Source organism: Archangium violaceum Cb vi76 (genome assembly GCF_000733295.1).
GTDB classification, from domain to species: Bacteria; Myxococcota; Myxococcia; order Myxococcales; family Myxococcaceae; genus Archangium; species Archangium violaceum.
In genome coordinates this window covers 1-51885 of the sequence record NZ_JPMI01000257.1, presented here as the reverse complement: position 1 = coordinate 51885, position 51885 = coordinate 1, and the positions used below count along the sequence as shown (strand labels likewise).

Here is a 51885-nt window from a genome sequence, read left to right as displayed (position 1 = left end):
CCCAGAAGCCTGTGTACGTGGCTGGGTGCCTGTGCCGCCGCCGCGAACCTCCTGGGATGCGCGAGCGCGCCCGTCCGCCCCGAGATGGAGCCCCTCCTGGCGCAGTGCCCGCCCGAGTCCCGTCAAACGGCCAGCCGGCTGGGCCTCCGGTCCATCATGCAAGTCCAGTTGGTGAACGTGACGGAAGCGGGGCCAGACCACCACCGGGCCACGGTCAACATCAAGAGCGGGCCGGTGCAGGGCGAACTCATCGTGAACGACGAGGACTACTTCAAGGTGACGGGTGAGGCGAAGGTGTTCCCGGATCGGGTCTACATCTACTTCGACAAGCTCCATCCCACGCCCGAGGGCCCGCCCGTGCCCTTCTGCGGCGCGGCCCTGAACGACGACAGGAACCGCTTCGGGGTGGAGACGTGGGCGGTCATGCCGCAGAAGGGCGCCCTGGTGGATCCCGCCAGGGTGGACCGGAGCCCCGATGCCGCCATCCTCAACTTCCCCATCGTGTTCACCTACATCCAGGGCCCCGACAACAAGTTCCGGCCCCGCGTCATCATCGAGTAGGTGTCTCATCTCGACGTGTCACCCTCGGCTCTAGCGGGCAGGGGAGCGAGCTACGTCGTGCCTGTTGTGGCAAGCAATGGCAGCAGGTCGAGCACCATGCGGCAGGGGTACTCATCGGCCAGGCGTTTGAAGCCGAACCGCTCGTAGAAGCGAGCCGCCTGAGCGTCGATGGCATCCGTGACGAAGAGGCGGAACGCGACGGGGCCTGATTGTGCGAGTTGAAGGGTCAGGCCCAGTGCTTCCTCGAAAAGAAACCGCCCGAGTCCCTGGCCCTGGACCCGCTGATCCACTGCGAGCCGTGCGAGCAGCACTCCGGGAATGGGGAAGCGAGGGAGCCGCTCGAGCCCGGGCACATTCCCCGCTGCACTCCGCTCCACGCTCACCGTCGAGAGACTGAAGTAGCCGGCGAGACGAAGCCCTTCCTGGCCCTCATCGATGGCCACATAGGTTCTCGCCAACAGATCCTTCTCGAGGTGCCGAAGCGCATAGCGCTGCAGGTACTCGGCGAGGGAGACGTGCTGATTCTGGAAGCCCTTGAGCAGCGTGCGGTGCTGGCGCCCGAGCGGCTCGACGCGGAGGCCCATCGGTCACGCCGTCTTCTTCCAACGAAGCTTCGGTGGACGGCGCTTGCGGCTGGCGAGGTGCTGGAGCGCGGCGCGTAGCGCGGGCGTCGGCTCGAAGCCGCGGTCGAGGATGCGCGCCAACCGCTCCACTTCGGCGTTGGAGAGAGCGACGTATGAAACCGCCGACGTCTCGTGACGTGAGCGCAACCGCTCGATGACGGGATGGGAGAGGGTCTCGACCTCGGTGCCTCGCCGGGCCTCCACGCTGCGCCCCGCTTCCGCCTGCCGGACGACCCATGCGGCGAGCGAGGCCACTTCGCGCAGGAGGTCCGCCTTCTGGCTCGGAGCCAGTCCGAGCCGCTGCCGGAGTTCTTCGAGTTCCTGATCGAGGACGGCGTTGGTCTGGGCCTGGAAGCGGGACATGGCACACCTTCGTTCAAGTGAGTAGAAATCTACTCACTCCCTGGAGCCGTGGACAAGCGCCACTTCCGTCCGGTGGAGCACGGGCCTGCCCTCCTGACCGCCCGGTTTCATGGACTCCCCATGCAGGAGCCCCGCGCGTGGCATAAACCTCCCCCATGTCTCGCGACATCTCCTTCTTCGACTCCCTGGGCCGCCTCCTCTCCCTCGAGCGCGAGGCCGAGCGCGCCCGCATGGAAGCCCTCGCCGAGGGCATGTCCCTCCAACAGCGCGCAGAGCAGGGCCTCTCCTTCCTCGACCTGGAGAGCGTCGAGGAAGAAGTCGGCCTCGGCGGCCGCGTCCTCGTCACCCTCGCCCGCAAGGACAGGGCCCGCTTCCCCGCCCGCCTCGACAACGGGGACCAGGTCGCCGTCTTCCCCCGCCGCTCCGAAGTCAAGGAGCCCGCTCGCGCCCTCGTCTCCCGCGCCACCGCCACCCGCGTCCAACTCGCCTTCGACCGCGAGCCCCCTCCCTTCGTCCACGAAGGGCTCCTCCGCCTCGACCGCGTCCCCAACGACGTCACCTACGAGCGCGTCCGCGCCGGCCTCCAGCGCGTCAAGGCCCTCGACAAGGGCACCGCCCGCCGCAAGCGCGAGGTCCTCCTCGGCAACGAGCACCCCCGCTTCGACTCGCTGCGCGAATTCACCCCCTCCCGCCCCCTCAACCCCGAGCAGCACGACGCCGTCTCCCGCGCCCTCGCCGCCGAGGACTTCTTCCTCGTCCACGGCCCTCCCGGCACTGGCAAGAGCACCGTGCTCGCCGAGGTCGCCGCCCAGGCCGTCTCCCGCGGCCAGCGTCTGCTGTGCACCGCCGCCAGCAACGCCGCCGTGGACCACCTCACCGACCTGTGTCTCGACAAGGGCCTGCGCGCCATCCGCATCGGCCACCCCGCCCGCGTCACGCCCAGACTCCAGGAGCACACCCTGGACCTCGTGGTGGAGGAGCACCCCGACCGCGTCCTCTCCCGCGAGCTCTTCGACGAGGCCTTCTCCCTGCTCGGCTACGCCCGCCGCCAGCGCAACCAGGGCCGCAGCCGCGAGCGCTTCGCCAACGCCCGCGCCTCCACCTCCGAGGCCAAGAGCCTGCTCGACGAGGCCCGCGCCCTCGAGCGCAAGGCCCTGCGCGCCGTCCTCGAGCGCGCCCAGGTCGTCTGCGTCACCCTCGCCAGCCTCGAGTCCGGCGTCCTCTCCCACGAGGAGTTCGACCTCGCCCTGCTCGACGAGGCCACCCAGGCCACCGAGCCCCTCACCCTGCTCGGCTTCCTCCGCGCTCCCAAGGTCATCCTCGCTGGAGACCCGCAGCAGCTCCCTCCCACCGTCCTCTCCCAGGAGGCCGCGAAACAGGGGCTCGCCGTCAGCCTCTTCGAGCGTCTGCTCGCCGACCACGGCGAGGGCGTCAAGCGCATGCTCCGCGAGCAGTACCGGATGAACACCGCCATCATGTCCTTCCCCTCCCAGGAGATGTACGGCGACGAGCTACGAGCCCACCCCAGCGTGGCGGACCGCACCCTCGCCGACGTGCTGCCCTCCACGGCCAGCGTGGACGCTCCGCCCGTCCTCTTCCTCGACACCGCCGGCAAGGGCTTCGAGGAGGAGCAGGAGAAGGACACCGGCAGCCTCTTCAACCGCGGCGAGGCGGACCTCGTCATCGCCCGCGTGAAGGAGCTGCTCGCCGCCGGCCTGGAGCCTCGCGAGCTCGCCGTCATCACCCCCTACCGCGCCCAGGCCCATGCCCTGCGCGAGCGCGTGGAGCCCCTCTCCGCGGACATCGAGGTGGACACCGTCGACGCCTTCCAGGGCCGCGAGAAGGACGCCATCCTCGTCTCCCTCACCCGCTCCAACTCCGAGGGCCAGCTCGGCTTCCTCACCGACCTGCGCCGCATCAACGTCGCCCTCACCCGCGCCCGCAGGCACCTCTTCGTGGTGGGAGACTCGGCCACCCTCAGCGGCCACCCCTTCTACGCCCGCCTCATCGAGTCCACCCAGGCGGACGGTGGCTACCACTCCGCCTGGGAGTGGCCCGACCCCTCGGACCCACTCTGAGATTCGAGAAAATGTGAACCTTTGCGGTCACGCTGGAGCACTGTGCAAAAGGTGCAGACCTACACGCACGTTTTGTCGCTCCCCTCCGCAAAATTTGTCACTCCGGCAGAGGCAGGCAGGCGCTAAATCCCTGGATTCCTTGTGGACCGTCCAAACCCGGTCGTCGGCACGCCGCATGCTTGAGAGAGGAGCGGGGGAAGGCAGCCCTCAAAGGAGGCAGCCATGTCGCAGGTTCGTTCCATTGTGTCCAAGGAAGCTGATGTGTGGGTCCTCCGCCTGGAGAAGGCCAACGGGAAGGTGCAGGAGTACCGGTGCACCTCCGAGGGACAGGCGAAGCAGCTCGCCCTGATGCTCTCGGCGCCCGTGGAGCCCGTCCAACTCCAGGCCTGAGTCCCACGCGCCGTACCCAACGGCGGCCGGATGCGTCATGCGGCACCGGCCGGAGTAGTCTTCACCGGCCCGCAAGGAGCCGCCGTTGTCCTCTTCTTTCGAGTCGTTCACAGTCGATGCCCAGGGCCTCGCCCTCCACGTGCGCCAGCGCAATCCCGGGGGCGCTCCCGCCGTGGTGTTCCTCCACGGCTGGCTGGATCATTCCCATAGCTTCGACCTCGTCGCCGAGCACCTGCCGGACTCGTGGCGGCTGGTGCTGCTCGACTTCCGCGGCATGGGCCGCAGCGCGCACCTGCCGGGCCACGCCCACTACCAGTTCGCCGAGCACCTGGTGGACGTGGAGGCCGTGCTGCGCGCCACCGGGTTGAAGTCGGCGCACTTCGTCGGCCACTCGCTCGGCGGCATCGTCGCCACCGCCTACGCCGCCGCGCGCCCCGAGCGCGTCCTCAGCCTCGGCCTCATCGAGAGCCTCGGCCCCACCGGCGGCCCTCCCGAGAACGCGCTCGTGCGGCTGCGCGGCTTCCTCGACGACCTGGAGCGCCCGCCCAACCGCAAGCGCTACCCCACCGTGGAGGCCGCCGCCGCCCGTCTGCGGGAGAACACCCCCTCCCTGCCCGAGAGCGTCGCGCTCCACCTGGCCCGCCATGGCACCCTGCCCGTGGAGGGGGGCCTCGTCTTCACCTTCGATCCCGCCCACCGCCGCCGCTTCGCCTTCGGCTACGACGACGCGCAGTGGCTCGCCCTCTCCTCCGCCGTCACCTGCCCCGTGCGGTTGATCCTCGGCAGTGAGGGCTTCCGCTTCGACGAGGAGCGCCTCCAGGCGAGGATGGCGGCCCTGCGGATACCGCCCCCGCTCGTCATCCCCGGCGGGCACCACGTCCACCTGGAGCAGCCCGAGGCCGTGGCGCGCGCCCTGGTGGAGCTCATCCAACCGGCCCGCTAGTCCGCCCCGGGCCCTCTGGCAACCCGGGAAAATCCCTTCCACCCTTCAGGGTAAGCGGATTCCCTCCGTTCCCATCCCACATCCACGCCTTCGGCCAACCCCCTGGTTTCACTGGACTCCCCAGTCGACAGAGGGTTGGTCGCCCATTTGCATCGAGGCCCTGCCGGATGGGCGCGAGGCGAGATCAGGTGATGAGAACGGGGCTGAGCGGTGGACGGATCATCGGGCTGTCGCTGCTGGCGGTGCTACTGGCCGCGTGCCACGAGCCGGGGAACACCCGCTCGGTGGTGGCCACGGCGGCGGTGGAGCCGAGTGTACTCGACTTCGGCGAGGTGCAGGTCGGGCACCGGCGCGAGGAGAGCGTGCGTCTACGTAACGTGGGTTACGTGCCCTTCCGTGTGCTGGAGGCGCTGAAGCTCGAGGGCAACCCCTCGTACGAGGTCTTCTTCGAGGGCGAGGACCGGGTGATGCCGGGTGACGAGAAGGTGGTGCGCGTGCGCTTCCGTCCACTCGCCGAGGGCCCCGCGGAGGAGCGGGTCCACGTCACCACGGATGCCAACTCGGGCCGGGAGCACACGGTGCGGGTGACGGGTCAGGGCGTGCCCCTGCCCATCGACATCCAACCGCCCGTGCTGGACTTCGAGACGCTGGAGGTGGACAGCGAGCGCACGCTGCGCCTCACCATCACCAACCCGGTGGATCTGCCGCTCACCGTGACGGTGAAGGGCGCGGCGGCGGACGCGTTCCGCACGGACACCCTCACCGTGCCGCCGCATGCCACGCGCCAGGTGGAGACGCGCTACCTGCCCACGGAGCTCGGGGACATGCGCGCGCTGGTGGAGGTGAAGCCCTGCGCCACCTGCACTCCGTCCACGGCGGAGCTGTCGGGCCGCTCGGTGGCGAGCGCCTTCGTCTTCGAGCCCTCGCCCATCCCCTTCGATTTGATTCCCGTGCACGAGCGCACGCAGTCCTTCACGCGCGCGCGCAACATCACCTGGCGGCCGGTCACCCTCCAGGAGCTGACCACGGATGACCGGGCCTTCACGCCGCTGGCGGCCGTGCGCGCCACGGAGGTGAAGCCGGGCGAGGTGGTGAAGCTCCCCATGGAATTCGCGGCGCGCACCTCCGGGCCCACCCAGGCCACGCTGACGGTGGGCTACGAGTCGGACAAGCCGCGCCAGACGCAGGTGGCCCTGGACGCGAGCGGCGGCCGGCCCCGGCTGGCGGTGGCCCCGCTGGCGCTGGACTTCGGCGAGCTGCCCGTGGGCGGCAAGGTGGGCAAGACGATCCGCCTGACCAACGGCGGCACCATCGGCAACCTGTACTTCCAGGGTGTGCGGGGCACCGGCGCCGCGGAGCATTTCTCGGTGGACGTGCCCCTGCGCGGCAAGGCGCCCCAGCCCTGGAGGGCGGGCACCGCCTGGCCGGCGCTGGGCGCGGACAACATCCCCATCGCTCCGGGGGCGGACGCGCTGGACCTGACGGTGTACTTCGAGCCCCGCGGCGATGGGCCCTGGACGGCCACGCTGGTGCTCCTCTCGGACGATTTGATCAACCCCGAGCGGGAGATCATCCTCACCGGCCGCGCGAGGACCACGGGCCCCTGCGTCTTCGAGCTGCACCCGCAGCCGGCGCTGGACTTCGGCAACGTGGAGCCGGGCCGGGGCGCCGTGCTGGGCTTCTACTTCCGCAACCCGGGCCGCGAGGAGTGCGCGGTGAAGGACATCCACCTGTCCAATGACGCGGGTGGCGCCTTCTTCATGCCCGGTGGCAAGCTCGCGGGCGGCGTGGTGCCGTACGACTCGGCCTTCAGCGCGATGATCGCCTTCCGGCCCCAGGCCCCCGGCCAGTTCCAGGGCGAGCTGAAGCTGACGGTGAACAACCCGGCGACGCCCACGGTGACGCTGCCCCTCCGCGGCGTGTCGCAGGCGAGCTGCCTGGTGGCCGCGCCGACCTTCGTGGACTTCGGGCCCATCCGCTACGACTGCCCGGCCATGCCCCGGCGCACGCTCATCTCCAACCAGTGCGCCGCGCCCGTCGTCATGACGGACGCCTTGCTGGGCGCGGGCACCAGCTCCCAGTTCCACCAGGTGACGCCGATGGCCCTGCCGCGCATGCTGGCGCCCGGCGAGGGCGTGGAGGTGGAGTTCTCCTACGATCGCAACGTGCACGGCCAGCACTACACGCCCTTCTACGTGTCCGCCGAGAACGAGACGGCGCCGCTGCTCGTCCCGCTGCTGGCGGAGACGAACCACGAGGGACTGCAGCTGGACCGCTTCATCCAGGGCACGGACAGCCAGCTGGACGTCCTCTTCGTGGTGTCCAACACCACCACCATGGACACCTTCCAGGCGCGGCTGAAGGCGGCCCTGCCCGGGTGGATCGAGCGCGCGCGGACGGAGGGCGTGGATCTGCGCCTGGGCGTCACGAGCACGGGCCTGGGTGCCCGGGCTGGCGTGTGCGGCGGCCCGGCGGGCGGCGGTGAGGCCGGACGGCTCGCCCCGGTGGATGGCCGGCGCGCCCGGGCCATCTCCAGCACCGCGGCCACGGCGGCCGCGACGGTGCAGGCCAACATCGACGAGCTGGGGCTGTGCCACAACCTGGTGCAGGGCCTGGAGACGATGCGCCAGGCGCTCTCCTCTCCCCTGGCCACCAGCGCGGATGATCCGCGCACCCCGCTGCCCAACGACGGCAACCTGGGCTTCATCCGCTCCACGGCCCGGCTCGCGGTGGTGGTGGTGTCCGACGAGGACGACCACTCGGGCTTCGACCCGGAGAGCTACGTGCAGTTCCTCCAGGCCGTGAAGGGCACGGGCATGGCGCACCGCACCCAGCTCTACGCGCTGGTGCCCACCGACTCGCGCTGCAGCACCGCCGGTGGGCCCGGGCCTCGCTTCTCCAGCGTGGCGCAGCGCACGGGCGGCGCGGTGGACTCCATCTGCATCGGCAACTACGGCCCCTTCCTGGACAAGCTGCTCCAGCGTGCCGGCGAGCCCCAGGCGGACTTCTCCCTGAGCGCCACGCCCAACGGCACCGCGGAGATGTCCGTGCGCGTCCAGGGCCGGGGGCTGCCCGAGGACCAGTGGTTCTATGACCCGGCGCGTAACGCAGTCGTCTTCCAGCCCGCCGCGGTGCCCACCCTGGGCCAGCTCATCGAGGTCCGCTACCGCAGCGCCTGCGTGGTCACCCCCGTGAGCCCCCCCTGAGGGCTCCTCCGAGGGCTCCCCAAGGGGATTCCAGGGACCCCGTCAAGCGCGCGGGGTCCCTTCCGCTCGTGGCCCGGGGGGGGCTATGGTTGGGTCCTCCGTGGAAACCTTCGGCCGTTACGAGCTGCTCCGAAAACTGGCGACTGGCGGGATGGGCCAGGTCTTCCTGGCCCGGCAGAAAGGGCCCGTGGGCTTCCAGAAGCTGCTCGTCGTCAAGCGGCTGCTGCCCCACCTCTCCGAGGACACGGACTTCATCAAGATGTTCCTGGACGAGGCCCGCATCGCCGGCATCCTCAACCACCCGAACATCGCTCAAATCTACGAGCTGGGGGACGTGGACGGCGTGCTGTACATCGCCATGGAGTACGTCCAGGGCGAGGCCGTCAGTCAGGTGAACGCCCGCGCCAACCACCGCAAGGGCGGGCTGCCCCTGGGGCTCAAGTGCCGCATCATCGCGGACGCCGCCGCGGGGTTGGATCACGCGCACCAGGCGCGCTCGCCCTCGGGCCGCAAGCTGGGGCTGATCCACCGGGACGTGTCGCCGCAGAACGTGCTCGTGGGCTTCAACGGCAACGTGAAGCTGATCGACTTCGGCGTGGCCAAGGTGTCCGGGAAGCTGAGCCACACGGTGGTGGGCACCATCAAGGGCAAGCACGCGTACATGTCCCCGGAGCAGGCCCGCGACGAGGAGCTCGACGCGCGCTCGGACGTGTACGGCCTGGGCATCGTCTTCTACGAGCTGCTCACCAGCCAGCGGCTCTTCAAGCGCGAGTCGGACCTGGCCACCCTCAAGGCCGTGGTCGGCGCCAAGGTGATTCTGCCCTCCGAGGCCGTGCCCGGCATTCCGAAGTCGCTGGACGCCGTGGTGATGAAGGCGCTGGCCCGCAAGCGCGAGGAGCGCTTCCAGAGCGCCGGGGAGTTCCAGCTCGCGCTCGAGGACTTCCTGCTCGCCGAGCGGCTCCCGGGCACCCCGGCCCACCTCACCGCCTTCATGAAGGAGCTGTTCTCCACGGAGCTCGAGGAGGAGCGCTTCGCCAGCGAGCCCACCGTCATCCAGTACGATCCACGGCTGGCGCGGGAGATCAGCTCGCCGTCCTCGACCAAGGTGGCGCCCGCGCAGGCCCAGGCGGCCCCGGTGAAGCAGGCCCGTCCCGCTGGCGCCACGCCTCCGAAGGGCCGGGCGCAGGCCGCACAGGCTCCCGCCGCCCGGCGTCCCGCTCCGGTCCGCGCTCCTGGCGAGGACACCGAGGAGACGTAGGCCCTCCCGGGTGCTCTCGTGGGCAGGCGGACAGGCGGCTCGTGTGGAGCCCCATGGACATTCTGTTGGTCCGGAGGCAACTTCAGAGGGAAGATGGACCTGGGTGACGTGACACGTCAGACCGGAGTGTTAGACCGGCTCCATGGAAACGGAGACGGGCGTCGAGGGACCGAGGGAAGTCATGGGACGTGAACGAGCCACCTACGCGGACCTGGAGGCGCTCCCGGAGCATGTGGTGGGGGAGCTCATCGATGGGGAGCTGTACGCCAGTCCCCGGCCAGCAGTGCCTCACACAACGGCGTCCTCCGTACTGGGGGCGAGGTTGAACGTGGCATTTCATCGAGGGGGCCCCGGCGGATGGGTCCTCCTGGATGAACCAGAGCTGCACATGGGGGAGGACGTGCTGGTGCCGGACATTGCCGGCTGGCGCAGAGAGCGGATGCCGCGTGCACCGCGAACCGCGGCCATCACGCTCGCGCCGGACTGGGTGTGCGAAGTGCTCTCTCCCTCCACGGCCAGGCTGGACCGGAAGGCCAAGCTCCCCGTGTATGCCCGCGAAGGCATCCGGCACATGTGGTTCCTGGAGCCGGAAGCTCGCACGCTGGAGGTACTCCGGTTGGACGGGGCACACTACTCACCGCTGGCCACCCATACCGGCACGGCCCGGGTGCGCGCCGAACCCTTCGAAGCGCTGGAGCTGGAGCTCGCCGCCCTCTGGGACGAGGTGTAGTTGCACACCAGGAATAGGGGTGACAGACCCTGTCCGGAGGAGCACCCTTTCCCCATGGCGAACACCCGTCCCGGGACGAGCAGCTCCGACCACCCCATCGCCTACCTCACGGACGTGGAGGGCATCTGGGAAAAGCTGGACAGCTTCTGCCAGGACAACCCGCACGTGCACCTCGAGGCCGGGAAGCGGTTGGTGGTGCGTCCCGGCGCCACCTTCGTCTACGGGGGAGACGCCGTGGACCGTGGGCCGGATGGGCTCCGCGTCGTGCGTACGCTGCTGGAGGCCCGGCGGAGGCAGCCCTCCCAGGTGGTGCTGCTGGCGGGCAACCGGGACATCAACAAGCTGCGCCTGCTGCGCGAGCTGAACGGCCACCCCCTCCCGAAAACCCCCGCCGACATGCGGGCCGCCCCCCGGCCGGTGCTCCTGCGGTGGATCTTCGACAACACCATGGGCGCCAGTGGCGCCTTCGAGTTCCGCCGCGAAGAGCTGGAGCGCACCGGCACGCCCGTGAGCGAGGAGGACGTGGTGGACAGCTTCCTCGAGGACGTCCGCCCCGGGGGAGCCATGCGCGACTACCTGTCCGTCTGCCAGCTCGCCCACCGCGCCGGCAACACGCTCTTCGTCCACGGTGGGGTGCATGAGCGCAGCCTCGGGGCGGTGCCCACGGGCGAGCACGTGGAAGGCGTGGACGCCTGGGTGGAGGCCCTCAACCGCTGGTACCGCGAGCAGCTCTCGGCCTTCCGCGAGGAGCGCCTCGAGCCGGACGGCACTCCGGCCTGGGAGCCCCTCATCGCCTACCAGGCCCCCATTCCCGGCGAGCGCATCAACCTCGGCAGCGTGGTGTACGGACGCATGGCCGATATGAGCAACCACCCCGGGCTGCCCTCCCCCGCCCTCATCGAGGCCCTCGCCCGCTCGGGCATCCACCGGGTGGTGGTAGGCCACACGCCGAGCGGCGACTGTCCCTCGGTGTTGCGCGAGGACTCCTTCGAGCTCGTGCTCGCGGACAACTCCTACGGCCGCGTCGAGGGAGCCTCGCGCGTCTTCCTCCGCGACGACAGCATCCACGTGGAGGGCCATGTGAAGCTGGAGGACGGACGGCTGGAGCGGCTCCGCTACCAGCTCACGCTTGGTGACCCCTCGAGCCCCATCGGCCGGCAGTTGCTCGACACCGGGCAACTGGTGAAGGGGCCGCTCGAGAGCGGGGACTGGCTGCTGTTCCGCGCGCTGCCGCGGTACCGCGTCGAGCAGCTCCCGGTGGCCCCGAGCGCACTCGAGGGCCGGGCGCTGGGCCCCGCGCGGGCAGCGGCTCAGGGCGTGTAGAGCCCGGCGCTCAGTCGACGAGTGACTGGTAGACGAGCTGGCGCAACTGCGAGCGCAGCGGATAGGTGTTCGAGGGGAGCAGCTGGGTCATGAAGACGACGGTCATCTCCTCGGCCGGGTCCACCCAGAAGGAGGTGCTCGCCATGCCGCCCCAGTGGTACTCGCCCGCGGTGGACAGCGTGCGGTAGGCCACCGGATCCAGGACCACGGCGAAGCCGAGCCCGAAACCGACGCCGTCGTAGCGCGTCTCGGCGAACAGCGGCCGGCCGAATGCGGAGAGATCCGCGCCTCCGGGCAGGTGGTTCCGGGTCATGTAGCGGAGGGTCCTCGGGGAGAGCAGCCGTGTGCCCTCGAGCTCGCCGCCGTTCAGGAGCATCCACGTGAAGCGCGTGTAATCGCGCGTCGTCGACACCAGCCCGCCGCCGCCCGACAGCCACGGAGGCGGCTTCAGGATGCCCTTGCCGAGCACCTCGGAGCGGATCGTCCGGGTGCGCGAGGCGTCCGCCGAATACAGCGCGGCCAGCCGGTGCTGCCGGTCCTCGGGGCACCAGAACATCGTGTCCTTCATCCCGAGCGGGCCGAGGATGCGCTCATGGAAGAAGGCCTCGAGCGTCTGCCCGGACACGACCTCGACGAGCCGGCCGAGCACGTCCGTGGCCACCGAGTAGTTCCACTCGGCACCGGGCTGGAAGGCGAGCGGCAGCTCCGCCCAGCCTCGGACGCACGCGGCGAGGTCCGTGAAGTCCGAGGCACCGAGCTCGAAGCCACGGAGCCGGTACATCTCATCGGTGACGTGCACGCGGTGGAAGCCGTACGTGAGCCCGGCGGTGTGCGTGAGCAGGTGCCACACGCGGATGGGCTCGATGGCGGGCACGGTGATGGGCCGGACCGCGGAGCCTCCCACGTAGACGCGCGGCTGGGAGAACTCGGGCAACCACCGGCTGACGGGATCGGACAGCTCGAACGCCCCCTCCTCCCACAGCATCATCGCCGCGATGGAGGTGATGGGCTTCGTCATCGAGTAGATGCGCCAGAGGGTGTCCGTCTCGACGGGGCGGCCAGCCTCCTTGTCCGCGAGCCCGTACGAGGACAGGTGCGCGACCTTGCCCCGGCGGGACACCATCACCTGCCAGCCCGCGAGCCGTCCGTCGTCCACGTACCGCTGGAAATGCGTGTCGATGCGCCGCAGCCGCCGCGCATCCAGGCCGACCTCACCCGGGTCGACGTTGATGCCAAAGTCCGCCATCCGTTGATTCTCCCTCGGCGGGCCAGGAGCTCAGAGGCTCGCGAGTGCCACGCGGTAGAGGGCCCGGTAGCCCATCCGCGGCGCGGGCTCGAAGCGCTCCGCCGAGAAGAGCTCCTCCAGCAGGCGCTTGCCGTCCTCGGTCTCGTGCAGGCTCAGCAGCGCGCGCTCCAACTGGCCCGCCACTTCCGGCGCCACCCCCATGCCCACCGGCACCCCGTCATTGGGCGCTTCCTCGGTGTAGGCGATGAGCTCGAACGCCCCGCCCTTCCCCGGCAGCACCACCTCCACGCCGTCCGCGTACGTCAGCCCCGTGGACTCCGGCGGGCAGAAGATGCTCGCCACGTCCGCCTGTCCACCCTGCACGGCCTCCAGGGCCGCCTTGTACGAGCCCGCGAACTGCTGCGCGGCGAACGTCTTCACCGGCTCGCGGCCTCCGGCCTTCAGGTACGCCACCGGCAGCAGGTAGCCGCCCACCGAGTCCCGGTCCACCCACGCCACGCGCGTGCCCTGCAACGAGTCCAGCGTCAGCCCGGAGCCCGCCTTCGCCACCAGCGCCGAGCGGTACGACGAGCGCCCGCGCCGCACCCCGCGCGCCAGCACCCGCACGCCCATGGCCTCCACCCGCGCGCACACGAAGGGCGGCGCCCACACGGCATCCGCCCGGCCCGCCAGCAGATCCTTGGCGAGCGCCTCGTAGGTGGACGCCACGCTCACTTCCACCTTGCGGCCCAGGGCCTTCTCGATGAACGCGGTGAGCCGCTCGGCCCGCTCGCGCGCCAGCGCGTTGCCCAGCGAGGGCGGCAGACCGAAGCGGAAGGAGAATCGTGCCGGGTTGGGAGGAGGGGCGGACATGGTCGGGAGCCCGTGTCTACGCCTCGGCGTCCAGTCGCGCCACTTCGTCGTCCGCCAATCCGAACGTCGCCTGGAGCATGTGCAGAATCCGCTGCTCGGCGAGGCTCGGCTCCTGGCCTCCCGCGTGGGCGATCTTCGTCGCCAACCGGTAGGCCTTCAGCCGCTGCTGGTGCGTCGTCAGCCCGTGCGCCATCACCTGCAGCCGGGCCGGCAGCCCCTCGGCGGCCAGCGCCGACACCGCCTCGCTCACGAAGGCCTGCGCCCGCTCGGGGCTCACGTTGTGGAAGAGCGGATCCGACGCGAAGCTCTCCACCAGCGCCCGCGCCTCGGCCTCCTTCAGGTGCCCGTCCGCCGCGCTCACCAGCACCATCACCTCGGCGAACAGCCGCTCCAGCGGCTCACCCAGCGCCTCCGACAGGCTCCCTCCGCCCTCGATGACGTCGATGATTTGAGCCACCTCGTCCTCGGAGATGCCCAGCGCCGCCTGGAACGTCTTGAGCAGGCCCAGCTCCGTGCGCGTGGCCCGGTGGTCCGAGAACGCGATGGACGCCGCCAGCCCGAAGGCCAGCATCCGGTTCTTGTGGTTGGGCAGCCGCGCCCGCAGCGAGGCGAGAATCTCCTCCAGGTCGTGCGCCTTGGACAGCCGCTGGGCGCTCGCCTCCACCAGCGCGTTGAGCTCCTCGGGTTTGGTGCCCTCGAACTCGGGGCGCTCGATGACGCGCCGCAACAACATCTGCAGCTCCCGCTGAGACACCTGACCATCCGCCATGGCCGCCAGCAGCATCACCTCCACCAGCGCCTCGTTCCGCTCCCTGCGCGCCTTCACCGCTTCCTTAGGCATCCGCCAGCCCTCCCTGGATTCGTGCTGCGGTCGTCGTCTGCGCCTGCGCTTCCCCTGCTGGAGTACCCTCGGACGCGAGCGAGGAGAAGTCGAAAACGCTCTTGTCCAACAGGTGACTCGGCCGCACGTTGCTCATGGCGGAGAGCACGCTCTGCCGGACGTTGGGAATCTCCTTGCCCAGCTCCTCCATCAGCTTCTGCATGCGCTTGCGCTGGAGGTTCTCCTGCGTGCCGCACAAATCGCAGGGGATGATGGGGAACCGCCGGGCCTCGGCGTAGGCGGCGATCTCCTTCTCCGGCGCGTAGCACAGGGGGCGGATGACGGTGTTGCGCCCATCGTCGCTCTTGAGGATGGGCGGCATGGCCTTGAGCGAGCCGGCGAAGAAGAGGTTGAGCAGCAGGGTGTGGATGAGGTCGTCCCGGTGGTGGCCGAGGGCGATCTTGTTGCAGCCCAGCTCCACCGCCGCCGTATAGAGGATGCCGCGGCGCATGCGGGAGCAGACGGCGCATTGCGTCTTCCCGGGAGGCGTCTTCTCCAGGACGATGGAGTAGGTGTCCTCCTTGAGCATCTTGTAGGCGAAGCCCTCGGACTTGAACCAGCCCTCCAGCTTGTCGGCCGGGAAGCCGGGGTGGCCCTGGTCGAGGTTGACCGCCAGCAGGTCGAACTTCACGGGCGCGCGGCGCTGGAGCTCCCGGAGGAGGTACAGCATGGTGTACGAGTCCTTGCCACCGGACACACCCACCATGATGCGGTCCCCCTCGGAGATGAGGGAGTAGTCCGAAATGGCACGGCCCATGTGGCCGAGCAGGCTCTTCTCGAGGCGAAGGACGTCGGGGTTCATCGGGGTTGTCATCCTAGCGGCGGCTTGGGAAAAAACACGCTACACGTACACACCTGGTCCGCTAGCCTGCTTCTCGCCATGCAGAGCTTCCCACAAGGTGCGCAGGACATCATCGATTCAGAGGGGGCCCAGACGGCCGCCCGGAAGCTCGAAGGGGCCCGGGAGCTGGCCGTGGACGTGGAGGCGGATGCGATGCACGCCTTCCGCGCCCGCCTGTGCTTCCTCCAGGTGGCCACGGACGAGGAGGTGCTCCTCTTCGACACGCTCCAGCCCGGGGTGGAGGCCGCCCTGCTCGCCCCGGTGATGGGGGACCCGGACCGGACCAAGTTCTTCCATGCGGCCGGGGGGGACCTGCCCTACCTGGCCGAGGCGGGAGTGAGGGTGCGGGGGCTGTTCGACACGCACCGGGCGGCGACGCTGCTGGGCTGGCCCAAGGTGGGGCTGGCGGACCTGGCGCGCGAGCGGCTGGGCGTGGAGCTGCCGAAGGAGCACCAGCAGTCGGACTTCTCGCTGAGGCCGCTGCCGCCGGGGATGCGGGACTACATCGCCAACGACGTGCGCTACCTGGTGGAGCTGGGCCGGCAGGTGAGGGAGGAGACGCGCAAGGCGGGCATCCTCGAGGAGGTGCTGCTGGACTGCCAGCGCATGTGCGACGAGGCGGCGGCGAGGCCGGAGGTGGGGGCGGACTTCAAGCCGCGCCTGCCGAAGGCGGGGCTGACGCCGACGCAGATGGTGCTGGCCAACGCGATTGCCCAGGCGTTGCACCGCAAGCGGCTGGAGTGGGCCGAGGCGGAGAACGTGCCCATGGGGAGGATGCTCTCCAACATGGCCATCTCGGACATCGCGGTGAAGCCGCCGGGCAACCCGAGGGAGCTGGCGAAGGCGGCGGGAGTCCGGGGTGCCTTCGTGAGGGCGCATGGGGATGAAATCATCGCCCTGGTGCGCGAGCTGCTGGAGAAGTCCCGGCGGGGCGAGCTGAAGCCGGCGGAGGAGCAGAAGGGACCGAAGGACGCGAACCGGCGCAAGCGCGAGGAAGCGCTGAAGGCGTGGCGCGCGGAGAAGGCGACGGCGCGGAAGGTGATGCCGTCGGTGGTGCTGCCCAACCCGGTGTTCGACGTGCTCGTGTCACGGCCCCCGGCGGACCTGGACGAGCTGAGGGCGGTGCCGTACTTCGGGGAGAAGCGGGTGGAACTCTACGGAGAGGACCTGCTGACGCTGCTCGCCCAGCACCCCGTGCAGGGCTGAGCCCCCTCGAGCACACCAGCCCCGGGACACCGCTCCCGGGACAGGTGGAGACACGAGCCCTACTTGGAGGTGATCTTCACGTTTCCAATCAGGCGCGCGTCGCTGTCGAAGTTCTGGCCATCGACGATGATGCCGAACGGGTAGCCCGCGGTGAGCGGGAGCGAGGCGGTGCCGCTGACGTTCCAGCCATCCCCGTAGTTACGCGTGTAGAGGTTCACGAGGGTGCGGCCATTGGGCCCGTCCGCGAAAGCGGTCGCGTTGGCGTACACCATGAACCAGGCGTGGAAGCCGGAGTAGTTCCAGTCGAAGTTGAAGGTGGTGGACTGCGGCGCGACGGCCGAGAAGGTCCACTGCTGGGGGCTCCAGACACCGGAGCCATTGAGGTAGTAGTCGAAGGTCACCGCCTCCGCGGCGCCACTGTCCGGGGTGCTCGTCCGGGTGCCGGGGCCGGAGGCCGTCCAGGCCAGCGACTCGATGGGCAGGGCCTGCGAGCCATGCAGCCGGAAGGACATGTCATAGGGCGTGTCCGCGTAGTAGCCCAGCCAGTACTGGATGCCATTGGCGTAGACGTTGCCACACATGGAGAAGGCACCGGAGTACGTGGAGAGCCGCACCAGCCGGAAGGTGTAGGCATGGTTGGGCTGGAGGTTGAGGCCCAGGCCGGCGAAGGAGAAGCCATACCAGCCGGAGGGTGTTCCACCCGTCTGCGAGCCCAGCGTCAGCGTCGTCGAGGAGGTGGCCAGGCGCGTTCCACCCGTCCCCTCCCCGTCATAGACCTCCAGGCCATAGGAGGTGGTGTAGTACAGCTCGGGCTTGAGCCAGACCTCGATCGCCTGGAGATCGGTGGCCGCGTTCACGCGGAAGCTCTGGCCGATGGCGTTGTTGATGGCCACGTTGGTGTTGCAGCCCGCGGTGTCGACGTTGATCAACAGCTCGGCCCGGGCCTGGTCGGCCAGCAGGAGGGTGGCGCCACACGCCAGGATGCCGCAGAGGGAAGGGAACGACTTGGCGAACTTCATATGGGGACTGACTCCGAAGAGAAGGCGCCGCGCTCACGGCATCGTGAGCGTCGGGCGCGGTGAACGCTCCCCTGAGTGACGCTTCGTGAGGCGGCTCAGGGACGCGGAATCAGGCCATCGCAAGCTCCGTACCAGCCTCCTCCACCCACCGTTCAGAGGGAGACCCCCTCCAACGGGATGTCGGCGACATGTCGCCGACGCCTCCCGACATGTCGCGGGGGGTTCCCGTGCAATAGAACCGGCTCCTGGGCGTTCTCCCGCCACCTCATCGAGGGACATCATGCACCTCCGCCTCCGCCACGCCCCGTGGGCTTGACCAGCCCGGCGTGCCGCTCGTCCCCCTGGGCCCGCGGCAAGCTGTTCACCGCACTGGGCTCCTTCCGTGACCCCGGCGCCCGCCCGCGCCACCACCGCCCTGATGCTCTCCGAGGACTTCTTCACGCTCGAGGTCCTCATGGTCCTGGCCAGGTGAGTCCGCCTTCCGGGCGCGCTCTTCACGAACTTGTCCAACTGTTGGACAAGTCTGGCGAGACCGGACCCGGAGGGGTCCCTCCTGCTTTCGAGCCGAGGACAGACCCCTGTACGGACTTACTTCGGCCGGCTTAGCGCCGGGTCATCGTGAACTTCTGGTTGTCGTAGCCATTGCAGGTCCACTGGAGGATGTGGCCGCCGTCCTCCTGGCTGAAGGCGAAGACGTCCAGGCACTTGCCGCTGTGTTTGGCCTTGAGGCTGTAGTAGCCGTCGCCGTGGTTCACGAGCGAGAACTTCTGGTTGTCGTTGCCGTTCCACGACCACTGATAGACAGTGGCCCCATCCCCCGTGGAGCTGGCCTCGACGTCCAGGCACTTGCCGCTGTGCCTCGGCACGATGAAGTAGTAGCCGTCCGGGGTGGCACGCAGGGAGAACTTCTGGTTGTCACCGTTCCCCCAGCTCCACTGGTGCAGCCAGGCCTGGTCATTGGTGGCGGCGTTCAGGATGTCCATGGCCTTGCCGCTGTGCTTCGCCGTGAAGCTGTACAGCTTGTCCGACTGGTCCATCAGCACGGAGAGGTAGCCCGTGTTGTCGTTCACGTGATCGATGTGGAAGCTGACCACATCCTTGCTCCCATCGTTGTTGAAGTCGTGGACGGCCACGTCGGCCCCGTGCGTGGACTCGCCCAGCCGCGCATTGAGCGTGCGGGCGGTGGTCGCCGAGGAGCCCGAGCCACTCCAGCCCGATGACACCGCGCCCGTCGCCGCCGAGAGATCATAGCCCACCTGGTAGACGTGGACGTCATCACCCGAGGGCGCATCCACCCAGGAGATCACGAGGTCCGGCCGGCCGTTGCCATCCATGTCCGCGATATCGAGGCCCATGTCCGAGGTGGCGCTGCCCACCCAGCCGGACTTCGCGTGCGTGCCGCTGTACGAGCTGATGCCGCCACTCGTGCCGAGGTCCCACCCCACCGCGTAGTAGATGCTGTTCTCGCCACTCGCATCATCGACGGTGCCCACGACCAGGTCGGGCCGGCCGTTGCCATTGATGTCGTGCAAGGCGACATCGGCCCCTTGCGTGCGGCTGCCGTGGAATCCACCCGAGAAGCCGTAGGGGCCACTCCACGACGAGACGGTGCCGCTCGTCGTCAGGTCCCAGCCGATGCGGTAATGGGTGCTGTCCGCGCCGTCCGGATTGTCGACGTGGACGACGACCAGGTCGGGCCGGCCGTTGCCATTGATGTCCCCCACGGCGATGCCGGCGCCGCTCGTGTACTTGCCCCACCAGCCCCCGATGCTCATGACGCCACTCCAGCTCGTGGGCTGATACTTGCTGCCCGCTCCGTTGGAGTACGTGACCTGGCCGATGTTCCAGCCGATCCGGTAGTAGCCGTTGTTGCCGTCGCTCGGGTCATCCACGTGGAAGACGATCATGTCGGGCCGGGAGTCGCCGTCGAGCTGGGTGATGGCGACGCCGCCGCCCGCGTTGGCGGACCCCCACCAGCCGGAGACATTGGAGAACTCCGTCACGCCGTCGTAGAGGGTCCGGATCGTCTCGATGTCGGTCGAGCTCAGTCCATCGCGCTGGCCGATCGTCACGCCCGAGGTTCGCGGGGTGATCGTCTCCGCGCCGTTGATGCCGAACGCGGTGCGCCCGTAGTGCATGATGGACCCGTAGTCGTACGCCCCCACGTCCATGCCGTCGTACCCACTGGCCGTGTACGTCTGGAAGTTGTGCGAATAGCCGGACTGGATGTTGTTCCAGTTGATGGTGACGTAGTTGTCACGATCGCCGCGCATCTGCTCGTGCCACACGCCCAGGGCATGGCCAATCTCATGGATGGCGTTGCCGGTGGAGCAGCCGCTCTCCAGCGTGATGCTCTGCGCGCCGCCCGTCCTGCCCACGGACGAGCTGCACCCGGAGCCCGACACGAACTTCACGTAGGCCGTCTCGGTCGTGCGGGGAACGAACTTGATGTTCGTCTTCTCCGTCCAGTGCGCGATGGCGCTGGTGACGCGCGACGGGCTGCTCAGCCCCGAGTCGATCACATAGGGCACCACGCCATTGGGCCAACGCGTCGAGGCATGGGCGCGGGCCGTTCCACTGGCATGGCGCTCGCCCGGCTCGGAGAGGAGGTGCAGCGGCATCACGATGTCTCCGTCGATGACCGCGTTGCCGTCGATCTCCTCGTAGTCCACCTGGAGCTCGCCCCGCTCCGTGCGCAGCATGCCGGTGCGGGCCACGCCGGTGCGGCCCGGATAGGCGCGCTCGGCACCACCGAACGTGGAGGGCGTCTCTTCCGCCCGCGGCTCCTCGACGGCGCCGTCACATCCGGCCTGGGTGGTGACGGCGAGCATGCCGAGGCTCGCGGCGGTGAGGGTGGCGCGGAACGGGGACTTCTTCGGGGTCTTCATCTCGCGTGTCCTTTGTGGAAGCAGGCTTCACTTCCTTGGACACGTGGGTCTTGAAATCGGGCAACGCCGCTGGAACCCACGGCGTCTCCAGGGCTGGACCCATGCGGATCGTCATCTTCTGTCACGAGTGACGGGGCCGTCCCGTCAGGGGTGATGGCCCCGGCATCATCCATGCCAGGGGGAAGGCGGTGGATTGCTGGAGTTTCGCGAAGAGCGGGGCGGGAACTCCGGTGCGCTCCTGTGCGTCCTTCTCGATAGCACCAGGCACGAGGCTCAGTGTCATGGAGCCGATTGAACATGTGGCTCGGGGGGCGACGGATTCGGTTGCGGCTGGGGGGAACGTGCGTAGGTTTGAAGCCGCTGTGGAGGTGGCGTGGGCATGTCTGGAGTCCGACTGGGTGGCGCGACGGCCGACATCCATCACTGCATCGCCGCGAGCCTGAGTTGTCAGGCCTCGTGCGAAGCGGCGATGGAGCAATTGGCCTCCAATGGAATGCGCGCTGACAGCGAGCCGATGCGCCTGCTGCGGCAATGCGCGGAGTTGTGCGAACTGAACGCCCGTGCCCTGCAAAAGGACAGCCGCCTGGCGCGGCGCACGGCGACGCTGTGCTTCGAGCTGAGCAACCAGGTGGCGCGTGCAGCGTGGCTGGACGGGAACCTGGCCTCCAACGTGCTGGCACGCGACGCGCTGCAACTGGCCCGGGCCTGCCGGCCGCTGCTCTTCACCTGACGGAGCAACCGCGCGTTCTTCCCCGTGGAAGTCCCCTCTCCCCCTGGGAGAGGGCTAGGGTGAGGGTCTTCTTCCTGAAGAGGACCCCCCATGCAGACCCCGTTCTTCCTGGGCCCGCGCCTGTACTTCCGTCCACTCGAGCGTGAGGACGCGCCGAGGCTGGTGGCTTTCATCAACCACCCCGACGTGCGCCGCAACCTGCTGGTGCACCGCCCGATGAACACGGCGCAGGAGGTGGCCTTCGTGGACACCCTCACCGCCAGTCCGAAGGATGTGATGTTCGCCATCGTGCTGCGGGATGGGGACCGGATGATCGGCACGAGTGGGCTGCACGACCTGGACTTCCGGAGCAGGCGAGCGACCTTCGGGATGCTGATCGGCGAGCCGTCCGAGTGGCGCAAGGGCTACGGCACGGAGGCCACGCGGATGACGCTGGAGTACGGCTTCGGCACGTTGAACCTGAACCGGGTGCAACTGGAAGTGCTGGAGCACAACACGGCGGGTATCCGGGCCTACGAGAAGGCGGGCTTCCAGCGAGAGGGCGTGCTGCGGCGGCACCACTACGTGGATGGCGCGTACGTGGACACGTGGGTGATGGGCATTCTGCGCTCGGAGTGGAAGCCGGCTCCGGCATAAGGTGCGGCGCACGAGGAGCGCATGACGGAGGGAGACACGCAGGACCTGCGGGACGTGGTGCGGCGGCTGGAGGAGACGGTCTCGCGGCTGGAGGCACGCATCGAGAAACTGGAGACGGCGGCCCCGGCGCGGCCACTGCCCTCCCCCGTTGCCAACCCCGCCGGTCCCGGCGAGCCCGTACCCGAGGCGGAGCAGAGAGACTTGGAGGCACACCTCGGCACGTACTGGCTGAGCCGGGCGGGCATCGTGGCGCTCATCATCGGCTTCGCCTTCCTCATCATCTACCACTTCGGTGAGCTGGGGGTGCTGGCACGGGTGGGCGCGGGCTACCTGCTGAGCGCGGGGCTGGCGGCGCTGGGCCTGTGGCTGTCACGGCGGCACGAGCTCTTCGGGCGCATCGTCTTCGGCGGAGGCCTGGCGCTCGCCTACTTCGTCACGTACGCGCTGCACTTCGTGCCGGCGGTGCGGGTCATCGAGAGCGAGCCCCTGGCGCTGGTGCTGCTGGCGCTCAACGTGGTGGGCATCGTGGTCATCGCCCAGCGGATGCAGTCGGAGACGGTGGCGGGCATCGCGCTCTTCCTCGGGTTGCGCACGGGGATGCTCAGCGACATCACCTCCTTCACGCTCATGTCCACCAGCATGCTGGCGGGTGGAGCGCTCTTCTTCCTGGTGAAGAACCGCTGGGTCTTCGTGCCGCTGTCGAGCCTGGTGGCCGTCTACGCGACGCACGTCGTCTGGGCGATGCGCACGGACGCCATCGCTCAGGGCCAGCCCGACGGCGAGCAGCTGACGCTGAGCCTGTCCTTCCTGGCGCTCTACTACGTCATCTTCTCGGTGGCGCTGCTGGTGCACCCGCGCGAGCTGTCGAGGCGCGCGGCGCTCTCCTTCGCGCTGCTCAACTGGGTGGGGATGCTCACCCTGGGAGCGGTGGAGGTGGGGCGCTGGGGCGAGCCGCACCTCTTCACCTTCTTCATCACGCTCGCGCTGGCGCAGGGCGTGGGCGCCGCGGTGGCCGGGTGGAGGAACGCGCACCCGGCGGTGCTCCAGGCCTTCCTGGCCACGAGCGGCCTCACGCTCGCGCTGGGTCTGCCCTGGCAGTACGAGGACTCGGCGCTGGTGCGGGCGTGGACGGCGGTGGGACTGGTGGCGGGAATCGCCGGGCGCGTCCTGGGCGCGGGCGCCCTGCAGGTGGTGGGCGTGGGCATCCTCTACGTGGCGCTCGGGGCCACGTGGCAGGTGCCGCCCACGGCGCGCGCGCTCCTGGACGCGGCCCTGCTGGTGGGCTTCGCGCTCGTCGAGCGGGCCGCGGTGGCGCGGACGGACCGGCTGCCTCCGCCTCTCGAGGGGCGCCGCCGCGGCGCGCTCCAGTTCTCCTGCGCGGCCGGAGCGGGGCTCGCGCTGCTGTGGCTCGTGGGCGAGCTGATGCCCTCGGACCTCACCACGCTGGGCTGGGGCATCGCGGCGTTTGGACTGTTCGCCCTGGGCTTCGCCGTGCACGAGCGCTGGTACCGGCTCGTGGGCATCGCGGTGCTGGCCTTCACCCTGGGACGCCTGCTCTTCGTGGACCTGTCCGGGCTGCCACCCAACCAGCGCATCCTCACCTTCATCCTGCTCGGGCTGATGCTGCTGGCGGTGTCGTACGTGTACACGCGGCTGCGAGGAAACCGGAGCTGAGCGGACCTACTCCATCACCGGCGGCTGGGGCGCGTTCGTCTTGCGCAACGGCAGCTCCGGAAGCGCCAGGGTGACGAGCAACGCCAGTATCGCGATGAGCAGGGTGATGCGGTAGATGTCGCGGATGGCCTCGGAGAAGGCCTCCTTGAAGGCCAGGGCCAGCTTGTCCACGGTGGCCTCGGCGGCCCGCTGGGCCTGGGCGAGTCCCTCGAGCCGGCCCTTCGCCGCGGGGTCTCCCGCCTGGGCCGCTGGGGCGAGCGCCTCGCGCTGCTTCTCGAAGCCCTCGGCGATGCGCGCCTTGATGGCCACCGCATCGAACGAGCGGCCGGTTGCCCCACCCTCCTCGCTCACCTGTCCGCCCCCGGCATTCCGGGGCATGAGCTGCTGACGGAGCGCCACGGGCACGTCCCGGGTGGCCTCGGTCATGTGCGTGGCCATGGACGAGGAGAGCGCCAGACCGAACACCGTGCCCATCAACGCCACGCCGATGGTGGAGCCCATCTGGCGGAAGAACGTGGCGCTGGACGTGGCCACGCCCACCTGATGCGGTGCCACGGCGTTCTGGATGGCCAGGGTGAACAGCGGGATGGAGGGGCCCAGCCCCAGGCCCACGAAGATCATCTTCAGCGTGAGCTCGCCCTGGGTGGAGGCGGGGCGGAGGGTGAAGGCCATGACCCCGAAGGCGGCCACCGCGATGACCTGCCCGGCGAGCATGAACACCTTGTAGCGGCCCAGCCGGGAGACGAGCTGCCCGGAGAGGACGTTGCCGGCGACGATGCCCAGGGTGAGCGGCATCATCGTGAAGCCCGAGTGGGTGGCCGACAGCCCCACCACGTTCACCATGAAGAGGGGCAGGAAGACGATGGCGCCCAGGAACACCGCGCCGCTGATGAAGGCGGCCACGTTGCCCACGGCGAACGTCTTGTTGCGGAAGAGCTTCAGGTCGAGCAGTGGCTCCTGCACGGTACGCTCGACCCAGATGAAGGCGACGAGCCCCAGCACCGAGAGCGCGAACATGCCGAGAATCTGGGGCGAGCCCCACGGGAACCCCGTCTCGCCCGGAGCCACGGTGCGGCGGCCCAGCGACAGCGCGAGCAGCAGCGGCACGGCGAACAGCGACAACGTGAGCGCGCCCAGGATGTCCACCGAGGCCTTACGGCCCTCGTGCCGCAGCGGCGGCATGCGGGTGAGGATGAAGCCGAGCGCCACCGCTCCCACGGGCAGGTTGACGAAGAACACCCAGTGCCAGCTCAGGTGGTCCGTGAGGAAGCCGCCCACCAGCGGGCCCACGACACTCGAGAGCCCGAACACGGCACCGAAGATGCCCTGGTACTTGCCGCGCTCGGAGGGCGGGAAGATGTCCGCGACGATGGCGAACGCGCTGGTGAAGAGCGACGCCGAGCCGACGCCTTGCAGGGCACGGGCGAGGATGAGCTGGAGCGTCGTCTGCGACAGGCCGCACAGCGCCGAGCCCAGCAGGAAGATGAGGATGCCGATGACGAGGATGCGCCGCCGTCCGAACGCATCCGACAGCTTCCCGTACACCGGCACGAGCACCGTGGAGGCCACCAGGTACGAGGTCGTGATCCACGCGTAGAGCGAGGCGGGGATGTGCAGATCTCGCTGGATGGCGGGACCGGCGGTGGACACGATGGTCTGGTCGAGCGCGGCCAGCAACATGCCCAGCAGGACGCCCAGCAGGGTGAGGATCTTCTGCGGGCGGGTCAGCTCGAAGGCCATATGTCGGCGGCTCCAATTCAAGGGACTTCCGACAGCTCGAGGACCCTCCATATCTCTAAGGAGAGAGGACTTCATGGGCAATGGAGGCCGGGTGATGAGCCCGTGACGTCCCAGGTCGACCGGGCAAGGCCGCTCGGCTACCGTGCCAGGAAGGAGGCACTGTGAGCTCGCTCGTCGATCCCCTCATGCGCATGGCGTACCGGGGCGCCTACACCCTGGCGCTCGGGTACTGGTTCGTGCGCCGCCCCGAGACACAGGGCACCCTCGTCGGCGTGTGGCACGGTCGCAAGGTGCTGCTGCTGCAGAACTCGTACAAGCGCGTCTTCAGCCTGCCCGGCGGTGGACAGAACCGGAACGAATCCCCGCGAGAGACGGGCGCACGCGAGCTGCGCGAGGAGGTGGGGTTGAGCGTCGCCCCGAGCGAACTGCGCCAGGTCTTCGAGGCCCGGGGTACCGCCGAATACAAGCGCGACCGGTGCTTCTTCGTCGAGCTCACGGTGGAGGAACCGCCCACGCTTGCCCTCGACAACCGCGAGGTGGTGTGGGCCTCGTTCATCGACGTGGACACGGCTCTCCAGCTCCCCCTCGCGGAGATGGTGCGCGCCTACCTCGAGGAGGCCGCGCGCCGGCGCGCATGAGGCCCCCTCCCATGTCCCGAGGGACTCAGAGCGTCACGCCATAGAGGGCGCCGTACTTGGACTTGAGGTAGGCGAGGAAGTCCACATCGGTGAGGCCCTGGCCCGTCACCCTGCGCACCAGCTCCTCGGCGGGCAGGCGGTAGCCCTCGGCATGGATGTGGGTGCGCAGCCACTCGCGCAGGGGCTTGAGCTCACCTCGGGCGAGCCCCTCCTCCAGCCCGGGCATGGCGCGCTGCGCGGCGCGGTAGAGGGACGCGGAGTAGAGGTTGCCCAGCGCGTACGTGGGGAAGTAGCCGAACTCGCCCCAGGACCAGTGGATGTCCTGCAACACGCCCTGCGTGTCGTCCGGCGGCGTGACGCCCAGGAAGCGCCGCATGCGCTCGTTCCACGCCGCGGGCAGCTCGTCCAACGGCAGCTCGTCACGGATGAGCATCAGCTCCAGCTCGTAGCGCAGGACGATGTGCAGGTTGTACGTCACCTCGTCCGCCTCCACGCGGATGAGCGAGCGCGAGACGCGGTTGACGGCCGTGTGGAAGGTGTCCAGGTCCACATCCGCGAGTGCCTGGGGGAAGGTCTCGCGCAGCACCGGGAAGTAGTGCGTCCAGAAGGACCGGCCACGCCCCACCTGGTTCTCCCACAGGCGTGACTGTGACTCGTGCAGGCCCGTGGAGGGCGCGTTCGCCAGCGGGGTGCGATGGTGGGCCGGGGAGAAGCCCTGCTCGTACAGGCCATGTCCTCCCTCGTGCAGCGTGCTGAAGAGGGCCGAGAGCGCGCCCTCCTCCAGGGCCGTGGTGAGGCGCACGTCCATGGGGTGCTGCCCGTTGGAGAAGGGGTGGATGCTCTTGTCCAACCGCCCCGCCTCCAGATCGAAGCCCATGTCCCCCAGCAGCCGCAGCGTGAGGCGCCACTGCGCCTCGGGGTCGAAGTTCCGGCCCACGAAGAGATCCTCCACCTTCCGCGGCGCGGACTGGAGGGCCTCCACCAGGGGGATGAGGTTGTCGCGGAGCGCGCTGAGCACCGGGCTCAGGCGTGCCACGCGCATGCCGGGCTCGTAGACCTCGAGCAGCGCGTCGTAGCGCTCTCCGCCATGGCCATAGGCATCCGCCTGCTCGCGGCGCAGGGCCAGCAGCCGCTCCAGGGCGGGCTTGAAGGCGGAGAAGCGGTTCTCCTTGCGAGCCTCTCGCCACGCCACGAGGCCCCGGCTCTGCGCCTCGGCGAGCGCCTGCACCAGCGCCTTGGGCACCTTCACCGCCCGGTCCCGCTCCTCGCCGAGCACGCGCGCCATGGCCCGCTGGTCATCCGTGAGGTCCGGGTTGCCCACCGCCCAGGCGAGCAGCTCGCCCAGCCGGGGGTCCACCAGGCGCTCGTGGTGGAGGCCCTGGACCGTGGAAAGCTGGAAGGCCCGCGACTCGGCGGCCTTGGGGGGCAGGTAGGTCTCCTGGTCCCACGTGGCCAGGGCGATGAGCCCACCGAGGTCCCGGAGCTCGTGCATCCGGGCGAGCAGCGCGTCGAAGGTCTTGTCCATGGCGGATTCTTTAGTCCGAATCGCCCCGGACTTCCGCAACGCGCGGCATTCGGTTAATTGCCCCACCATGGCCAGCCAGCTTCAGTTCTTCATGTCCCCCGACGACGAGGTCGCCTTCTTCCGCTTCCTCGAGCGCTTCGAGCTGGAGGTGTACCCCCGGCGCGTCCCGCCGGACTGGGAGACCTTCCGCGCCCGCGAGGAGAACGTCCCCCGGTTGCCCGAGGAAGACGTGTACCTGGTGGCCGTCAGCGTGGGGCCGGCCATCGTGGACAAGGTGAAACGCGGCCCGGACAAGGGCTTCTGGCGCATCGACGAGGTGCGCTCGCCCGTCATCTTCCTGGAGCGCTGCCGGATGAACGAGGAGGGCGAGCTGCTCAGCGGCCAGATGTGGGCCGAGATGGAGGTGACGCCCCAGACGGGCCGCAAGGACGCGGCCTCGGACCAGTTCCGGCGCATCTACCGGGAGATAGAGGAGTACCTCAAGAAGACGTTCCGCAAGGGCGACCCCAAGGCCTTCTTCGTGGGCCCCAAGGCCGCGCGCCTCTACAAGGAGACCCGCCTGGTGCTGCGCGACTCGGCCCACCGCGGCGGCACCGTGGTGCCGTACAAGTGAATTAGAATCCGTCTCCCCGGCACCTGTGTGCGGGTGGTTACCTGGAGACGCGACCTTGCGACGATTCCTTTCCCTGATTCTTCCCCTCTCGCTCGGCCTCGTCCTCGTGGCCACCTCCTGCGACCCGGACGGGCCCGATGGGGGCTCCAACGACGCGGGGAGCGAGACTCCAGCGGATGCGGGCGGTGACGCGGGCACTGACACCGACGCCGGAACGGACGCGGGGACGGATGCCGGGACGGACGCTGGAACGGACGCGGGCACCGACCCGGATCCCGAGGAGCCCGGAGACCCCTGCGCCCTCACCGATCCCCAGCCCTCCACCTGCGCCTATGGCTCGTACTGCGGCGCCATCAGCAGCACCTGCCAGCGCGTGCGCCCCCCGGCGTGCGCGAACTTCAACAAGTTCCCCGTCTCGTGGGACCCGGCCACCTCCACCGGCCCGGTCACCTATGCCGCCGAGCAGGTCTCCCTGGTGCCGGATGGCACGGACTGCCCCTCTGCCCTCCCCATGCGCTTCCAGGTCCGCGTCCGGGCCTATTCGCCCTCCGGCGCGCTCCCCACCACCGCTTCCGAGCTCTCGAAGGTGTTCAGCTACGTCAACCCGAATGGCTCGTACCTCTCGGAGGCCAGCCAGTTCAGCGACATCGTGACCAGCGGCGATCTGAAGAACACGGAGTTCGTGGTGAGCAACTGCATCGCCAATCAGCCCTCCGTCGACCTCGGCTTCTACTTCGAGGAGGGGAACGGGCTCTGCTTCACCGTCACGAAGTAGCGCTTGGGGACCCGGAGCAACCCGGGTCCCCCCGGCTCCGCCCCACGACTACGGGGGTTCACCCCACGTGGGTTAGACTCGGACCCGATGTCCACCGTGAATCTGAGTTCTCCCGCCCACCGGCTCCTCGGAGCTGCCCTCCTCGCAGTACTCTGGTGCACAGGGGCCGTGGTCCTGGCGCTCTCACGGCCCTGGATGGGCCTGACACTCGAGGGCGATCTCCAGACCGGCACGGTGACCGTCGTCCATGGGGAGGGCCCTGGCGCACGGCTTCCCGTCCCCGCGAGGCTCCTCGCCCTCGGTGCTCCAGGACATCCACGCGTCGGGCTCTCCGCGACGGCGCTCGCCGAGGATCCGGATCTCTTCCAGACCTACGAGCAGCTGGATGGCTTCTTCGCGGAGCAGAGCCGTCTGGCGCGGCTGCTGGCGGCGGACTCCGTGCGGCTGGAGCTCGTCGGACAGGACGGTGAGCCCCGCACGTTCACCCTCTCCCCGGAGCCGCGGCGGCCACTGCGGAACCTGCCCCCCGTCTTCTGGTTCCAGCTCTTCGCCGGGAGCGCGGCCTTCCTGATCGGCGCCTGGGTCTTCGTGCTCCGTTCGCGCGACCTGGCGGTCCGCATGTTCGGCGTGATGAGCATGATGTTCCCGCTCTTCTCGGTGACCGCCGCCGTCTACAGCACGCGGGAGCTGGCGCTCGATGGAGGGCTGTTCCGCACGCTCTCCGCGCTGAACCAGACGGGAGCCTCGCTCTTTGGTTGTGGCCTGGTTGCGCTGTTCCTCTCATACCCCCGGCAGCTCGTCCGGCCGCGCGCGCTCTGGGCGGTGCCGGCCGTCTTCGTCACGTGGCTGCTCGCCAGCCTCCTCCGGCTCACGCCGGATCCAGAGTGGGGCGCGCACCTCCCCATCCTCTCCGAGATGCTGCTCGCCCTCGGGTGCGCCGGGGTGCAGTGGCGGGTGACCCGGGGAGATCCGCGTGCACGGGCCTCGCTGCGGTGGTTCGGCCTCTCCATCCTGGTGGGGGCGAGCCTCTTCGTCTTCACCCGGGTAGGCGCCCCCCTGCTGGGCGGCATTCCTCCGCTCGCCCAGGGCTACTCCTTCGGCTTCTTCCTGCTGATGGATGTGGGCCTGGCGCTCGGCCTGCGCCGATTCCGCCTCTTCGAGCTCGACGAGTGGGCCTACCGCATCCTGTTCTGGGTGGGTGGAGCCCTCGCGCTGCTGCTGCTGGACGCCGCGCTCGCCTACCTGCTGCAGCTCGAGGCGGCCCCCTCGCTGGGGCTGGCGGTGCTGCTGTGCGGGCTCGGCTACCTTCCCCTGCGCAACTGGCTCTGGTCCCGCCTGGTGCCGCGCGGGCAGCTCGGAGAGCAGCAGCTCTTCCAGGCGCTGCTCGAGGTGGCCTTCGCACCGGCTGGAGCGCAGCGGGCGGAGCGGTGGAAGTCCCTGGTGGGGAGGCTCTTCGAGCCGCTCACCCTCGAGCCCGTGGACGGCGAGGTGCGTCAGGTCCAGCTCCAGCAGGATGGGCTCGAGCTGCTGCTGCCGCCGTCGGCGTCGGCGCCCGCGCTGCGCGCCGCCTATCCCTTCAAGGGCCGCACCCTCTTCGGCCCACAGCACTTGCGGTTGGGCGAGTACCTCGTCGAGCTGATGCAGCAAATCGAGGCCAGCCGCGACGCCTATGACCGCGGCGTCCGGGAGGAGCGGCGCCGGATCGCCAGGGATCTCCACGACGACGTGGGTGCGCGCCTGTTGACGGCCCTCCACCAGGATGCGCTCGACCGGACCCGGCAGTCCATCCGGCTGGCGATCGCCGACATCCGCTCCATCGTGAGCGCGCTGACCGGACGGCTCATCCCAGCCGCGGACGTGCTGGCGGACATCCGGCACGAGACCGCGCAACGGCTCGAGGCCGCGGGGATCGAGCTCGAATGGCCCCTCTCCCTGGCGGAGCCGGACGGCGCCGAGCTGAGCCACCACGTCTCCCGCCAGCTGGTGTCCATGACGCGGGAGGCCATCTCGAATGTGATCCGCCACGCCCGGGCCCGGAAGGTGGAGGTGAGCAGCCACCAGGGAAAGGAGGAGTTGCTCCTCACCATCCGGGATGACGGGGCGGGATTCGACGAGGGCGCCGGCAGCGGTGAAGGGCTGCGCAACCTGAGGCAGCGCGGTGAGGAGGCGGGGGGCGAGGTGCGGATCGAATCCGGGCCGTCGCGCACCCTGCTGGAGTTCCGCCTCCCCGTACAGGAGCGGCCGTATGCCAGCACGGCGAAGGGGCGCGCGTGACGGACGAGAAGCGTGTGCTCATCGTCGAGGATCAACCCGAGCTGCGAGCCAGCCTCCGGCAACGGCTGGAGAAGGCCTACCCCCACGCCGCCATCTTCGAAGCGGGGAGCATCGCCGAGGGGCGTGCGCTCATCCAGGAGAAGAGCGCCGTGTACCTGGCGCTGATCGATCTCGGGCTGCCGGATGGCTCGGGCGTCGAGCTCATCAGACAACTGGCGGAGACCCACGGCTCGGCGCTGATCGTCGTGGTCACCATCTACGCGGACGATGCGCACCTCTTCCCGGCGCTCTCCGCGGGAGCGCACGGGTACCTGCTGAAGGAGACCCCCGAGGAGGTCTGGCTGCGGCAGCTCCGGCAACTGGAAGCAGGCACGCCGGCCCTGTCCCCGCCGGTGGCCCGCCGCATCCTCGAGTTCTTCCGGGAACGCGCGCACGAGCCAGCCCGCCAGCAGGCGCCCGCTCCCCCCCCGCCCGCCCCTCCCGTGGTGCTCACGCCCCGGGAAACCGAGGTGCTCGGCTACATCGGCCGCGGCATGAGAATCGGCGAGGTCGCGGGAATGCTGGGGCTGGCCGAGAGCACGGTCGCCGGCTACGTGAAGGACATCTACCGGAAGCTCAACATCTGTTCCCGCGCCGAGGCCGCGCTGGAGGCGGCACGGCGCGGGCTGGTGTAGGGCGCCTATTTCTCCGTGTTGCCGGCGTTGAGGTACTGGTTGAGGTTCTGCTGCGGCTTGCAGACCAGGGAGTGGCCCTGCTGGTGCTCGCAGGTGATGACCTGGGCGGTCCAGGACTGCGCCAGGATGTTTCCGCTCACCTCGCTGGTGGCGACGTAGAACTCGTCCTGGCCGAACCAGGTCTGGGCCGTCACATACCGGGCCGTCCGGGTGCAGCCCCCGAGCAGCGCCACGCAGAGCAGGGCGGGAAGGAGGATCCGATTCATTTGGGTACTCCTCAATAGATGGACTGCGGGACCACGTTCGAGACGACCGTCGTGTCCTTGCAGGCGCTCGGCTCGTCCTTCGTATCGAGGTCACAGATCTGGACGATGAAGTCGTAGAGCTGCACCTCGTTCTTCCCGGCGCGCGCGGAGATCGGCGTGAGGATGTACTTCACCGACCGCTCCCCCATGGTGAAGTCGCTCACCAGGTAACGGGGCGTCGCACAGCCGCTCAGGGCGGCCAGCAGCAGCGCCCCGCTCATCCGCTTCAATGACGAGTGCATGTCGTGGCTCACCGGGTGGAGATCTGGTTGCTGTTGGAGGCCGCGGCCACACTGCCCGTCGGGCAGTCGAGCTGCCGCCCCTGGGCGTCACAGACCTTGCGGCACGTGAGCTGATCCGACTGCTGGGAACAACTCCAGAACTGGTGCTTCGAGACGGAGTAGAACCCGGGGACGTAGGTGAGGGTGTCCTGCGTCTGGATGAGCGTCAGGGGGCGGGTCGGATGCTCCGACACCGAGCGGATGGAGCGGCTGGTGAGGCAGCCGGTGGTGGCGAGGGCCAGCAGTACGGAGGCCGCGGGAAGCAACGCGCGCATCACTTGTCCTCCTTGTCGAGGAAGAGAATCTTCACCGGCTTGCAGTCCTCGAGCTGGCCAGACTGGCCCTTGCGGCAATCCACCAGCCCCTGCTCGCTGGTGTAGCTGAACGGCGGGACGGACTTGTTCTGGTACCAGATGAACCGGTACCGGTCGTCGCGCGTCCTGGACATGCTGCTGACCAGCCGGGGACCGGCGCATCCGGTGACGAGCACCGAGGCGAGCCCGACGGCGGCAGCGCACTTGAACGTACGCTTCACGGGTGTCCTTTCATGAATCGGGGAACGGCACGCGCATCGTTGCCTCGGAACGCCGCCGGGTTCATCCCCCTGTTCAGGGGGGTCCGCTACGGCTCGAGGAACGGCTCCCGGGAGGCGCACTTGCCCTGGGCCTGCTCACGGGTCATCGGGGCGTAGTACCAGTCGTTGACGTCGCTGCCGTCCCCCTGCTCGCCGATGAAACACCCGCCGACCACGCCCTCGCGCGGGCAGGGGCCATCCCCGGACACGGCGCCCAGGGACGCGCAGAGGCCCTTGAAGGACTCCACGCCCTGCTTGATGACCTCCACCCGCTCCTGACAGCGATTCTCCGGGCCATTCGGGCCACGCTCCCGGAAGTCACAGTGCGCGGACGCCGTCTCGACTCCGGCCAGATCCACCAGGGCCCCACACCCCGTGAGCCCCAACGCCACGACACACCACACGGCACACCAGACGAGCTTGTTCATGAGACCTCTTGCCAACATGCGAGAGATCCCGGGTAACACGCGGGCCGGGGGAGCTGAACCCCCGGTTCAGGGGGTCAGCTCCCCGTGGCGGCGAGCTGACGCAGGATCGGCGCCGCGGAGAGGAACTTCAGCTCCGGGTGCTTCTCCTCGGCGTGCTGCAGCGCCCAGTCGTCCCGGAAGAGCACCAGCGGCAGCCCGTCCCGGTCCTGCACCGTCTGCCGGTTGCCTTCCCAGTCGAACGTCTTCGGATCGAAGTTCTGCCCCACCACCCACCGCGCATGGCCGAAGGGCAGCCGGTCCAGAATGATGCGCGCGCCGTACTCGTGCTCCACCCGGTACTGGAGCACCTCGAACTGCAGCGCTCCCACCACGCCCACGATGGGATCCTTCATGCCCATTCCGAGCTGCTGGAAGATCTGCACCGTGCCCTCCTCGGAGAGCTGCTCCAGCCCCTTCTCCATCTGCTTGCGGCGCAACGGGTCCTTCGAGCGCACCACCGCGAAGTACTCCGGGCTGAAGCGCGGCACGCTGTCGAACAGCAGGTCCTCGCCCTCGCACAGCGTGTCGCCGATGCGGAACATGCCCGGGTCGAACAGGCCGATCACGTCCCCCGGCCACGCGTCCTCGATGGCCGTGCGCTCGGCCGCGAGGAACTGGCTCGGCTTGGCCAGACGCACTTCCTTGCCCAGCCGCGAGTGGAACGCGCTCATCCCCTTCGTGTACCGGCCCGACACCACGCGCATGAACGCGATGCGGTCGCGGTGCGACGGATCCATGTTCGCTTGAATCTTGAACACGAAGCCCGCGAACTTCGGGTGCGTGGGCTCGCGCGGCCCGTTCTTCGTCTGACGCGACGTGGGCGCCGGCGCCAGCTCCAGGAAGTGATCCAGGAACGGCCGCACGCCGAAGTTCGTCATGGCGCTGCCGAAGAACATCGGCGTGAGCTGCCCCTGCTCCACCTTCTCGCGGGTGAACTCGTCGCCGCCGATGTCCAGCAGCTCGATCTCCTCCTTGAGCGTGGCCAGCTCGCGCTCGCTCAGGACGGAGTGGATCTCCGGCGAGTCGATGGAGACGGAGCGCTCGGCCACCTCGGACTCGCCATGGCGGCCCTCGGCGGCGAAGACGTGCACCACCTTGGACTGCCGGTCATACACGCCCCGGAACTCGGGCCCCATGCCAATGGGCCAGTTCATCGGGTAGGCGCGGATGCCGAGCACCTGCTCCAGCTCGTCCATGAGCTCCAGCGGCGCGCGGCCCCAGCGGTCGAGCTTGTTGACGAAGGTGAAGATGGGGATGCCGCGCATGCGGCAGACCTTGAAGAGCTTCTTGGTCTGCGGCTCGACGCCCTTGGCCGCGTCGATGAGCATCACCGCCGAGTCGGCCGCCGCCAGGGTGCGGTAGGTGTCCTCGGAGAAGTCCTGGTGGCCCGGGGTGTCCAGCAGGTTCACCGCGTGGCCGCGGTAGGGGAACTGGAGCACCGAGGAGGTGACGGAGATTCCACGCTCCTTCTCCAGCTCCATCCAGTCGCTCGTGGCGTGGCGGCTCGCACGGCGGGCCTTCACGCTGCCAGCCAGGTGGATGGCGCCGCCGTAGAGCAGCAGCTTCTCGGTAAGGGTCGTCTTACCGGCGTCGGGGTGGGAGATGATCGCGAAGGTTCGCCGACGGGCGACTTCCTGGTCGAGCTCGGGTGCCATATCGGGAAGGGAACTATCACGGGGCGTGCGTTTTTTCGCGGGCTTCAATGTGGGAGAGCCGTTCCGCCGGGAAGCATCCGGGCCAGCGGGCCCCCGCCTGGACACCGGGTATGTGCCCACTCCCGCTCGGAGAGCGCTAGGGTGGGGGCTCCTCTACCCCTTTGCCGCAGGGAGCCCCATGCAACGCACCACCTACTCGACCGGTACCGCCTGGGAACCGCGTGTGGGCTATTGCCGGGCCGTCCGCGTGGGCCCGTTCATCTCCGTCTCCGGCACCACCGCCACGGACGCCTCGGGCCATGTGGTGGGCGAGGGAGACATCTACGCCCAGACCGTCCAGGCGCTGACCAACATCCAGACAGCCGTCGAGGCCCTGGGTGGCCGGATGGAGCACGTGGTCCGCACCCGCATGTACGTGACGGACATCTCCCTCTGGGGGGACGTGGGCCGGGCCCATGGCGAGTTCTTCGGCACCATCCGCCCCGCCACCAGCATGGTGGAGGTGCAACGACTCATCGACCCGGTGATGCTCGTGGAGATCGAGGCCGAGGCCATCGTCCCCGAGTGAATCTCAGCCCAGCAGCTTGCGCTTGGCCGCCGTGAACTCCTCGTCGGTCAGGTGACCCCGCGCCTTCAAGTCCGCGAGCCGCTCCAGCTCATGCGCCAGGCCCTGCGACGGGGCGGGCGAGTCCTCGGGCGCCGCGCCGCCCATGGCGATGATGGCCGCGCTGATGCTGGAGGCCACCACGCCGATGAGCCCGATGCCCATGAGCATCAGCACCGTGGCGACGACGCGGGCCAGGCCCGTCTGCGGGGTGATGTCGCCGTAACCCACCGTCGTCGTGGTGACGATGGCCCACCAGAGCGCGTCACCGAAGCGGCTGAGTCCGGGGTTGGTGTCGCGCTCCAGCAACCACACCACCGAGGCCAGGCTCAGCACCACCGACGCGGAGATGACGAGCGTATAGCCCAGCTTGTTGCGGTTGAGGAGCACGTCCACGAAGGCCAGCGCGCGCAGGCGCCGGAACGCGGAGAGGGCGCGCAGCAGCCGCAGCACCCGCGCCAGACGCAGCACCTGGGCGACGCGCAGGAAGGCGAACGCCTCGAAGTAGAGCGGGACGAGGCCCGGCAGCTCGTACCAGTGGCTTTTCCACCACGCCTTGCGATCCTCCGCCCTGGCCCACCCCACGACGAAGTCGCCGAGGAAGATCAGGACGAAGACCAGGTCCACCGCCGCGAGCACCTGGAAGCGGGAATCCGGCCAGTTGATGCCCGCCAGCTCGACCCAGAGGATGGGACCGAGGCTGGCCACCGCCAGCACCACCATCAACAGGTTCCACGCGGCCTGGCCGCGTGCACCGCCTCCCTCCGTCGCTTCCGGAAGGGTTTCGAGCGCTTCATGCCGTTCCATGAGCCCCCACGCTACGCGACAGGAAACTCCACGGGAACCCTCCTCCAGAGGTGCGGAGTCAGCCCGGCCCGCCGCGCAACCGTGCCAGCTCGGCGAGGGCCTCGGCCAGCTGGCGCTCGGCGGCCTCCCTGCGATGCACCTCCTCGGCGCGCAGGCGAGCTTCCTCGGCGCGCAGGCGAGCTTCCTCGGCGCGCAGGCTCATCTGCTCCACGAGTTGCTGCTCGAGTGCGACACGCGCCCGAGACTCCCCGGCGCGCTGCACTTCGAGCATGGAGATCATCTCATCCGCTTCCAGCAGGGGCGTCCCCTCATGAAGGAAGCGCAACCGCTCTCCGTCCACTCGCAGTTCCAGCCCCAGCACCTCGGACGAGAAGCTCCCCTGCCGCGACGGGATGGCGCGATAACGCCGTCGGCCCGCCGCCAACCTCCACCCGGTGAGCCTCGAGCGCCCGCGATCGAAGATGAAGTACTCGCGAACGCCGAGCCGGGCGAAGCGCTCCACATTGCGCTCCAGGTCCTTGCGGCGATCTCCCGCGACATGAATCTCCAGGGCGAAGTCGAGCCCCTTGCCCTCGGCGCTCACCACCCAGCTCATGCGCTCGTGCGATTCCACCCCCACGACGGCGATGACATCGGGAGCGAACATGCGCTCGCCCGGGTAGTACACGGGCAGCTCACACGCCAGGTACACCTTGCGGCCCGTGCGCGTGAAGAAGCCCCCCAGCACCTCGCGCGTCCGCACCTTGGCCACGAAGTGGAAGTCCCCCTCGGGAGGAGCCGCTTCGGAGACCGGAAACTCGGACGGCAGTCCAGCGACGACTCGCGCACGCTCCTCGGGCGTCATCCGCTCCCACTCCTCCTGGAGCGGCGCGCGGGGGTCATCCGGATCGATGCGATAGGGCCCGATGCTCATGATGCTCAGAGGGAACCTAAGCCCCCTCTGGCGAGCGGACCAAGGGGGTCTCGAATGAAAGCGTCCGGCGGAAGGCGCCTGGTCGTCGGATGGAGATGGCATCGGGGTGGCCCCTCGTGCAGGGACCGGGCCGCCGGACCCGGGCTCCCCGCACCTGACCTCGGAGATGATAGCCATCCCACGTAACTTCGCAAGTCACGTCCGTACGTGAGGCCCGCTCGCGCGGCTCGCCCCGGGCATTGCCCTCCACCAACCCGGTGGAGGTCCACCCCCGTCACACCCCGGCGCCCACGAGGACCCACCACCGCTCACGGGAGGGAGGCGCTCAGCTACTCGCGGAGGTGTAGTGGCCGATCGAGTGCAGCCACACGCGCCGCGACAGGAAGGCGAAGAGGAGGGAGCCCACCACCGCCCAGACCAGCGACGTCCACGGCAGCCGTCCCAACATCGCCTCCGCCGGGAAGGTCGTCATCACCGCCAGCGGAATCACGAAGGTGAAGACGAAGGCCAGCACCCCGCGGAACACCGATGCCGGCCAGCGCGCCGCGTCGAAGATGGACGTGAAGAAGTACGTGAGGTTGTCCACCTTCACCACGTAGAAGGCCGCGGCCACCGTCAATATCCACAGCGAGTAGAGCAGCAGCACGCTCGTGCCCAGCAGCACCAGCGAGGCCAGCACGCCCACGAGAGAGGGAGCACGGCCAATCAGGTGGAAGCCGTAGACGAACAGCCCCAGGCCCGCCAGCACGTTGATGGAGCGCCACGGAAGGAAGCGCGCGGTGGACACCAGGAACTGCGCGTCCGCCGGCTTGAGCAGCACGAAGTCCAGCGTCCCCTTGCGGATGTGCTCCACCACGCCGGTGAGGCTCGGGTTGATGGCCCCCTCCAGAATCCCCTGCAGCAGGGTGAACCACCCGATGACCAGCAACGCCTCGCCGAAGCTCCACCCGGCGATGGACTCCCGCTCGCGGTAGACGACGAACAGCGGCGCCAGCGCGGTGGCCGTCCAGAAGAGCGAGATGATGCCCTCGATGACGAAGTCGCCCCGGTATTGCATCGCCAGCAGGCTCGAGGCCCGCAGCTGCACTCCGAGCAGACGCAGGTAACGCCGCAGCATCTCCCTCACCCTCCAAAGGCCGCGAAGCGCTTCAGGCCCCGGTTCCAGAGTCCCAGGCTGATGACCAGCAGCAGCCCCACCCACAGCCACTGACGTCCCAGGAGCGCCAGCGCATCTCCGAAGCCATGCGCGTTCGTCATCAACTCCACCGGCAGCCCGATCTGATAGCGGAAGGGCAGCCAGTCGATGAGGGTCCGCCACACGGGCGGGAAGAGGTCCACCGGGTAGAGGTAGCCCGAGCACACGAAGAAGAGCGCCAACCACACGTCCATCAGCTTGGTGCTGCTCTCCATGTAGAGGCTCAGCGTGCCGATGGCCACGTTCACCAGGAAGGTGATGAGCCAGGCCCCGAAGAGCGACACGAGGAAGAAGACCCAGCCCCACGCCGTCTCGGGCACCGACTTCCAACCCACCGTGGACACGGCGAAGATCGCCACCGGCACCACCACGAACAGCCGCATGGGCATGGCGCCGATGTTCTCCGCCGCGTAGCTCCACAGCGGCGAGATGGGCCGCAACAGGCGCATGGCCAGCGTGCCCTGGCGGACCTCGTAGTTGATCATCCACGCCGCCCACGCCCCCGTCAGCTGCCGCACCACGAAGGCCGCCAGGAAGTAGCGCACGAAGTCCTGCGAGCCGTACGGGCCCACCGGCGCTTCCCGCGCCACCGCCGTCCACAGCGCCATCATGATGAGCGGCATGGTGGTGGACAGCACCCAGACGAACATCTCCGCCCGGTAGGCCACCGCCTCGGAGACGCCGATGCGCAGCAGCGTGGGCAGCGCCCGCAGTGTGCTCCGCGCGCTCATGCGCCCACCTTCTCCCGGCGCGCCTTGCTCTCGGCGAACAGCTCGCTCATGACCTCCTCCAGCGGCGCGTTCTCCACCGTCAGGTCCTGCACCGGCAGGCTGGAGAGGGCCCGGCTCACGGTGGCGTTGACGGCGTCCTGCGGCACCTGCAGCACCGCGGTGACATTGTCGTGCGTCACCACCTTGCCCAGCGGCGCCAGGCTGTCCGCCGCCACCGCCTGGTTGAGGCGCAGCACCACCCGCTTCTCCGGCCGCACCCGCTGCACCAGCGCGTCCAGGCCGCCGTCGTACGACAGCAGGCCCTTGTCGATAACGATGACGCGCGGGCACAGCGCCGCCACGTCGTCCATGTAGTGGCTGGTGAGGATGAGCGTGGCCCCGTTGCGCTCGTTGTAGGACTTGATGAAGGTCCGCATGGTGGCCTGCATGGACACGTCCAGGCCGATGGTGGGCTCGTCCAGGAAGAGCACCTTGGGCCGGTGGATGAGCGCCGCCGCCAGCTCGCACTTCATCCGCTCGCCCAGCGACAACTGCCGCGCCGGCTTGCCGATGAGTTCCTCCAGCTCCAACAACGTCACCAGCTCATCCAGCGTCTGCTTGTATTGGGCGCGGGGGACGTCGTAGATGGCGCGATTGAGCTCGAACGTCTCGGCGGGCGGCAGGTCCCACAGGAGTTGCTGCTTCTGCCCCATCACCAGCATGATCTTCTTGAGGAACGCATCCTCGCGATGGCGGGGAACATGACCATCCACCCGCACTTCACCGCTCGACGGGTGGAGCAACCCGGAGAGCACCTTGAGGGTGGTCGTCTTCCCGGCCCCGTTGGGACCGAGGAAGCCCACGCGCTCGCCGGGCTTTATCTCGAAGGAGATGCCATCCACCGCCTTCACGGACGTATAGGTCCGGTGGATGACGGAGCGGAGGGCGGCCTTGAGGCCGGGCGGGCGCTTGTGGACCTGGTAGTGCTTGCGCAGGTCTCGGACGGAAATCATTTGGGACGGGGTTTAACGCGGTTGCCCGGCAGAGGCGACCCCTCGTTGGAAGGCAGGGTTGGATGAGTGGCGCTTACGGCAAGGACCTGGAGCGGTGGATACCGCGGCTCATCGCCGTCTGGCGCGAGGCCCGGAATCGTGGGGACGGCCCCGAGACGCGCCTGACGCCCCAGGAGGTGAAGGAGGTGGGCGCGGGGGTGAAGCAGCTCTCCCTGGGACTGACGCGCGACCGGAAGCTGGCCGGCGCGAAGTACATGGACGACCCGAAGCTCCTGGGCGCCTACCTGCTCTTCTACTGGCCCGTCTCCTACGCCCAGGCCCGTGAGGCCCTCGGGGAGCTTCCCAACCGGCCCCGGACGGTGTTGGACCTCGGAAGCGGACCGGGCCCCCTGGCCTTCGCCGCCCTGGACGCGGGAGCCGCCGAGGTGACGGCCGCGGACCGGAGCAAGCCGGCGCTGACGCTCGCCCGGGCGCTCGCCGCGGAGGCGGGCGAGGCACTGGCCACCCGGGAGTGGGACCCCACCCGCAAGGCGGCTCCGCCCGAGGGCAAGTACGACCTCATCACCATGGGCCATGTGCTCAACGAGCTGTACGGCTCGGGGGACGAGGCGGTGAAACCGCGCGCGGCGCTCCTGGAGCAGGTGCTGGCGCAGGTGAAGCCGGGCGGGAGCCTGCTGGTGCTGGAGCCGGCACTGCGCGAGACGTCCCGGCTGCTGCTGAAGGTGCGGGACGCGATGGTGGAGAAGGGCTACGCCATCCGCGCGCCGTGCATGTACCGGGGGGCGTGCCCGGCGCTGGTGAAGGAGAGCGACTGGTGCCACGCGGAGCGCGACTGGCCCATGCCCAAGGTGGTGGAGGAGATCGCCCGGGCGGCGGGGCTCCACAAGGAGTCGCTGAAGATGAGCTACCTGATGCTGGCGCCCAAGGGCGAGGGCTGGCCGGAGCCGAGGCCGGAGCGGCTGTTCCGCATCGTGTCCGAGTCACTCGAGGGCAAGGGACGGCAGCGCTTCATCGGCTGCGGACCCGAGGGGCGCATGGGGCTGGCGATGCAGGAGAAGCACCGCACGGAGAAGAACGAGCGCTTCTTCAAGCTGCACCGCGGGGACGTCATCTCGGTGACGAACACGGAGGCGAAGGGAGACGGGCTCGGGCTGGACGACACGTCCGAGGTGAAGGTAGTGGCCTACGCGGGCAAGGGAGTCCCCCCGGCGCCCCCCACCCCTCTCCCCTCGGGAGAGGGAAAGGGTGAGGGTAGCTGAGCCCCGGGTTCCCACCAGGAAGAGGGCCCGTGTCACCAGGGCCCTACTTCAGGGGAGCGGAGAACCCGCCGTCGAGCAGCAGGCCACGCATGAAGCGGAAGGCGAGCACGCTCTCCCGCGCGCTCTCGCGAGCGGAGGCGAGAAGCGCCTGGGTGAGGACGCTGGCCTCGACGCGCAGCAGCGCCAGGGTGCTCGGCGAGGGAGCGTCGGTGCGAGGGGCATTCAAGAGGGACGCGACGTTCATGGGAGCCTACTCTCCACCCCTCATGAGAAGCCCGCGTGGCTCGCCGGTGAATTCGTGGTGACGTCGCGCCCTCAGATGGCCAGGCCGAACGAGAGGTACGGGCCGGGCAGCACGTCCTGGTGGACGACGCCGTCCACATAGCCCGCGTCATTCAGCACCAGCATGCGCATACCACCGCGCAGGGCCAACAGGCGCGAGTCACCGAAGTACCATGCCAGACCTCCCGCCGCGTCGAACTGGCGATAGGGCCAGGGAGTGAGCTGCACCCGGGCCTCCAGGGCCAGGGAGCTCACCAGGTACAGCTCGGACGAGAGTCCCACGCTGGGTCCGATGAAGGTGACATCCGCCGCCTTCGCGATGGACAGTCCGCCCTCCAACCGCACCCGCCCCATCCGCCCCTTCAACACGGCCATGGACAGGTGCAGCCCCGTCACGGAGATGTCTTCCGTCACGCCGCTCCCATCCTCCGCTCGCAGGGAGAGCGCGCTCGCCCGCACGAAGGCTCCGAACCGCTCCCCCTCCAGGCCCAGATGGAGGCCCACCCCCGCGCCCTCCCGCATCACCTGGGCCTCGAGGCCCAGGGTGAAGTTCCTGTGTCGGCGGGATGCGAACTCGTTCTCGTGCCAGGAGGCGCGCGAATGCCTGGGCGACACATAGGTATAGGCGGACTCGTAGTCCTGCGGCGGCGGATACGGCTCCACCGGAGAGTCATCATGCACGTCGCCACCGGAGCCCGAGTCCTCCGTCACGGGGGAGGCATCGTGCACGACGCCGCTGGAGCCCACGGCGGAGGCATCATGGGTCCGCGAGTCCGACGCCTCGTCCGAGGACGTCGAGCTCTTACCGAAGCGGGCCTCGGCGGAGGCGGACACGAGCAACGCCCCGGCGAGCAGGGCACACGACAGGGTACGGAGGGGCGAGGACATAGCGGTTTCCGGTGGTGGACGACTCATACACTCGAACGGGACGGGTTCCCGGATATTCAACCCGGGAGCCGGATACCCTCACCCCGACCCTCTCCCGAGGGGAGAGGGAGGAGTGGCTCCAGAGTGGCCTCTTCTGGGCTACTTCAGATCCTTCGCCAGCTCCTCGTAGAGGTGGATGGCGCTGCGCACCGCCTTCTCGTAGTCGCCCAGGTGCAGGCTCTCGTTCTCCGAGTGTGCGTTCGTGTACGGGTCCTCCACGCCGATGAGCAGCGCCGGCACGCCGCCCAGTTCCTTGGCGAACGGCTCCACGAAGGGAATCGACGCACCGCATCCAATGGCCACCGGCTCCGCTCCGTAGCCCTTGCGCAGCGCGCGGAACGCCGCCTGGAAGGCCGGGTGCGCGATATCCGTGAACCACGGGCCCGCCGGCGGGTCCTGCTTGATGTGAAGCTCCAGCCCCCAGGGCACCACCTTCTCCAGGTGCTCCACCAGCCGCCGCTGTACGTCCTGCGCGTCCATGTCCGGCACGACGCGGATGCCCACGCGCGCCCACGCCGTGTCGCAGATGATGTTCCGCGCGTCCTTCCGGCTGCTGGCCTGGATGGCGTTGATGGCCAACGCCGGCTGCCGCCAGTTCATCTCCCACGGGTGGCGCCCCCCCAGCATCTGCGCCCCCGACACCATGCCCGCCTGTTTCTTGAAGTACTCCGCGTCACCCGGCAGCGCCTGGATGCTCTGGCGCTCGGCCTCGCTCAGCGGACGCACCCGGTCGTAGATGCCCTCGATGGCGATGCTCCCGTCCGGGTTCGTCAGCGTCGCCAGCATCCGGCACAGCGCCATCACCGGGTCCGGCACCGGCCCGCCCCACATGCCCGAGTGCATCGCCTGCCGCAGCGCGCGCACCTCCACGTCCACCGTCACCAGCCCGCGCAGCGCCGTGGTGATGGACGGCAACCCCGTCTCGAAGTTCGACGTGTCCGTCAACACGATGGCATCCGCCTTCAGCAGCGCCTTGTGCTTCTGCAGGAACGTCCCGAGGTGTTCGCTGCCCACCTCTTCCTCGCCCTCGATGACGACCTTCACGTTGAGCGGCAGACCTCCCGCCCCCTTCAGCCACGCGTCCACCGCGGAGGTGTGCACCACGATGCCCGCCTTGTCGTCCGCCGCTCCCCGGCCGTACAGCCGGCCCTCCCTCTCCTGCGGCTCGAACGGCGGGCTCTTCCACGCCGCCTCGTCTCCCGCCGGCTGTACGTCATGGTGGGCATACAGCAGCAGCGTGGGTTTGCCGGGGGCCTTCAAAATCTCGCCATACACATACGGATGTGCGCCTTGTATCTCCAAAAGCTGCACATTTTCGAAACCACGCGACTTCAACAGTCTCGCTGTCGCTTCCGCGCTCGCGCGCACGTGGGCGGGATCGAACCCGTCGAAAGACACACTGGGAATGCGGATCAACTGCTTCAAATCTTCGAGATAGCTGTTCTTCTGCGCTTCGAAGTGGGCCAGGGCCTTGTCGGTGGACATGCGCTCTCACTTACTCGAAAAGCAGGCGGCGCGGCACGCATACGTCGACTTCCCGTCCATCCTCTTTCACGCTGCGTTCAGCGATGCACGGCGTTTCAGGTTGTGCGGGCATTCGTCTGGGATATGCTTTACCATTCACGCGCATGACCACCCCGACGCTCCTGCTGGTCGATGACGATCGTTTCGTCCGTCACCTCCTGAAAGACGCCATCCACGAGAGTGGTCTGGATGTGAGGCTGCTCGAGGCCTCCGATGGGCAGGAGGGGCTCGAGGTGGCGGCGCGCGAGCATCCCTCGGTGATGCTGCTGGATCTCTTCATGCCCCGGCGCAGCGGGCTGGAGGTGCTGGCCGCCATCAAGGAGTCATCTCCCGACACGCGGGTGCTCATCATCAGCAGCATGGATGCCGAGCCCGTGGTGGAGCAGGCGATGTCCGCCGGGGCCGTGGGCTTCGTGGGCAAGCCCTTCCATCCGTTGGAGATCGCCCTCGCCGTCCGGAAGGCCCTGGCCCACTGAGCCCCTCACGAGGAGACCGCGTGTCGACGAATTACTGGATCGGAGATTCCATCGGTCGCGTGCTGGGGCCCCTGACGCTCCAGTCGCTGCGTGAGCTGATCGGCTCGGGGCGGCTCAGGGCCGTCACCCGCGCCTCGCGCGACGGCTCCTCGTGGGAGCCCATCGAGCAGTTCAACGAGGTGAAGGATCTGCTGGGCGCGCTCACGGCCAACCCGGCCGCCGAGCGGCAGCAGGCCGAGCGGATACGCCAGCAGCTGCGGCAGATGCAGGGGATGCCGGCCCACCAGCTCTTCGGCGTGAAGCCGGACGCGCCGGTGGAGGAGCTGCGCGGCGCCTTCTTCCGGCTGGCGAAGCGCTACTCGCCGGAGCACCAGGGCCCGGACACCCATCCCGAGCTGCGCAAGGTGCACGCCGAGGTCTTCGAGCTGCTCTCCAACCGCATGCGCGAGGCGGAGGCCCAGGCCCCCCGTGCGGCCCCCGGCGCCCGGACGGGCACGCCCCACGCCGGGGTGCGCGCCGTCCAGCAGCAGCAGGCTCCGGTCTACACCTACCGGGCCGAGGAGTTCGTCGGGCTGCAGCAGACGCGCAACGACCGGCTCCAGGTGGACGTCAAGGTGACCCCGCGCACCCTGGGCATCTTCACCGACCACCGCATCATCAACCTCCAGGCCGGCGGCCTCTTCATCCCCACCGACAAGCCGCTGCGGCTGGGCACGCGCGTGGACCTGGTGCTCCACTTCGAGCAGCAGCAGAAGCAGATCAAGCTGCGCAGCTCCGTCATCTGGGAGTACACGCTGGATGACGGCAAGCAGCCGCGCGGCTACGGCCTCGGCCTGGCGGATCTGCGCGCGGAGGAGCGCTCGTTCCTCGACGAGTTCCTCCGCAGCGGTGGCCGCGCCGGGGCGACTACAACAAGCCGCTGAGGAAGATGGCGGCCAGCATCAGGTAGCCGGCCGCCACCACCACCACGGCCTTCAGTTCAAGCTCGTCCGGATTCGTCACGTTGGCGAAGCGCATGTGCATTTCCCCCGTCATGCCCTACGCTTGGGTCTACGGAGCACGGCGGAAGTGATTGCATCCGGGAGGAGATGAAGTGTCCGACATGGCGGAGTACCGGCCGCTCGAGGGGTTCCCCGCTCCAGTCCTCGTGGTACGCGACAACTACGTGGTCTACGCCAACCCGGCGCTGCTGAGGTTGCTGGGCATCGGCCTGGAGGAGGTGCGGGCCACGGAGCTCCTGAAGCTGCTGGCCCGCTACGCGCCCGGGGATCAGTCGTGGTTGGAGCCCATGCACGCGAACCTCGCGAGCGGGCAGGGACTCCCCGACACGGTGTGGGTCCGCCTCCGCGAGGCGGGAGGCCAGGAGCGGACCTGGTGCATGCGCCGGGGCGAGGGGCCCAAGCCCGGGGAGCTGCTGCTGATGCTGACGGACGCCGAGGGCGAGGCCAGCACGCGGCGGCTCACCGAGGCACTCGTGCAGACGGCCGGTGAGATGGTGCGCTGCCGCGACGAGCAGACGGTACTGGAGACGGCCGTGGAGGCCATCCACCAGCAGGGCTTCTTCGTGACGGTGCTGTTGCTCGAGGGGGAAGTGCTCGTCCATGGGCCCATGCGGCAGGACCCCGCCCAGGTGGCCGCTGGCGAGCTGCTCTATGGGAAGCCCATTCAGGAAGTGCGCTTTCCCCGCGCCAGCATCCCCCACCTCGAGGAGGTGCTCACCCGGCGCAAGGCGGCCTTCCACCAGGATTTCCTGCGGGCCCTGGAGAACTTCCATCCCTCGGAGCTGCTGGCGCAGATGCGGCGTGCCCACCCCGTCGTCCGGGCCCTGGACGCCCCCATCTTCGTGGAGGGGCAACCCTACGGGGTGTTGTCCGTCCAGGGCACGACGCTGACGCCCACGAGCGCGGCCACGCTGGAGTTGTTCGCGCGGCAGGTGGGCGGAGCGCTGGAGAACGTGCGCCACCACCGGCTGGCCGCCCTGCGGCTGGCCGAGCTGTCGCGGCTGCAGTCGGAGCTGGTGGCGCAGGAGCGGCTGACGGTGCTCGGCGAGGCCGCGGGCGTGGTGGCCCACGAGGTACGCAACCCGCTGGGCTCCATCCTCAACGCGGTGGCGGTGCTCAAGCGGGACAAGCTGGGCCCCGTGGGCACGAGCGCGGTGGAGATGCTGGAGGAGGAGGCCACGCGGCTGGACGCGATGGTGCGCGACCTGTTGGACGTGGTGCGTCCGCTGGAGCCCCGGCCGCGCCCGCTCAACCTGGGGGAGCTGGCCCGGCGCACGCTGGAGCTCTTCCACGAGCGGCGCCAGCTGGGCACCGTGAAGGTGACGATGGACGAGACACCCGGCCTGCCCGTGATTCAGGCGGACGAGACGCTGCTGCAACTGGCGATGGAGAACCTGTTGCGCAACGCGGTGCAGGCCTCGCCCACGGGAGGGCTGGTGCGTGTGGCGGTGGGGGGCGTGCCGGAGGGCCTCTGCCTCATCGTGGAGGACCAGGGCCCCGGCGTCGCCTCGGGGGATGTCCATCGCATCTTCGAGCCCTTCTTCACCACGCGCACCACGGGCACGGGACTGGGCCTGGCCGTGGTGCGGCGGGTGGTGCTCGCCCATGGGGGCACGGTGTCGGTGAGCCAGCGGCACGGAGGCGGCGCGCGCTTCGAGCTGCGATTGCCGCTCCAGCTGGAGCCCAAGCCCCTCCCCTCCACCCGCTAGAGCGGGCTCACCCGCAGGCGGCAGCGCAGGCCGCCGTTGCGCACCGGGAGGTCGCGCCCCTCGGGCAGGCCCAGCGCGCGAAGGAGGCCCGGGTCCTCCGGGAGCAGCACCGCGGCGCGCCATCCCGGGAAGGCCCGCCGGAAGGTGGCGCCCATCGCCCGGTACAACCCCGGCAGGTCCTCCGCCTCCCCCACCCGCTTGCCGTAGGGAGGATTCACCACCACCAGCCCGGGCCCGAGCCCCGCCGGTGCCGCCAGCGTGCGCACGTCCTGGCGCTCCAACGTGAGCGTCACCCCGGCCCGCCGCGCGTTGCGCCGCGCCGTGCCCAGCGAGCCCGCGTTGATGTCGTAGCCCCTCAGCGCCGAGCGCGGTGAGGACAGGGCCTCCGCCTCCGCCCTCGCCTTGCGCGCGCCCCAATCCACCGCGTCGAAGCCGGGGAAGCGCTCGAAGGCGAACGTCCGCTGGAGCCCCGGCGCCCGCCGCTGGGACATCCACGCGCCCTCGATGAGGAAGGTGCCCGAGCCGCACATCGGGTCCACCAGCGGCTCCACCCCGTCATACCCGGCCAGCACCAGGATGCCCGCCGCGAGCGTCTCGCGCAGGGGCGCCCGGCTCACCTCCTGCCGGTACCCGCGCCGGTGCATCGGCTCGCCGCTGGTGTCCGCGCTCACCGTGCACGTGTCGCCCTCCACGCGGACCAGCAGGGTGAGGCCCTCCGAGGACTCCTCGTCCAGCGGGCCCGCGCGCTCCACCGAGGGCAACCCCCAGGCCCGTGCCGCGGCGGCCAGCACCGCGTCCGGCCCCTTGAAGCACGCGCGGTGCAGCACCACCGAGAGCCGCGGCACCGTCCGCCCGTCCCACACCGGGCCCAGGGGCAACCCCGCCAGGCCCTTGGCGAGGGCGTTGGCGTCCGCCGCGGCGAAGCGCCCCAGGCGCAGCCACACCCGGCTCGCCGTGCGCAACCGCAGGTTGGCCTCCTGGTGCAGCCCCGGCGCGCCCGTGAGCTCCACGCCTCCGTCCACCGGACGGGACGAGAAGCCCAGGGCCTCGGCCTCGGTGTGGACGGCGGGCTCCAGCCCCGGCAGCGCCGGGACGAAGACGTGCTCCCTCTGTTGGACGTTCGTCACCTGAAGCGGCATTGTCCGCGGCTGACGCCCGGCCGCAATGCTTTCCTCGAAGGAACGTCCACCGGGCTGGTAGGAAGCAGGCCATGAGCGCAGCCGTGACGACCGCCCGGAATCGTCCCAAGGAGTACGAGGTAACGGTGAGCGAGGTGCGCCTGGAGACGCACGACACCGCCACCCTCTCCCTGGACTTCGGCCCGGAGCGCCCCGAGTACAAGGCCGGCCAGTTCCTCAACCTGGACCCGCACCAGTTCCCCGCGCTGGGCCGCTTCTCCGCCTACCTCCAGGAGCACAAGGGCCGCAAGGAGCCCGCGCGCTCGTACTCGCTCGCCTCCGCGCCGCACGAGCCCCTGGTGGCCATCACCGTGAAGGACGAGGACTACATCCCCGGCTTCACCCGCTACCCGCCCCTGCTCTCGCCCTACCTCGTCCACGCGCCGCTCACCGGCTCGCGCATGAAGGTGCTGGGCTTCATGGGGCCCTACGTGCTGCCGGACGACGTGGAGGAGCGCACGGACCACCTCGTCCACATCGTCGCCGGCTCCGGCGCGGTGCCCAACTTCTCCATCATCAAGGACGCCCTGCACCGGGGCCTCAAGCCACGCCACACCGTCATCTGCTCCAACAAGACGTGGGGCGACATCCTCTACCGCGAGGCCCTCGAGGCGCTCGAGCGCGCGCACCCGGGCAGGCTGCGCGTGGTGCACACCCTCACCCGGGAAACGGACGAGTCGCGCTTCGGCGCCACCGTGCGCAAGGGCCGCGTGGGCGAGGCCCTGCTGGAGGAGCTCATCCCGGACAGGGCCACGTGCCTCGTCTACGTGTGCGGCCCGGCCATCACCCCGTGGGACCGGCGCAAGGCGCTGGAGACGCGCACCCCCGCCACGCCGCGCTTCATGGAGGCGGTGCTCGGCCACCTCCACACGCTCGGCCTCGAGGACAAGCGGATCAAACGGGAGTCGTACGGGTAGCCGGGAGACGGGCACTCAGCCCGGCATACAGAACCAGGGGTCATCCGGGTAGTGCTGTCCACAGGTCAGCCCCGGTCCGCAGGTCTCGGGAGACTCTGGCGCACAGGGCTTGCGGCACCCGAAGTCGTGGCAGAAGTACCCAGCAGGGCAAGAGGCATCCTTGTCACAGATTCGTCTGCATTCCGTCCGGAGCTCCCAGGGACGCTGCGGAGGTTCGAGAACCCGGCAGAGGTGCAGCTCGGGACACGGATTCTTCCGGCAATCCTCACCATGAATTCGGGCACAGACAGAAACGCCCTTTCCGCGAGGAAGACACTCCAAGCCGTCGGGACATGAGTGGCCCGCACATGTAGGTAGACACGAGGGAGGCCCTTGAGGGCCTTCCGCGCAAAAGAAGCCGTCAGGACATCCGGAGGGGTCCCCCAACTGGCACGGACGGCCGCACCGTCCCTGACAAAGCAGGCCCAGCTCACAACCATCGCGCTGGACTGCGGGGAGCACCTTACACCGCTCTCCCTCCTTCCTCTGTCCCACCAGCGAACAGGTGCGAACAATCGCCTTCCCATCAACGGTCTTGAAGGGCACACAAGAGAAGCCCTCGTCACATTGCTGGTCTGTTTCGCACGTGCTGTCCACACACATGTGAAGCGCCGAAGCCCTCTTGATGAGGCATCCCAGCGGTGGTTCGCAGTCCGCGTCCGTACGACAGTCCCTTCGGTAGGTCAGCAGGGATTGCCGGACATCGTGAGCCAGTACCGGAATGAGCCTCGCCCCCTGCCGCTCGCCAAGGCTCGTCCGCGGCATGGCACTAGAGAGCAGCCATGCCATTGGAAGCAGGAGAAGCGTACAGGCCAAAGCAACCAGGAGCACGCGCCGCAGCATGGGTCGTCCCATCAAGACTCAATCACCTACCACTCCTCTTCGATCTCATCAGGAAGAGGACACGGTTCAGGGCAATCTCCTGAATGGTCGACCGCGGAGCCACAGCGCAGCACCCACTGCTCGTCCGTCATGGGGCACGACCTGTGAATCAATGTCTCTCTGAGGATGTTCTTGTGGAAGGTCTTCTGCACGTGACCTTCCTTGCCCCAGGTGGTCGGGCAGGCCGTCCCCAAGACGAGCAACGGCATCCAGGCCAGCAGTCTTCCGGTCATGACCACCCTCGACATAGAACGAACCCGCATCTCAGCATGGCCGCTCCTCGCGGACAACGGCTCCCTCCGCGCCGCATGACCTGCTAGGTTCACCCGCCGGAGGAACTTCCGAAGTGACCCTCGTCCTTCCGCGCCGTGCCCTGTGTCTGCTGCCCCTGTTGAGCGCCACTTCCGCCGCGGCCCAGCCGCGCCTGCTCTCCAGCCCCGAGCTGAAGGCCCGCCAACTGGTGCTCCCCGACAGCGCCACGGCACCGGCTCCCGCGGTGCGCATCGCCCCCGGCTACGACACGGTGCTGGAGTTCGATGCGTCCATCGATCCGGACTCGCTCGCCGTGCAGCAGCGGGAGGAGCGCTTCGCGCTGGTCGAGCCCACGACCCGGCTGGTGGTTCTACGTCCGGCACTCCCGCTGCCCGAGAACGAGCCGCTGCTCCTCAAGGTGGGCTTCGCCGATGGCCTGTCCCCCACCCACGCCATGCTCGCGCTCGTCCCGGCGGCGCGAGAGGTGGATGTCCAGGTGCGCGTCACCCGTCACCCACGCTCGGTCCCGGCGCTGGAGGCCCGGCTGGAGGAGGTGCTCGCCCGCTGCGAGGCGGGCAGCTTCGTCAAGCTCGCGCTCTCCGGGGAACTGCAACGGGGCGTGACGTGGCAGCAGCTGAAGGGGCCACTCGAGTGGAGTGATGTGCGGGTGACTGAACAAGAGGTCTACCACGCGCGCGCCCGTATCGTGGTGGTCGCGCAGCTCCACCTGCGCGAAGAGGCTCGCCCCTGGTTCCCCGGCGAGGCCCGGCTGAGGGACGCGGCGGGCCAGGAAGTGCGGCGGCTGCCCGTGTGGATGGACGGGACACGACTGCAGCCAGGAGAGCGTCGGGCCCTCGCCGTGGAGTTGGAGCGGCCCACCAGGGACACGGGCCCGCATTGGGAACTGGAGCTGCGCGACCGCGACGGCGGGCGAACCGTGTCCCTCACCCCTTTCAGTCCTTGAGATCATCCATGTACGAAACGACCCCCGTCCTCCGGCCCGAGTCCCTGCCCACGGGCACGGAGGTGGGCCACTGGCGCATCGTGGATCGACTCGGCGTGGGCGGCTACGGCGCCGCCTACCGGGTGGAGGACATCCATCATCCCGGCGTCGTCCTGGCCCTCAAGCTGGCCCTGCGCCCCGGAGACGCCCGCGCCGGGCGGGAGGTCGTGTTGCTGATGGACAAGGCCGTTCATCCCAACGTGGTGCGCATCCACGGCCACGGGCG

At 69.2% G+C, this 51885-nt stretch carries 51 protein-coding genes and 1 pseudogene; 25 read left to right on the top strand and 27 right to left on the bottom strand.

Going from position 1 to position 51885, the window contains the following annotated elements; genetic code table 11:
- The coding region (locus Q664_RS59515; RefSeq protein ID WP_235217002.1) for a hypothetical protein at positions 1-561 on the top strand (561 nt) is incomplete at its 5' end.
- 50 nt (positions 562-611) lie between these two features.
- Here the strand turns inward: Q664_RS59515 and Q664_RS35480 are convergent.
- Together Q664_RS35480 and Q664_RS35475 are read right to left on the bottom strand one after the other, a co-directional pair.
- Positions 612-1145 (bottom strand): GNAT family N-acetyltransferase, encoded by a 534-nt coding sequence (locus tag Q664_RS35480; RefSeq protein ID WP_052519062.1) that lies wholly within the window; start codon positions 1143-1145, stop codon positions 612-614.
- A gap of 3 nt (positions 1146-1148) precedes the next feature.
- Positions 1149-1547, bottom strand: coding sequence for a hypothetical protein (locus Q664_RS35475; RefSeq protein ID WP_043406102.1), 399 nt, complete (start codon positions 1545-1547; stop codon positions 1149-1151).
- 155 nt (positions 1548-1702) lie between these two features.
- On the opposite strand from Q664_RS35475, the gene Q664_RS35470 reads away from it, so the two are divergent.
- The 7 genes from Q664_RS35470 to Q664_RS35445 all read left to right on the top strand — a co-directional run bounded on the left by Q664_RS35470 (position 1703) and on the right by Q664_RS35445 (position 11475).
- Positions 1703-3625: an AAA domain-containing protein gene (locus tag Q664_RS35470; RefSeq protein WP_043406098.1), complete on the top strand. Its 1923-nt coding sequence runs from the start codon at positions 1703-1705 to the stop codon at positions 3623-3625.
- Positions 3626-3847: 222 nt separating this feature from the next.
- Positions 3848-4015 carry a hypothetical protein gene (locus tag Q664_RS60235; RefSeq protein ID WP_200883811.1) on the top strand — a complete coding sequence of 56 codons (168 nt, stop codon included), beginning with the start codon at positions 3848-3850 and terminating at the stop codon, positions 4013-4015.
- Positions 4016-4100: 85 nt separating this feature from the next.
- Positions 4101-4958 (top strand): alpha/beta fold hydrolase, encoded by an 858-nt coding sequence (locus tag Q664_RS35465; protein WP_043406095.1) that lies wholly within the window; start codon positions 4101-4103, stop codon positions 4956-4958.
- A gap of 191 nt (positions 4959-5149) precedes the next feature.
- A complete protein-coding gene (locus Q664_RS35460; protein ID WP_043406092.1) occupies positions 5150-8164 on the top strand; it encodes a choice-of-anchor D domain-containing protein in 3015 nt (1004 codons plus the stop codon).
- A gap of 85 nt (positions 8165-8249) precedes the next feature.
- Complete coding sequence (locus tag Q664_RS35455) at positions 8250-9422, top strand: serine/threonine protein kinase (protein ID WP_043406089.1); 1173 nt, start codon at positions 8250-8252, stop codon at positions 9420-9422.
- Positions 9423-9603: 181 nt separating this feature from the next.
- Positions 9604-10152 carry a Uma2 family endonuclease gene (locus Q664_RS35450; RefSeq protein WP_043406086.1) on the top strand — a complete coding sequence of 183 codons (549 nt, stop codon included), beginning with the start codon at positions 9604-9606 and terminating at the stop codon, positions 10150-10152.
- A gap of 54 nt (positions 10153-10206) precedes the next feature.
- On the top strand, positions 10207-11475 hold the full coding sequence (locus tag Q664_RS35445) for a metallophosphoesterase family protein (RefSeq protein ID WP_043406083.1): 1269 nt from the start codon (positions 10207-10209) through the stop codon (positions 11473-11475).
- A 10-nt stretch (positions 11476-11485) separates the two neighbouring features.
- On the opposite strand, the gene Q664_RS35440 is transcribed toward Q664_RS35445, so the two are convergent.
- Genes Q664_RS35440 through ttcA form a run of 4 tightly spaced genes read right to left on the bottom strand, consistent with a single transcriptional unit; the run spans position 11486 to position 15267 of the window.
- Complete coding sequence (locus tag Q664_RS35440; protein ID WP_043406080.1) at positions 11486-12721, bottom strand: serine hydrolase domain-containing protein; 1236 nt, start codon at positions 12719-12721, stop codon at positions 11486-11488.
- Positions 12722-12751: 30 nt separating this feature from the next.
- The gene (locus Q664_RS35435) at positions 12752-13573 is read right to left on the bottom strand and encodes a phosphate/phosphite/phosphonate ABC transporter substrate-binding protein (RefSeq protein ID WP_043406076.1); all 822 of its coding nucleotides are present in this window, start codon (positions 13571-13573) and stop codon (positions 12752-12754) included.
- A 16-nt stretch (positions 13574-13589) separates the two neighbouring features.
- Positions 13590-14414, bottom strand: coding sequence for a TerB family tellurite resistance protein (locus Q664_RS35430; protein ID WP_043406072.1), 825 nt, complete (start codon positions 14412-14414; stop codon positions 13590-13592).
- Positions 14407-15267, bottom strand: coding sequence for a tRNA 2-thiocytidine(32) synthetase TtcA (gene ttcA, locus Q664_RS35425; RefSeq protein WP_052519061.1), 861 nt, complete (start codon positions 15265-15267; stop codon positions 14407-14409). The genes Q664_RS35430 and ttcA overlap by 8 nt, the downstream gene beginning before the upstream one ends.
- 66 nt (positions 15268-15333) lie before the next feature.
- Here ttcA and Q664_RS35420 point away from each other — a divergent pair, with 66 nt between their 5' ends.
- Entirely contained in the window at positions 15334-16500 is a 1167-nt protein-coding gene (locus Q664_RS35420) for a ribonuclease D (RefSeq protein ID WP_043406069.1), read from the top strand.
- 59 nt (positions 16501-16559) lie between these two features.
- On the opposite strand, the gene Q664_RS35415 is transcribed toward Q664_RS35420, so the two are convergent.
- Together Q664_RS35415 and Q664_RS54200 are read right to left on the bottom strand one after the other, a co-directional pair.
- A complete protein-coding gene (locus Q664_RS35415; protein WP_043406067.1) occupies positions 16560-17519 on the bottom strand; it encodes a hypothetical protein in 960 nt (319 codons plus the stop codon).
- A 602-nt stretch (positions 17520-18121) separates the two neighbouring features.
- Positions 18122-20407 (bottom strand): M12 family metallopeptidase, encoded by a 2286-nt coding sequence (locus Q664_RS54200; RefSeq protein ID WP_063934813.1) that lies wholly within the window; start codon positions 20405-20407, stop codon positions 18122-18124.
- A gap of 379 nt (positions 20408-20786) precedes the next feature.
- Between Q664_RS54200 and Q664_RS35405 the strand changes: the two genes are divergently transcribed.
- The 3 genes from Q664_RS35405 to Q664_RS35395 all read left to right on the top strand — a co-directional run bounded on the left by Q664_RS35405 (position 20787) and on the right by Q664_RS35395 (position 23447).
- Positions 20787-21137, top strand: a complete 351-nt coding sequence (locus Q664_RS35405; protein WP_043406064.1) for a four-helix bundle copper-binding protein — start codon at positions 20787-20789, stop codon at positions 21135-21137.
- Between the two features lie 90 nt (positions 21138-21227).
- Entirely contained in the window at positions 21228-21773 is a 546-nt protein-coding gene (locus Q664_RS35400; RefSeq protein ID WP_043406061.1) for a GNAT family N-acetyltransferase, read from the top strand.
- A 21-nt stretch (positions 21774-21794) separates the two neighbouring features.
- Positions 21795-23447: a DUF2339 domain-containing protein gene (locus tag Q664_RS35395; protein WP_043406059.1), complete on the top strand. Its 1653-nt coding sequence runs from the start codon at positions 21795-21797 to the stop codon at positions 23445-23447.
- Between the two features lie 6 nt (positions 23448-23453).
- Here Q664_RS35395 and Q664_RS35390 read toward each other — a convergent pair whose 3' ends face one another.
- Positions 23454-25187, bottom strand: coding sequence for an MDR family MFS transporter (locus Q664_RS35390; RefSeq protein ID WP_052519059.1), 1734 nt, complete (start codon positions 25185-25187; stop codon positions 23454-23456).
- A 161-nt stretch (positions 25188-25348) separates the two neighbouring features.
- On the opposite strand from Q664_RS35390, the gene Q664_RS35385 reads away from it, so the two are divergent.
- Positions 25349-25825, top strand: a complete 477-nt coding sequence (locus Q664_RS35385) for an NUDIX hydrolase (protein WP_043406056.1) — start codon at positions 25349-25351, stop codon at positions 25823-25825.
- Between the two features lie 25 nt (positions 25826-25850).
- Here the strand turns inward: Q664_RS35385 and Q664_RS35380 are convergent, their stop codons facing one another.
- Positions 25851-27350, bottom strand: a complete 1500-nt coding sequence (locus tag Q664_RS35380) for a carboxypeptidase M32 (protein ID WP_043406053.1) — start codon at positions 27348-27350, stop codon at positions 25851-25853.
- Between the two features lie 67 nt (positions 27351-27417).
- On the opposite strand from Q664_RS35380, the gene Q664_RS35375 reads away from it, so the two are divergent.
- From Q664_RS35375 to Q664_RS35360, 4 genes are all read left to right on the top strand, one after another.
- Positions 27418-27963, top strand: a complete 546-nt coding sequence (locus Q664_RS35375) for a hypothetical protein (protein WP_152622523.1) — start codon at positions 27418-27420, stop codon at positions 27961-27963.
- Between the two features lie 55 nt (positions 27964-28018).
- Positions 28019-28738, top strand: a complete 720-nt coding sequence (locus Q664_RS35370; RefSeq protein ID WP_043406047.1) for a hypothetical protein — start codon at positions 28019-28021, stop codon at positions 28736-28738.
- Between the two features lie 195 nt (positions 28739-28933).
- Positions 28934-31012 carry an ATP-binding protein gene (locus Q664_RS35365; RefSeq protein ID WP_160174569.1) on the top strand — a complete coding sequence of 693 codons (2079 nt, stop codon included), beginning with the start codon at positions 28934-28936 and terminating at the stop codon, positions 31010-31012.
- Entirely contained in the window at positions 31009-31686 is a 678-nt protein-coding gene (locus tag Q664_RS35360; protein WP_043406045.1) for a response regulator, read from the top strand. The genes Q664_RS35365 and Q664_RS35360 overlap by 4 nt, the downstream gene beginning before the upstream one ends.
- 5 nt (positions 31687-31691) lie before the next feature.
- Here the strand turns inward: Q664_RS35360 and Q664_RS35355 are convergent, their stop codons facing one another.
- From Q664_RS35355 to Q664_RS35330, 6 genes are all read right to left on the bottom strand, one after another.
- Positions 31692-31952: a hypothetical protein gene (locus tag Q664_RS35355; RefSeq protein WP_043406042.1), complete on the bottom strand. Its 261-nt coding sequence runs from the start codon at positions 31950-31952 to the stop codon at positions 31692-31694.
- An 11-nt stretch (positions 31953-31963) separates the two neighbouring features.
- Positions 31964-32233 (bottom strand): hypothetical protein, encoded by a 270-nt coding sequence (locus Q664_RS35350; RefSeq protein ID WP_152622522.1) that lies wholly within the window; start codon positions 32231-32233, stop codon positions 31964-31966.
- A gap of 8 nt (positions 32234-32241) precedes the next feature.
- Positions 32242-32547, bottom strand: coding sequence for a hypothetical protein (locus Q664_RS35345; RefSeq protein WP_043406037.1), 306 nt, complete (start codon positions 32545-32547; stop codon positions 32242-32244).
- Complete coding sequence (locus tag Q664_RS35340) at positions 32547-32807, bottom strand: hypothetical protein (RefSeq protein WP_043406034.1); 261 nt, start codon at positions 32805-32807, stop codon at positions 32547-32549. Before Q664_RS35340 ends, Q664_RS35345 begins: the two co-directional genes overlap by 1 nt.
- An 86-nt stretch (positions 32808-32893) precedes the next feature.
- Positions 32894-33274 (bottom strand): hypothetical protein, encoded by a 381-nt coding sequence (locus Q664_RS35335; RefSeq protein ID WP_043406031.1) that lies wholly within the window; start codon positions 33272-33274, stop codon positions 32894-32896.
- Between the two features lie 74 nt (positions 33275-33348).
- Positions 33349-34968: a peptide chain release factor 3 gene (locus tag Q664_RS35330; RefSeq protein WP_043406028.1), complete on the bottom strand. Its 1620-nt coding sequence runs from the start codon at positions 34966-34968 to the stop codon at positions 33349-33351.
- Between the two features lie 178 nt (positions 34969-35146).
- On the opposite strand from Q664_RS35330, the gene Q664_RS35325 reads away from it, so the two are divergent.
- A complete protein-coding gene (locus tag Q664_RS35325; RefSeq protein WP_043406026.1) occupies positions 35147-35536 on the top strand; it encodes a RidA family protein in 390 nt (129 codons plus the stop codon).
- A gap of 3 nt (positions 35537-35539) precedes the next feature.
- Here the strand turns inward: Q664_RS35325 and Q664_RS53105 are convergent, their stop codons facing one another.
- From Q664_RS53105 to Q664_RS35300, 5 genes are all read right to left on the bottom strand, one after another.
- Positions 35540-36379 carry an ion transporter gene (locus Q664_RS53105; protein WP_052519057.1) on the bottom strand — a complete coding sequence of 280 codons (840 nt, stop codon included), beginning with the start codon at positions 36377-36379 and terminating at the stop codon, positions 35540-35542.
- Positions 36380-36437: 58 nt separating this feature from the next.
- Entirely contained in the window at positions 36438-37292 is an 855-nt protein-coding gene (locus tag Q664_RS35315; protein WP_052519056.1) for a Uma2 family endonuclease, read from the bottom strand.
- Positions 37293-37617: 325 nt separating this feature from the next.
- Complete coding sequence (locus Q664_RS35310; protein WP_043406024.1) at positions 37618-38409, bottom strand: ABC transporter permease; 792 nt, start codon at positions 38407-38409, stop codon at positions 37618-37620.
- Positions 38410-38414: 5 nt separating this feature from the next.
- Positions 38415-39218: an ABC transporter permease gene (locus Q664_RS35305; RefSeq protein WP_043406022.1), complete on the bottom strand. Its 804-nt coding sequence runs from the start codon at positions 39216-39218 to the stop codon at positions 38415-38417.
- A complete protein-coding gene (locus tag Q664_RS35300; protein WP_043406020.1) occupies positions 39215-40210 on the bottom strand; it encodes an ABC transporter ATP-binding protein in 996 nt (331 codons plus the stop codon). The genes Q664_RS35305 and Q664_RS35300 overlap by 4 nt, the downstream gene beginning before the upstream one ends.
- Positions 40211-40272: 62 nt before the next feature.
- On the opposite strand from Q664_RS35300, the gene Q664_RS35295 reads away from it, so the two are divergent.
- Positions 40273-41469 (top strand): small ribosomal subunit Rsm22 family protein, encoded by a 1197-nt coding sequence (locus tag Q664_RS35295; RefSeq protein ID WP_043406018.1) that lies wholly within the window; start codon positions 40273-40275, stop codon positions 41467-41469.
- Positions 41470-41512: 43 nt separating this feature from the next.
- Here the strand turns inward: Q664_RS35295 and Q664_RS35290 are convergent, their stop codons facing one another.
- From Q664_RS35290 to Q664_RS35280, 3 genes are all read right to left on the bottom strand, one after another.
- Positions 41513-41713: a hypothetical protein gene (locus Q664_RS35290; RefSeq protein ID WP_043406016.1), complete on the bottom strand. Its 201-nt coding sequence runs from the start codon at positions 41711-41713 to the stop codon at positions 41513-41515.
- Between the two features lie 71 nt (positions 41714-41784).
- Complete coding sequence (locus Q664_RS35285) at positions 41785-42639, bottom strand: hypothetical protein (RefSeq protein ID WP_043406014.1); 855 nt, start codon at positions 42637-42639, stop codon at positions 41785-41787.
- A gap of 138 nt (positions 42640-42777) precedes the next feature.
- Entirely contained in the window at positions 42778-44163 is a 1386-nt protein-coding gene (locus Q664_RS35280) for a M20/M25/M40 family metallo-hydrolase (protein ID WP_043406011.1), read from the bottom strand.
- A gap of 143 nt (positions 44164-44306) precedes the next feature.
- Between Q664_RS35280 and Q664_RS35275 the strand changes: the two genes are divergently transcribed.
- Together Q664_RS35275 and Q664_RS35270 are read left to right on the top strand one after the other, a co-directional pair.
- Complete coding sequence (locus Q664_RS35275) at positions 44307-44678, top strand: response regulator (RefSeq protein WP_043406008.1); 372 nt, start codon at positions 44307-44309, stop codon at positions 44676-44678.
- Positions 44679-44698: 20 nt separating this feature from the next.
- Positions 44699-45601 carry a TIGR02266 family protein gene (locus Q664_RS35270; RefSeq protein ID WP_235217001.1) on the top strand — a complete coding sequence of 301 codons (903 nt, stop codon included), beginning with the start codon at positions 44699-44701 and terminating at the stop codon, positions 45599-45601.
- Here the strand turns inward: Q664_RS35270 and Q664_RS62365 are convergent.
- Complete coding sequence (locus Q664_RS62365; protein ID WP_268811434.1) at positions 45585-45713, bottom strand: hypothetical protein; 129 nt, start codon at positions 45711-45713, stop codon at positions 45585-45587. The genes Q664_RS35270 and Q664_RS62365 overlap by 17 nt on opposite strands.
- 67 nt (positions 45714-45780) lie before the next feature.
- Here Q664_RS62365 and Q664_RS35265 point away from each other — a divergent pair, with 67 nt between their 5' ends.
- Positions 45781-47388: a sensor histidine kinase gene (locus Q664_RS35265; protein WP_052519063.1), complete on the top strand. Its 1608-nt coding sequence runs from the start codon at positions 45781-45783 to the stop codon at positions 47386-47388.
- On the opposite strand, the gene Q664_RS35260 is transcribed toward Q664_RS35265, so the two are convergent.
- The gene (locus Q664_RS35260; protein WP_043406001.1) at positions 47385-48527 is read right to left on the bottom strand and encodes a THUMP domain-containing class I SAM-dependent RNA methyltransferase; all 1143 of its coding nucleotides are present in this window, start codon (positions 48525-48527) and stop codon (positions 47385-47387) included. The genes Q664_RS35265 and Q664_RS35260 overlap by 4 nt on opposite strands.
- Positions 48528-48598: 71 nt before the next feature.
- On the opposite strand from Q664_RS35260, the gene Q664_RS35255 reads away from it, so the two are divergent.
- Positions 48599-49483 (top strand): ferredoxin reductase domain-containing protein, encoded by an 885-nt coding sequence (locus Q664_RS35255; RefSeq protein WP_043405998.1) that lies wholly within the window; start codon positions 48599-48601, stop codon positions 49481-49483.
- A 908-nt stretch (positions 49484-50391) separates the two neighbouring features.
- Here Q664_RS35255 and Q664_RS35250 read toward each other — a convergent pair.
- Complete coding sequence (locus Q664_RS35250; RefSeq protein WP_152622521.1) at positions 50392-50637, bottom strand: hypothetical protein; 246 nt, start codon at positions 50635-50637, stop codon at positions 50392-50394.
- A 113-nt stretch (positions 50638-50750) separates the two neighbouring features.
- Between Q664_RS35250 and Q664_RS53100 the strand changes: the two genes are divergently transcribed.
- Positions 50751-51620: a DUF2381 family protein gene (locus Q664_RS53100; protein WP_052519055.1), complete on the top strand. Its 870-nt coding sequence runs from the start codon at positions 50751-50753 to the stop codon at positions 51618-51620.
- An 8-nt stretch (positions 51621-51628) separates the two neighbouring features.
- Positions 51629-51885: pseudogene (locus Q664_RS35240) on the top strand (serine/threonine protein kinase); the annotation flags it as partial.

Excerpts from the sequence above, each read along its gene's own strand:
- Q664_RS35250 (WP_152622521.1), bottom strand. The coding sequence starts at position 50,637 with ATGACCGGAAGACTGCTGGCCTGGATGCCGTTGCTCGTCTTGGGGACG.
- Q664_RS35460 (WP_043406092.1), top strand. The coding sequence starts at position 5,150 with ATGAGAACGGGGCTGAGCGGTGGACGGATCATCGGGCTGTCGCTGCTG.
- ttcA (WP_052519061.1), bottom strand. The coding sequence starts at position 15,267 with ATGACAACCCCGATGAACCCCGACGTCCTTCGCCTCGAGAAGAGCCTG.
- Q664_RS35275 (WP_043406008.1), top strand. The coding sequence starts at position 44,307 with ATGACCACCCCGACGCTCCTGCTGGTCGATGACGATCGTTTCGTCCGT.
- Q664_RS35435 (WP_043406076.1), bottom strand. The coding sequence starts at position 13,573 with ATGTCCGCCCCTCCTCCCAACCCGGCACGATTCTCCTTCCGCTTCGGT.
- Q664_RS35375 (WP_152622523.1), top strand. The coding sequence starts at position 27,418 with ATGGCCAGCCAGCTTCAGTTCTTCATGTCCCCCGACGACGAGGTCGCC.
- Q664_RS60235 (WP_200883811.1), top strand. The coding sequence starts at position 3,848 with ATGTCGCAGGTTCGTTCCATTGTGTCCAAGGAAGCTGATGTGTGGGTC.
- Q664_RS35420 (WP_043406069.1), top strand. The coding sequence starts at position 15,334 with ATGCAGAGCTTCCCACAAGGTGCGCAGGACATCATCGATTCAGAGGGG.
- Q664_RS35430 (WP_043406072.1), bottom strand. The coding sequence starts at position 14,414 with ATGCCTAAGGAAGCGGTGAAGGCGCGCAGGGAGCGGAACGAGGCGCTG.
- Q664_RS35480 (WP_052519062.1), bottom strand. The coding sequence starts at position 1,145 with ATGGGCCTCCGCGTCGAGCCGCTCGGGCGCCAGCACCGCACGCTGCTC.
- Q664_RS54200 (WP_063934813.1), bottom strand. The coding sequence starts at position 20,407 with ATGAAGACCCCGAAGAAGTCCCCGTTCCGCGCCACCCTCACCGCCGCG.
- Q664_RS35335 (WP_043406031.1), bottom strand. The coding sequence starts at position 33,274 with ATGAACAAGCTCGTCTGGTGTGCCGTGTGGTGTGTCGTGGCGTTGGGG.
- Q664_RS35350 (WP_152622522.1), bottom strand. The coding sequence starts at position 32,233 with ATGCACTCGTCATTGAAGCGGATGAGCGGGGCGCTGCTGCTGGCCGCC.
- Q664_RS35455 (WP_043406089.1), top strand. The coding sequence starts at position 8,250 with ATGGTTGGGTCCTCCGTGGAAACCTTCGGCCGTTACGAGCTGCTCCGA.
- Q664_RS35300 (WP_043406020.1), bottom strand. The coding sequence starts at position 40,210 with ATGATTTCCGTCCGAGACCTGCGCAAGCACTACCAGGTCCACAAGCGC.
- Q664_RS35475 (WP_043406102.1), bottom strand. The coding sequence starts at position 1,547 with ATGTCCCGCTTCCAGGCCCAGACCAACGCCGTCCTCGATCAGGAACTC.
- Q664_RS35400 (WP_043406061.1), top strand. The coding sequence starts at position 21,228 with ATGCAGACCCCGTTCTTCCTGGGCCCGCGCCTGTACTTCCGTCCACTC.
- Q664_RS35315 (WP_052519056.1), bottom strand. The coding sequence starts at position 37,292 with ATGAGCATCGGGCCCTATCGCATCGATCCGGATGACCCCCGCGCGCCG.
- Q664_RS35330 (WP_043406028.1), bottom strand. The coding sequence starts at position 34,968 with ATGGCACCCGAGCTCGACCAGGAAGTCGCCCGTCGGCGAACCTTCGCG.
- Q664_RS35305 (WP_043406022.1), bottom strand. The coding sequence starts at position 39,218 with ATGAGCGCGCGGAGCACACTGCGGGCGCTGCCCACGCTGCTGCGCATC.
- Q664_RS35380 (WP_043406053.1), bottom strand. The coding sequence starts at position 27,350 with ATGGACAAGACCTTCGACGCGCTGCTCGCCCGGATGCACGAGCTCCGG.
- Q664_RS35390 (WP_052519059.1), bottom strand. The coding sequence starts at position 25,187 with ATGGCCTTCGAGCTGACCCGCCCGCAGAAGATCCTCACCCTGCTGGGC.
- Q664_RS53105 (WP_052519057.1), bottom strand. The coding sequence starts at position 36,379 with ATGGAACGGCATGAAGCGCTCGAAACCCTTCCGGAAGCGACGGAGGGA.
- Q664_RS35295 (WP_043406018.1), top strand. The coding sequence starts at position 40,273 with ATGAGTGGCGCTTACGGCAAGGACCTGGAGCGGTGGATACCGCGGCTC.
- Q664_RS35255 (WP_043405998.1), top strand. The coding sequence starts at position 48,599 with ATGAGCGCAGCCGTGACGACCGCCCGGAATCGTCCCAAGGAGTACGAG.
- Q664_RS35310 (WP_043406024.1), bottom strand. The coding sequence starts at position 38,409 with ATGCTGCGGCGTTACCTGCGTCTGCTCGGAGTGCAGCTGCGGGCCTCG.
- Q664_RS35470 (WP_043406098.1), top strand. The coding sequence starts at position 1,703 with ATGTCTCGCGACATCTCCTTCTTCGACTCCCTGGGCCGCCTCCTCTCC.
- Q664_RS35290 (WP_043406016.1), bottom strand. The coding sequence starts at position 41,713 with ATGAACGTCGCGTCCCTCTTGAATGCCCCTCGCACCGACGCTCCCTCG.
- Q664_RS35445 (WP_043406083.1), top strand. The coding sequence starts at position 10,207 with ATGGCGAACACCCGTCCCGGGACGAGCAGCTCCGACCACCCCATCGCC.
- Q664_RS35345 (WP_043406037.1), bottom strand. The coding sequence starts at position 32,547 with ATGCGCGCGTTGCTTCCCGCGGCCTCCGTACTGCTGGCCCTCGCCACC.
- Q664_RS35325 (WP_043406026.1), top strand. The coding sequence starts at position 35,147 with ATGCAACGCACCACCTACTCGACCGGTACCGCCTGGGAACCGCGTGTG.
- Q664_RS35440 (WP_043406080.1), bottom strand. The coding sequence starts at position 12,721 with ATGGCGGACTTTGGCATCAACGTCGACCCGGGTGAGGTCGGCCTGGAT.
- Q664_RS35280 (WP_043406011.1), bottom strand. The coding sequence starts at position 44,163 with ATGTCCACCGACAAGGCCCTGGCCCACTTCGAAGCGCAGAAGAACAGC.
- Q664_RS35365 (WP_160174569.1), top strand. The coding sequence starts at position 28,934 with ATGGGCCTGACACTCGAGGGCGATCTCCAGACCGGCACGGTGACCGTC.
- Q664_RS35415 (WP_043406067.1), bottom strand. The coding sequence starts at position 17,519 with ATGAAGTTCGCCAAGTCGTTCCCTTCCCTCTGCGGCATCCTGGCGTGT.
- Q664_RS35355 (WP_043406042.1), bottom strand. The coding sequence starts at position 31,952 with ATGAATCGGATCCTCCTTCCCGCCCTGCTCTGCGTGGCGCTGCTCGGG.
- Q664_RS35260 (WP_043406001.1), bottom strand. The coding sequence starts at position 48,527 with ATGCCGCTTCAGGTGACGAACGTCCAACAGAGGGAGCACGTCTTCGTC.
- Q664_RS35285 (WP_043406014.1), bottom strand. The coding sequence starts at position 42,639 with ATGTCCTCGCCCCTCCGTACCCTGTCGTGTGCCCTGCTCGCCGGGGCG.
- Q664_RS35405 (WP_043406064.1), top strand. The coding sequence starts at position 20,787 with ATGTCTGGAGTCCGACTGGGTGGCGCGACGGCCGACATCCATCACTGC.
- Q664_RS35265 (WP_052519063.1), top strand. The coding sequence starts at position 45,781 with ATGGCGGAGTACCGGCCGCTCGAGGGGTTCCCCGCTCCAGTCCTCGTG.
- Q664_RS62365 (WP_268811434.1), bottom strand. The coding sequence starts at position 45,713 with ATGACGGGGGAAATGCACATGCGCTTCGCCAACGTGACGAATCCGGAC.
- Q664_RS35395 (WP_043406059.1), top strand. The coding sequence starts at position 21,795 with ATGACGGAGGGAGACACGCAGGACCTGCGGGACGTGGTGCGGCGGCTG.
- Q664_RS35450 (WP_043406086.1), top strand. The coding sequence starts at position 9,604 with ATGGGACGTGAACGAGCCACCTACGCGGACCTGGAGGCGCTCCCGGAG.